Below are 57,671 nucleotides of genomic sequence, written 5' to 3'. Positions count from 1 at the left end.
CCGGTCGGGATGGGGTGCGCGTCCAGCTTCTGGAAGAACGTCCTGAGGTTGTCGGCGATCTGCGTCGGCGTGCTGCCCTCGGCGCCGAGCGGACAGTCGGTGCGCTTCGCGCAGTCCTCGGAGAAGGACTGGAACGCCGTCTCGAACCCGGCCGTCTGCTGGAGGTTCAGCTCACGCGCGGACAGGGACGGGTCCATCGCACCGTCCAGGACCATCCGGCCGACCCGCTCCGGGAACAGGCCCGCGTAGGTCGCGCCGAGGAACGTGCCGTACGACGCCCCCACATAGTTCAGCTTCCGGTCGCCGAGCACCGCGCGCAGGATGTCCATGTCCCGCGCCGAATCCGCGGTGGAGACATGGTGCAGCAGCTGCGCCGAATGCGTCCCGCAGGCCTCCGCGAACGTCTTGTACTCGCCGACCAGCTGGTCCGTCTCCTTCTGGTCGTCGGGGGTCATGTCGGTCTCGGTGAACCTGTCCATCTGCGGCCCGTTCAGGCACTCGACGGGCTCGCTGCGGGCGACTCCGCGCGGGTCCACGGCGACCATGTCGTAGCGCGCCCGCACCTCGGCCGGGTAGCCGATGCCCGCGTACTGCTGGAGGTAGTCCACCGCCGAGCCGCCCGGCCCGCCCGGGTTGACCAGCAGCGAACCGAGCGGTTTCGCCTTGCCGGTCGCCTTCTTCCGGGCGACCGCCAGCCGGACGTCACCCGCGCCGGGCCTGGCGTAGTCCAGCGGGACCTTCATCGTCGCGCACTGGAAACCGGGGACCCCGCAGTCGCGCCAGGTGAGCTTCTGGTCGTAGTACGGCGCCAGCACGGACGGCGTCGAGCGGGGCAGCGCGGCCAGCTGGGCGGTGCCGGCCGACGTGGACGCCGACGTCGACGCGCTCCCCGAGGAGGAGCATGCGGAGACGAGCAGGGCGGCGGCCGAGAGCAGGGCGGCCGCCATGGTCCGGGTGTGGGCCCGGGGTCGATTTCGGGTCTGGCGGGGGATTCGCCTGATGTGCATCAATCGAGCGTAACGCCGAGAAATGATCTCCGTGCCGTGCGTGGTGACTGTGGCTCGTACGGGTGACCCCGGTCAACGCCGTGCATTCGCGGCAGACGGTCTCCTCTACGGCGTCGTAGGGAGATCACCCCGCCCCGCCACGCGGGCGCCCCGAGTGTCGTCGTCAGCCCGCTCTGAGCTCCATCGTCATCGCCTCCACCGCCAGCAGCGGCGCCACATTGCGGTCCAGGGCCTCCCGGCAGGCGGCGATCGCCTCGATCCGGCGCAGCGTGGCCTCGGGCGAGCCGGCCCGGGCCAGCCGCTCCAGGGCGTCCTCGGCGTCCGCGTTGGCGATCGCGACCCTGGACCCCAGCTGGAGGGCGAGGACGTCGCGGTAGAAGCCGGTGAGGTCGGTGAGGGCGACGTCGAGGCTGTCGCGCTGGGTCCTGGTGCGGCGGCGCTTCTGCATGTCCTCCAGGTCCTTCATCACACCCGCCGTGCCGCGCGGCAGCCGACCGCCCTGGGCCGCGCCGAGTGCCGCCTTCAGCTCCTCGGTCTCCTTGCCGTCCATCTCCTCGGCGAGCTGTTTGGCGTCCTCCGCCGCCGCGTCCACCAGCTCCTGGGCCGCCTTCAGGCACGCACCGACCTCGTCCAGCCGCAACGGCAGCTTCAGCACGGCCGCGCGGCGCTCGCGGGCGGCCGGGTCGGTGGCCAGCCTGCGGGCCCGGTTGACGTGCCCCTGGGTGGCACGGGCGGCGGCCGCGGCCACCTGGGGCTCGATGCCCTCGCGCCGGACGAGCATGTCGGCGACCGCCGCCACCGAGGGCGTGCTCAGGTTCAGGTGGCGGCAGCGGGAGCGGATCGTGGGCAGCACGTCCTCCAGGGAGGGTGCGCAGAGCAGCCAGACCGTGCGGGGCGCGGGCTCCTCCACGGCCTTGAGGACGGCGTTGGCCGACTTCTCGTTCAGCCGCTCCGCGTCCTCGACCAGGATGATCTGCCAGCGGCCGGTCGCCGGGGCCGTGTACGACTTGCGGACCGTGTCGCGCATGTCCCTGACCAGGATCTCGGCGCCGACGGCGGCGACTGTGTTGACGTCCGCGTGGGTGCCGACCAGCGCGGTGTGGCAGCCGTCGCAGAAGCCGCAGCCGGGGACGCCGCCCAGGGCACGGTCCGGGCTCACGCACTGGAGGGCGGCGGCGAAGGCCCGCGCCGTCTGGTTGCGGCCGGCGCCGGGCGGGCCGGTGAACAGCCAGGCGTGCGTCATCTTCGACGACTCCGGCAGCGGCCGGCCGGTCGCGGCGGCGGTGACGAGGGCGTCGGCATCCCGGGCGGCGGCGGTGAGCACCTCGCTCACCCGCTCCTGCCCGACGAGGTCGTCCCACACGGTCATGGGTCACGCCGCCCTTTCGTCATACACACCGGTCCGGAGCCCACCGGTTCCGTGGCCCGAAGTCCACCGGTTCCGTGGTCCGGACTCCATTGTGCGGGTGCCCACTGACAACGCGGTCCGCGGACAACCGGGACGGCCGGTTGTCTCGTCTCCCGCCCGCCCACGGCAACGGGGGCGGCACCGGCCGGACCCCGACCCGCACCGCCCCCGCACAAGAACCTCAGCCGCGTCGGCCGCGGCCCCGGCGACCCCGCTCGTCGTCGTGATCAGGCTCCTCGTACGACCCCAGCAGCTCGTCCGCCAGCGACGGCAGGTCGTCCAGCGGGGTCTCCTCGGCCCAGTCGGGCCGGGGGCGCTGACGCCGGGCCTGACCGCCGGTGTCGGCGTCGACCTGCGGGAGCTCGCGGGTGCGGCCCTCGGAGCCGTCGGGGTTCCCGCCCGCCCGCTCGTCCCGGAAGAACCCGGGCGGCATCCGGTCCGCCGGGGCATCGGCAGGAGCGGCGGCATCGTCGCGCACGGGAGGCAGTACGGCGGTCTCGTCGGCCGCCCCCTGCGTCACCGGCGGCAGCACGGCGGTCTCGTCGGCCGCGCCGGACTGCACCGCCGGCAGCACGGCCGTCTCGTCCGCCGCGCCCGGCGTCACCGGGCGCAGCACCGCCGTCTCGTCGGCCGCGCCCGCGGGCTGCACCGGCGGCTGCGGCAGCTCCGCCGTCACCTCGGAGTCGGACTCCCGGGCCGCGGGCGCCCGCTCGTCCCGCACCGGGCGCAGCACCTTCGTCTCGTCGTCCCGGGCCTCGGACTCGCCCCGCCCGGCCTCCGGCTCGCCCCGCCCGGCCTCCGGCCTCACCACCGGCGTCGGCACGGTCATCGCCTCCGGTGTGACACCGGGAGCCGTCGGCTGCCGTGCGGCGGACTGCTGGGCGGCCACGTCGGCCGCTGCCGCCGCCTCCGCCGCGGCGCGCCGCGCCTGCTCGGCCTTGAGGAGGGCCTCCTCGGCCTTGCGCTGCTTCTCCAGGCGCCGTTCCTCGGCCTCGGCACGCAGCCGCGCCTCCTCCTCGGCCTGCTTGCGGCGCTGTTCCTCCTCGGCCTTGCGGCGGGCCTCGGCCTCCGCGCGGGCCTTCTCCTCGGCGAGCAGCCGGGCCTGCTCCTCCTCGGCCCGCCTACGCGCCTCCTCGGCCCGCAGCCGGGCCTCCTCCGCCTGCCGTTCGGCCTCGCGGCGCTGCGCCTCCTCCAGCTCGCGGCGCTTGCGCTCCTCCTCCTCGGCGCGCAGCTTGGCGAGCTGCTCCTGGCGCTCACGCTCCAGGCGCTCCTCCTCGGCCTTGCGCGCGGCCTCTTCCTCGGCCTTGCGGCGGGCCTCTTCCTCGGCCTTCTTGCGCGCCTCCTCGGCGGCCTTGACCTCGGCCTCGGAGAGCGGCAGCACGGTGTCGAGCCGGGCCCGGATGACGGTGGTGACGGCCTCGGGCTCCTGACCGGCGTCGACCACCAGGTAGCGGCCGGGGTCGGAGGCGGCCAGCGTCAGGAAACCGGCCCGCACGCGCGCGTGGAACTCGGCGGGCTCCGACTCCAGCCGGTCGGGCGCCTCGGTGAACCGCTCGCGGGCGGTCCCGGGCTCCACGTCCAGCAGGACGGTCAGATGCGGGACGAGTCCGGCGGTCGCCCAGCGGTTGATGCGGGCGACCTCGGTCGGGGACAGGTCGCGGCCCGCGCCCTGGTAGGCGACGGAGGAGTCGATGTACCGGTCGGAGATGACGATCGCGCCGCGCTCCAGGGCGGGCCGGACGACGGTGTCGACGTGCTCCGCGCGGTCGGCGGCGTACAGCAGCGCCTCCGCGCGGTGCGACAGACCGGCGGACGAGACGTCGAGGAGGATCGAGCGCAGCCGCTTGCCCACCGGGGTGGCGCCGGGCTCGCGGGTGAGGACGACCTCGTGGCCCTTGGCGCGGATCCACTCGGCGAGAGCCTCGGCCTGGGTGGACTTGCCGGCGCCGTCGCCGCCCTCCAGGGCGATGAAGAAACCGTTCGCCGTGGGTGCCTGCGTCGGGTCGTCGCCGCCGAGCAGCGCGTCCCGCAGGTCGTGGCGGAGCGGTACGCCCGCGCGGTCGTCGACCTTGGCGAGCACCAGCGCGGCCACCGGCAGCAGCAGCGCGCCGACCAGCATCAGCGTGAACGCCGCTCCGCCGTGCGCGAAGACGAACTTGCCGTTCTCCAGCCGGTGCGGTCCGATCAGCGCGGCCACCAGAGGGGCGATCAGCGCGCCGAGCGCTATGGCGACCCGGACCACCGCGTGCAGGTGCTCGGTGGTCCGCGCCCGGCGGGAGTCCTCGGTCTCCTGGTCGAGCAGGGTGTGCCCGGTGTTGGCGGCCACGCCCGCGCCGATGCCGGCCAGCGTGACGATCAGCAGCACCGTGGTGACGTCCGGGACCAGCCCTGCGGCCAGCAGCGCGATGCCGGTGAAGGCGATCGCCAGCGACAGCAGCCGGCGGCGCGAGAGCGTCGGCAGCAGCGCAGGCGCCGTACGGATGCCGACGGCGACCCCGCCGGTCAGCCCGAGCACCAGCAGGCCGTACAGCACCGGGCCGCCGTGCAGGTCCCTGGCGTGCAGTACGGCGACGGCGACGGCCGCGGAGATCGCTCCGGCGACCGCGGCGCAGGCCAGCACCAGGAGCGGGATGGCGCCGGTGCGGCCCGTGTCGGTGCCGGTGGCGGTCTTGGGTCGGCGCAGGCCCTCCAGCGGGGACCGCGCGCGCGGGGTGCGGGTGCCGGGCACCTCCAGGTAGACCAGCACCGAGAGGGAGGCGGCGAACAGGCCCGCCGCCACGTACGACGCGAGGGCCGCCTGGTGCTGGGCGAACCAGGCGATGCCCGTGCCCAGCAGGTTGTTGACCAGCGACGCGACGACCAGGGCGGCGGCCGCGAGCGGGATCGCCAGGAACGTCGTCCGCAGCGACAGCCGGCGCAGGGCGTCCAGGTGGTCGGGGAGCGGTCGTACCGTCGCGCCCTCCGGGGGCGGGGCGGGCAGCAGCGCGGGGGCCGCGCTCTCCCGGCAGACGGTCCAGAAGCGCTCGGCGACTCCGGTGACGAAGGCGGTCACCAGGAGGAGCGTCAGTGCGTTCGCCGGCGTCCAGTCGATCCACAGGGGCGCGATGATCAGCAGGACGGTACGCAGGCCGTCGGCGCCGACCATGGTCCAGCGGCGGTCGAGCGGGCCGTCCTGCCCGGTCAGCGCGGTGAGCGGGCCCAGCAGGACCGCGCCGAAGAGCAGGGTGGCGAGAATGCGCACCCCGAAGACGACCGCCACCGCGAGCGCCGCATCGCGGTAACCGCCGCCGAACGAGCTCTGGGCGACTGCCGCCTGAAGCGTGAGCACGACAAGCACCAGCAATGCCAGGCTGTCGCCGATACCGCTCACGAGCTGGGCGCTCCACAACCGCCTGAGCTCGGGTCGGCGCAGCAGCGAGCGGACGGCGCGCTCGCGGGAATCCGCTACCAGCGCGTCGTCCGGATCTGTCTGGGGGGCCGTTGGCTGCTCGGCTCGCGTCATGCTTTCAGCCTATCGGCAGCCACGGACAGCCTGTCGCGGCCGTCCACAGGTACACACGCCCCGACACCAAGTTGATGCCGGGGCGTGCACATTGCGAAGCCGATGTGAGGGACCGAGCGTGTTTCTCGGCCCTCTCAGCCCTCTCAGTCCTCCGCGGACGCCGTCCGGGAAGCCGTCGCCTTCTTGGCCGCCGTCTTCGCCGTGGTCGTCGTCTTCTTCGCGACGGTCTTCTTGGCCGCCGCCTTCTTGGCCGGCGCGGCCTTCTTGGCGGCCGCAGTCTTCTTCGCGGGCGCCTTCTTCGCCGTCTTCTTGGCGGGCGCCTTGGCCCGCTTCTCGGCGAGCAGCTCGTAGCCGCGCTCCGGGGTGATCGTCTCGACGCTGTCGTCGGAGCGCAGGGTCGCGTTGGTCTCCCCGTCGGTGACGTACGGCCCGAAGCGGCCGTCCTTCACCACGACCGGCTTCTCGCTGACCGGGTCGGTGCCCAGCTCCTTCAGCGGCGGCTTGGCGGCGGCCCGGCCGCGCTGCTTGGGCTGGGAGTAGATCTGGAGCGCCTCTTCGAGGGTGATCGTGAAGAGCTGGTCCTCGGAGGTGAGCGAGCGCGAGTCCGTGCCCTTCTTCAGGTACGGCCCGTAGCGCCCGTTCTGCGCGGTGATCTCCTGGCCCTCGGCGTCGGTGCCGACGACGCGCGGCAGCGACATCAGCCGGAGCGCGTCCGCCAGGGTGACCGTGTCCAGGGCCATCGACTTGAAGAGCGACGCCGTGCGCGGCTTGACCGCGTTCTTGCCGGTCTTCGGGGTGCCCTCGGGGAGCACCTCGGTGACGTACGGGCCGTAGCGGCCGGCACGGGCGATGATCTGGTGGCCCGTCTCCGGGTCGGCGCCCAGCTCGAAGTCACCGCTCGGCTTGGCGAGCAGCTCCTCCGCGAACTCGACGGACAGCTCGTCGGGGGCGAGGTCGTCCGGCACGTCCGCCCGCTGGTGGCCCTCGGAGTCCTTCTCGCCGCGCTCGATGTACGGGCCGTAGCGGCCGACCCGCAGCACGATGTCGTTGCCCACCGGGAACGACGACACCTCGCGCGCGTCGATCGCGCCCAGGTCGGTCACCAGTTCCTTGAGGCCGCCGAGGTGGTCCCCGTCGCCGTTGCCGGCGTCGGCCGCGCCGCCCGTGGTGGTGCCTTCGCCGCCCTCGCCGAAGTAGAAGCGCTTCAGCCACGGCACCGCCTGGGCCTGACCTGCGGCGATGCGGTCGAGGTCGTCCTCCATCCTGGCGGTGAAGTCGTAGTCGACCAGCCGGCCGAAGTGCTTCTCCAGAAGGTTGACCACGGCGAAGGACAGGAAGGACGGCACGAGGGCCGTGCCCTTCTTGAAGACGTAGCCGCGGTCGAGGATCGTGCCGATGATCGACGCGTACGTCGACGGGCGGCCGATCTCGCGCTCCTCCAGCTCCTTGACGAGCGAGGCCTCGGTGTAGCGGGCCGGGGGCTTGGTGGCGTGCCCGTCGACCGTGATCTCCTCGGCGCTGAGCGCGTCGCCCTCGGCGACCTGGGGCAGCCGGCGCTCGCGGTCGTCCAGCTCGGCGTTCGGGTCGTCGGCACCCTCGACGTAGGCCTTCAGGAAGCCGTGGAAGGTGATCGTCTTGCCTGAGGCGCTGAACTCGACGTCCCGGCCGTCGGCGGCGGTGCCACCGATCTTGACCGTCACGCTGTTGCCGGTCGCGTCCTTCATCTGCGAGGCGACGGTCCGCTTCCAGATCAGCTCGTAGAGCTTGAACTGGTCACCGGTGAGGCCGGTCTCGGCGGGCGTGCGGAAACGATCACCCGAGGGGCGGATCGCCTCGTGCGCCTCCTGCGCGTTCTTGACCTTCGCGGCGTACGTCCGCGGGGCCGAGGGCAGGTAGTCGGCGCCGTACAGCTGCGTGACCTGGGCGCGGGCGGCCGCGATCGCGGTGTCGCTCAGCGTCGTGGAGTCCGTACGCATGTACGTGATGTAGCCGTTCTCGTACAGCTTCTGGGCCACCTGCATGGTGGCCTTCGCGCCGAAGCCGAGCTTGCGCGAGGCCTCCTGCTGGAGGGTCGTCGTACGGAACGGGGCGTACGGCGAGCGGCGGTACGGCTTGGACTCGACCGAGCGGACCGAGAACCGGGTGCTCTCCAGGGCCACGGCGAGCGCGCGGGCGTTCGCCTCGTCGAGGTGGAGGGTGTTCGCGGTCTTGAGCTGCCCGAGCGAGTCGAAGTCACGGCCCTGGGCCACGCGCCTGCCGTCGACGGCCTGCAGGCGGGCGACCAGGGACGACGGGTCGCTCGGGTCACCTGCCCGGCCGGTCCCGAAGGTGCCCGTCAGGTCCCAGTACTCGGCGGAACGGAACGCGATGCGCTCGCGTTCCCGCTCCACCACGAGCCGGGTCGCCACGGACTGGACACGGCCGGCCGACAGGCGCGGCATGACCTTCTTCCACAGGACCGGCGAGACCTCGTAGCCGTAGAGGCGGTCGAGGATGCGGCGGGTCTCCTGGGCGTCGACGAGCTTCTGGTTGAGCTGGCGCGGGTTGGCGACGGCGGCCTGGATCGCGGACTTGGTGATCTCGTGGAAGACCATCCGCTTGACCGGGACCTTGGGCTTGAGCACCTCCTGGAGGTGCCAGGCGATCGCCTCGCCCTCGCGGTCCTCATCGGTGGCGAGGTAGAGCTCGTCGGAGTCCTTCAGCAGGTCCTTGAGCTTCTTGACCTGGGCCCGCTTGTCGGCGTTGACCACATAGATCGGTTCGAAGTCGTGCTCGACGTCCACGCCGAGGCGCCGGACCTCGCCGGTGTACTTCTCGGGCACCTCCGCGGCGCCGTTGGGAAGGTCACGGATGTGCCCGACGCTCGCTTCGACGACGTATCCGGGGCCCAGATAGCCCTTGATCGTCTTCGCCTTGGCAGGCGACTCGACGATGACGAGTCGGCGGCCGCCCTGTGCGGTCTCGCTGGTCGGGGACAACTTCGCTCTTCTCTCCGGTCGACGCTGTGGCCTCCCCAGGCCTTGCTCCCGGGGTCGTGGCACGGGCTGGGATGCCCGCTCACTTGGTGACGCTGCGGAGTGTGACGGTACATCCCGCCCCCGTGTCAAACGGGAAAAGCTCACAACGGCCACTCGAACGGTAACCCGACTACCGCCATTCCTGCCGCCCGGAGTCCCCGGTCGCTCTCCCGGTCCTGTCCGGAGCGTGACGCTCCGATCACCGGAGGGATGCCTTCAGAGGCGGGTCAGGCAGTACGCCGCGAGGCCCAGCGCGACCACCGCGGCCAGGCTCGCGAGGGTCGCGGATGCGACCTGGCTCACACCCTGGGCGACGGGTTCGCCACGCCGGAGCCGGGTTCCGGTCCACACCAGCAGCGCGCCTCCGAACAGGGCGAACACCACCCCCGCGAAGATCGCCGGTCCGCTCTCCATGGCCCGCGCACCCCTTCCCTGCCACCTGCGACTGCCCAGCGCCCGGAGACTGGCACGTACGGGCGGCGGGCGGGAGGCCGAGGGGCGAAATCGAGGTGAACGGGCAACCGTAAGCCGCTCGAACATCCGATCGACTGACTAGAGGTGGACCGGCGACGGACCACGGACGGACCACGGGGCGAAGGTTCCGGCCAGATTTTTCCGGCCCTTTTCTTCTCCCGGCGCGTCCTGCGGGCTCTTCTCCCGCGTGCCCTCCGGGCCTTCCCGAGGGTGCCCCCACAAGTACCCGTGGGTGCCTACGGGTACCTACAAGTACCTACAGGCGCCCACGGGTACTCCTCCGGCACATCCACGTCCTGGCACGGGTCCGCCGGGCATGTCTTCCGGTCCGTCAGACCGCCGGCTCCAGGAACCCCTGCTCCACCAGCAGCCGGATCTGCGCGGGCGTACGGTCGCGCAGCAAGACCGGGTCCTCGCCCATCAGTTGCGCGATGGCGTCGAGAATCCGACCCGCACTCAGCGTGCCGTCGCACACCCCTGCGAACCCGGCGCCGACCGTGTCCACCTTGGTCGCGCGGCGCATCCCGCGGTGCTGGCGCAGCACCACGTGCTCCGGGTCCTCGGCGCCGGGCAGTCCGACCTGCTCCTGGACCACCTCGACGGCGAGCCTGAAGTGGCCTTCGAGGAGATCCGCGTCGTCGTGGCCACGGAGGTAGTCGAGGCGGTCGAAGTGCGCGCGGATCGTCTCGCCGAGCGGCTGTTCGATCGGATGCGGCCACTCCTCCACGGTGACCGAGGGCACGGCGGCGCCCGTCTTCCGCAGCGTGATCCAGCCGAATCCCACCCCCTTCACCTTGCGCGCCTCGAACTCGTCCAGCCACGCGTCGTACTGGGCCTGGTACTCCGCCGGGTCCCCGCGGTGGTCGCCGGAGTCCCTGAGCCACAGCTCGGCGTACTGGTTGACGTCCTGCACCTCGCGCTGCACGATCCACGCGTCGCAGCCGCGCGGCACCCACGACCTGACCCTGTCCTGCCAGTCCTCCCCGGCGACGTGCTGCCAGTTGGCGAGGAACTGCGCGAACCCGCCCTCGTTCAGCCGCTCCCCGGCCTGTTGAACGAGCGAGCGGCACAGATCGTCCCCGCTCATCCCGCCGTCCCGGTACGTCAGCCGGGCGCCGGGAGAAATCACGAACGGCGGGTTGGACACGATCAGGTCGAACGTCTCCCCCTCCTTGACCGGCTCGAACAGCGAGCCCTCGCGCAGATCGGCCGCCGGTGCGCCGGAGAGCGCCAGCGTGAGCGCCGTGATGTGCAGCGCGCGGGGGTTGAGGTCGGTCGCCGTCACGCGCGTGGCGTGCTGGGCGGCGTGCAGCGCCTGGATCCCGGAGCCGGTGCCGAGGTCGAGGGCGGCGGCGACGGGCGTACGGACGGTGATGCCGGCGAGTGTCGTGGACGCGCCGCCGACCCCGAGGACGACACCCTCGTGCCGCCGCCCGATGCCGCCGGCCCCGCCGACGGCACACCCGAGGTCGGACACGATGAACCAGTCCTCGCCGTCGGAGCCACCGTACGGCCGTACGTCCACGGTGGCCGCGACCTCGTCGCCGCCCACGCGGGTCAGCCAGCCGCTGTCCAGGAGGTCGTCGGCGGGCAGCACACCGGCCACGCGCGTGTACGGCACGGGCTGCTGGAGCAGGAACAGCCGGACGAGCGTCTCCAGGGGCGTGTCCCCGCGGGTCGCCCGCAGCGCGGGCACCGTCTCGCTGCGGGCCAGCGCCGCGTACGCGGGTGCGCCGAGCAGGTCGAGCAGCCCGTCGGCGGTGAAGGAGGCGCCCAGCAGGGCGGTGCGCAGCCGGGCGGCGACGTCGGGGCGGTCGGAGGCGGGCAGAGTGGCGAGGCCGGAGTCAGTCACGCCCTCCATTGTGGCCCGCGGGCCCACCCGGTCGCGGGCTCAGCACACGGGCCCGGACCGCCGGACTCTGCTCGGCCCGACGGACTCGGCCCGACGGCCCCGGACCACGGCCCCGGACCACCGGGGCTCGGCGCCGGGCCTCAGCGCACAGAGCGGGCTCCGCCCCTGCCCCCGACCCCGACCTCGGCTCCCGGCACCGGGGGCTCAGCGGCCCCTGCCTCAGCCCGCGGTCGCCGCCGACGCAGACGCAGACGCCGTCGATCCCGACGCGGGTGTCGACGCGGGTGTCGACGCCGGATCCGTCGTCGTCGCGGAGACCTTCTTGCAGCTGGCCTGTTCGGCGATCGCGTCCTTGACCTCGCCCTGTTCCAGGGCCTGCAGCGCCGCGGTGCCGCTCTTGCTCTGCGTCTCCAGCTGCGTCGTCTGGGAGGCGATGTCCTGCAGGCCCGAGGCGAACTTCGCCTGGTTCTTGGTGTCGAGCGCGTCGACCTTCTTCTTCAGGTCGGCGTAGGACGCGGAGAGGCTGTTGAGGGTCGTGACGACGTTCTGCTGGCGCTTGGCGCCCTCGTCGACCCCGGGGGGCGCGCCGGCGCCGCTGATGGCGGAGGCGAGCGCCTTGTAGGCGTCGGACATGTCCTGGAAGGCCTTGGAGTCGGTCTTCTGGATGGTCGCGGGCGAGCTCGTGGTGTCGGAGACCGCCGTGGAGATCGCCTCGTTCGCCGCCTTGATCTTCGCGTCCTGCGCCGGCACCGCGTCGCACACGGTCTTGGCCCAGGCGATCAGCTTCGGGTCGGTGCCCTTGTTGTTGCTGCTGCACCCGGACAGCGCCACCACCAGTACCGCACCGCCGGACAGTGCGGCCGCGAGCTTCTTGTTCACCGGATCGGTCCCTTCCATGGCTCTCGGCCCCCGGAATCTACACGGCGTACGGACAGCACCCTCATGGAAGCACCCACTAAGTACGCTTTTGGGCATTTTTGCACCAAGGGAGAGAAGGCTCACGACGAGACGACGCGCACATCCCGCCCCCGGGCACACTCCGGCGCACTCCGGCACACGACAGGCGGCGAGCGTCCTGGCACGCGAAGCGGGCGGACGGCGTGTCAGCACACGCCATCCGCCCGCTCGTTGACCGGGACCTCTCGTGAGGCCCCGGCGGCCGCCGTAAGACCGCCTACGAAACCACCGCAGGATCGGCCGACTTGGCCACGTGTTCGGCACTGCCCTCGTCGTCGCCGACGGCGATACCGCGCCGCTTGGAGACGTACACCGCGCCGACGATCACGATCAGCGCCAGGACCGCGATCGTGATCCGGACGCCGACGCTCTTGTCATGGCCGTAGGAGAACTTGATCACCGCGGGCGCGATGAGCAGGGAGACCAGGTTCATGACCTTGAGCAGCGGGTTGATCGCGGGTCCCGCGGTGTCCTTGAAGGGGTCGCCGACGGTGTCGCCGATGACCGTGGCCGCATGGGCCTCACTGCCCTTGCCGCCGTGGTGACCGTCCTCGACGAGTTTCTTGGCGTTGTCCCAGGCACCACCGGAGTTGGCCAGGAAGACGGCCATCAGGGTGCCCGCGCCGATCGCGCCCGCGAGGTAGGAACCGAGGGCGCCGACACCGAGCGTGAACCCGATGAAGATGGGAGCCATCACGGCGAGCAGTCCCGGCGTGGCCAGCTCGCGCAGGGCGTCCTTGGTGCAGATGTCGACGACCTTGCCGTACTCGGGCGTCTCCGTGTAGTCCATGATCCCGGGGTGCTCGCGGAACTGCCGCCGCACCTCGAAGACCACCGAACCCGCCGACCTCGACACGGCGCTGATGGCGAGTCCGGAGAAGAGGAAGACGACCGCCGCGCCGGCGATGAGGCCGACCAGGTTGTTGGGCTGCGAGATGTCCATGGACAGGGTCAACGGGGCGCCCGCACCGGTGAGTTTCACACCCACGTCCTGCACGTTCGTGGTGATCGCGTCCCGGTACGACCCGAAGAGCGCCGACGCCGCGAGGACGGCGGTGGCGATGGCGATGCCCTTGGTGATGGCCTTGGTGGTGTTGCCGACGGCGTCCAGGTTGGTGAGCACCTGCGCGCCCGCGCCCTCGACGTCGCCGGACATCTCGGCGATGCCCTGGGCGTTGTCGGAGACCGGCCCGAAGGTGTCCATGGCGACGATGACGCCGACCGTGGTGAGCAGGCCGGTGCCGGCCAGCGCCACCGCGAACAGCGCGAGCATGATCGACGTACCGCCGAGCAGGAACGCGCCGTAGACGCCGAGGCCGATCAGCAGGGCGGTGTAGACGGCCGATTCCAGGCCGATCGAGATACCGGCGAGGACCACGGTGGCCGGGCCGGTCAGCGAGGACTTGCCGATGTCCATGACCGGACGCCGGTTGGTCTCGGTGAAGTAGCCGGTCAACTGCTGGATGACGGCCGCGAGCAGGATGCCGATGGCGACCGCGACTAGCGCGAGGATCCGCGGGTCGCCGTCCTTGGCCCGGATGGCCGCGTCGGAGATGCCGTGGAGGTCCGCGTACTTCCCGGGCAGGTAGACGAAGACCGCGATCGCGACCAGCACGAGCGAGATCACCGCGGAGATGAAGAAGCCGCGGTTGATGGCGCTCATGCCGCTGCGGTCGCTGCGGCGCGGGGCGACCGCGAAGATGCCGATCATCGCGGTGAGCACGCCGATGGCCGGCACCAGGAGCGGGAAGGCCAGTCCGGAGTCGCCGAACGCCGCCTTGCCGAGGATCAGCGCGGCGACCAGGGTCACGGCGTACGACTCGAAGAGGTCGGCCGCCATGCCCGCGCAGTCGCCGACGTTGTCGCCCACGTTGTCGGCGATGGTCGCGGCATTGCGCGGGTCGTCCTCCGGAATGCCCTGCTCGACCTTGCCGACCAGGTCGGCGCCGACGTCGGCGGCCTTGGTGAAGATGCCGCCGCCGACACGCATGAACATGGCGATCAGGGCGGCCCCGAGACCGAAGCCTTCGAGCACCTTCGGCGCGTCGGCCGCGTACACCAGCACCACACAGGAGGCGCCGAGCAGGCCGAGCCCCACCGTGAACATGCCGACGACGCCGCCCGTACGGAAAGCGATCTTCATGGCTTTGTGCGAGACGGCGGTGAGATCCTTTTCCGGTTCGCCTGCCGCCGGAGTGGCTTCGCGGGCCGCCGCGGCGACGCGCACATTGCTGCGTACGGCGAGCCACATGCCGATATAACCGGTGGTCGCCGAGAACGCCGCGCCGATCAGAAAGAAGATCGACCGTCCGGCGCGCTGATTCCAGTCGTCCGCGGGCAGCAGCAGGAGCAGGAAGAACACCACGACGGCGAATACGCCGAGAGTGCGCAACTGCCGGCCCAGATAGGCGTTCGCGCCTTCCTGGACCGCCGCCGCGATCTTCTTCATGCTGTCGGTGCCCTCGCCGGCCGCGAGCACCTGGCGCACCAGGATCCAGGCGACCACCAGCGCGGCCAGCGCCACGGCGGCGATGACCGCCACCAGGACCCGGTTGTCGTCGGTCAGGACTGCGGCCGCGAGGGTTGTGGGGTGGCCCAACTGATGAGGGGTAGAAAGCCCCGCCATTCGTCCTCCTTGACGCTTGGACTGAGCTCAAGATGTGGACGGATTGTAGGTACCCGCGAGTGATCTAAACAGGGGACGGTAAGCGGAATCGGCCTTCTCGTGCCTCTTCAGCAAATGATCGAGGTCAGGCAGACGAACCCGAAAGCGGTAACGCCCTAAAAGCATTGACGGCGGCGTTTACTTGATCGAATTATCGCCTGATTGATCGTGAATGAATTCACTAAATCCATCGCACCAGATCACTGTACGACCGGTACGGCCAGTACGGCCGGCACGACCGGCACGACCGGCCGCAGGCAGCGTGGACATGCCGAAGGGCCCCACTCGGTGGGGCCCTTCGGTACACGAACGGGGTGGCTCTCAGGTGAGCGCGACTCCGGCCGGGGTCGTCGGCCAGGTCATGCGGATCAGCCCGCCGTACTCCCCTGCGGTGACCTCCACGTCGTCGACGAGGCCGCTGATGACCGCGAGGCCCATCTCGTCCTCCTCGGTCTCCACGTCCGCGTCCGCCGCGCCACCGGACGCCCGGTCACCGGGAGTAGAACGGGGTGCCTCGTCGCCGACCTCGATGGAGAACTGTTTCTCCTCCTCGATCAGCGCCACCCGCACCGGCTCGGTGATGCCGGCGGCCTGGTGCAGACCCACCGCGCGGGAACAGGCCTCGCCGACGGCCAGCCGGACCTCGTCCAGGACGGCCTCGTCCACTCCGGCCCTGCGAGCCACCGCCGCCGCCACCAGTCGGGCGGTGCGGACGTGCTCGGGCAGCGCGCTGAAGCGGAGTTCAACGGTGGCCATACGTCCCCCTCGGAACTACGGGCGTGCGGTAGGGGGCCGGGTCGCCGAAGAACCCGGACCCCCGATGAATTGCGTGCGCCGCGGGCACTGCGGCCCGTGCGCGGCTTCCGGCACGGGCATGCGGGCCCGAACGGGCGGGGGTGGCACGGGCGTCCGTACAGCGCGTACGAGCCCCTGCCGAGGGCCGGCCGGACGGCACGGACCGATCGGCGGTCCGGGGTACGTCGGCCGACCCGGGGTCAGTCGGTGGCCGCCACCGCTTCCTCGACCGAGGTGTGGATCGGGAACACCTTGGTGAGGCCGGTGATACGGAAGATCTTCAGAATGCGCTCCTGGTTGCAGACCAGGCGCAGCGAGCCCTCATGGGCACGCACCCGCTTCAGGCCGCCGACCAGCACGCCGAGCCCGGTGGAGTCGAGGAAGTCCACGCCCTCCATGTCGACGACGAGGTGGAAATTGCCGTCGTTCACCAGCTCGACCAGCTGCTCGCGCAGCTTGGGCGCGGTATATACGTCGATTTCGCCACCGACCTCGACGACCGTACGATCGCCGACGGTACGGGTCGACAGGGACAGGTCCACGGATCCTCCAGCACCTTGCTATCGAGCGGTCGCCCCTCGGGACACCTCGGCTTGCAGTCCCAGGGACGGTTCGCCAGCCGCGATGGCATTCAATCACTTACCGGCAGGCGTGCACGACGCCTTGGCCCCATTGTCCGTCACTCCAGTGACACACTCGGTCCCGATGGCCATAAATCACCGATCCGATCGGCCCTCGGTTCCGGCCGCCCCCGGGTTCTCCCCGGGCACGGTCCTGGACCGGCTCGCCTCCGGGCCGAGCCGGGCTTCGCGCATCACTCATACGGAGCACTTGCCCCCGCGTGCGGGTCGGCATGCCGTCTGGCCTGACCGGATTCGTTCGGAAGTCGTGGCGGCCGTGCAGGAGTGCGGCATCGAGCATCCCTGGGAGCACCAGGCGCTGGCCGCCGAGCACGCCCTGGACGGCCAGTCGGTCGTCGTCGCCACCGGCACCGCCTCCGGCAAGTCGCTGGCCTATCTCGTACCGGTCCTGTCCACCCTTCTGGACGGCTCCGAGGCCGCCAACGGCCGCGGCGCCACCGCCCTCTACCTGGCGCCCACCAAGGCGCTGGCGGCGGACCAGTGCCGTTCGGTGAAGGAACTTTCACAACCTCTGGGCAACGCCGTACGCCCGGCCGTGTACGACGGCGACACTCCGTACGAGGAACGCGAGTGGATCCGCCAGTACGCCAACTACGTGCTCACCAACCCGGACATGCTGCACCGCGGGATCCTGCCCGGGCACGCCCGCTGGTCCTCCTTCCTGAAGGCGCTGAAGTACGTCGTCGTCGACGAGTGCCACACCTACCGGGGCGTCTTCGGCTCGCACGTCGCCCAGGTGCTGCGCCGGCTGCGACGCCTGTGCGCCCGCTACGGCGCCTCCCCGGTCTTCCTGCTGGCCTCCGCCACCGCCGCCGAGCCGGCCGTGGCCGCCGGCCGTCTCACCGGCCTGCCGGTCGTGGAGATCGCCGACGACGCCTCCCCGCGCGGCGAGCTGGTCTTCGCCCTCTGGGAGCCGCCGCTGACCGAGCTGCACGGCGAGAAGGGCGCCCCCGTCCGCCGTACCGCCACCGCGGAGACCGCCGACCTGCTGACCGACCTCGCCGTGCAGGGCGTGCGCTCGGTCGCCTTCGTGCGCTCCAGACGCGGGGCGGAGCTGATCTCCGTCATCACCCAGGAACGGCTGGCCGAGGTGGACCGTTCCCTCGCCCGGCGTGTCGCGGCCTATCGCGGCGGCTACCTCCCCGAGGAGCGCCGCGCCCTGGAACGCGCGCTGCACTCCGGGGAGCTCCTCGGACTTGCCGCCACAACGGCCCTGGAGCTGGGTGTGGACGTCTCCGGGCTGGACGCCGTACTGATCGCCGGGTACCCCGGTACGAGGGCCTCTGTGTGGCAGCAGGCGGGTCGGGCGGGCCGCGCCGGGCAGGGCGCGCTCGCCGTCCTGATCGCCCGCGACGACCCGCTGGACACCTTCCTGGTCCATCACCCCGAGGCCCTGTTCGACCAACCGGTGGAATCCACCGTCCTCGACCCCGACAACCCGTACGTCCTCGCCCCGCACCTGTGCGCCGCCGCGGCCGAGATCCCGCTCACCGACGACGACCTCGACCTCTTCGGCCCCGCCTGCAAGGAACTGCTCCCGCAGCTGGAGGCCGCGAAGCTGCTGCGCCGCCGTACCAAGGCCTGGCACTGGACCCGCCGGGAGCGGGCCGCCGACCTCACCGACATCCGCGGCGAGGGCGGCCGCCCGGTGCAGGTCGTCGAAGAGGGCACCGGACGCCTGCTGGGCACGGTGGACGCGAGCGCCGCCCACTCCACCGTCCACGAGGGCGCGGTCCACCTCCACCAGGGCCGCACCTACCTCGTACGCTCCCTCGACCTGGAGGACTCGGTGGCCCTGGTCGAGCAGGCCGAGCCGCCGTACTCCACGGTCGCCCGCGACACCACGGCCATCTCCGTCCTGGAGACCGACATCGAGGTCCCCTGGGGCGACGGCCGCCTCTGCTACGGCTCCGTCGAGGTCACCAACCAAGTGGTCTCCTTCCTGCGCCGCCGGCTCATCACCGGCGAGGTCCTGGGCGAGACGAAACTCGACCTCCCTCCTCGTACGCTGCGCACCCGCGCGGTGTGGTGGACCGTCACCGAGGACCAGCTCGACGAGGCCCGGATCAACCCGGAGATCCTCGGCGGCGCCCTGCACGCCGCCGAACACGCCTCCATCGGCCTGCTCCCGCTCTTCGCGACCTGCGACCGCTGGGACATCGGCGGCGTGTCGATCCCGCTGCACCCCGACACGCTCCTGCCGACGGTCTTCGTCTACGACGGCCACCCCGGCGGCGCGGGCTTCGCGGAGCGCGCCTTCCACACGGCCCGCACATGGCTGACGGCGACACGGGAGGCGATCGCCGCGTGCGAGTGCGACGCCGGGTGCCCGTCGTGCATCCAGTCCCCCAAGTGCGGCAACGGGAACGAGCCGTTGCACAAGCGGGGGGCGGTGCGGTTGCTCACGGTGCTGCTGAAGGGGGCGCCGACGGGGTAGTCGTTCGGCTGCGGGCCGGTGGGGGTTGGTCGCGCCCACGCGGCGGAGCCGCAAATGTGACAGCCCCGCGCCCCTTCAGGGGCGCGTTGCAGCGGGGCCGGCTCTGGCCCGGACCTCTGCCGCGAACGGCCCACCGCCTGACGCCACCGACACATCCGAGACGTCACCCACGATCACGCACCGCGTCAGCCGCGTGCCCTGTGCCCGTGCCACGCGGTCCGCCTGGGCACAGGCTGCCGTAGTCCCCTCGGCCCAGTGGTCCGCAGCCGCGAGCGCGGCCATATCGGCACCGCCAGCCGCACGATGCCGGATCACGACGGCTTGCCCCAGCCCGAGCACGACCCCGAACACCACGCACAGTACGGCGATCGCCCCGACGCTCCAGACAGTGGCAGAACCTTGATCACGCGCCCCGCTGCAACGCGCCCCAAAGGGGCGCGGGGCTGTGACATTTGCGGCTCCGCCGCGTGGGCGCGACCAGCCCCCACCGGCCCGCAGCCACCCAACCACCGCACGCCCCCTCACGGCCCCTCCGCGAGGGCCACCGCCGACTCCCGCACCTCGAACGGCAACGCGCCCAGCACCGGCGGCCTCGCCACCACCGTCACCCGCACCTCGTCGCCCTCCCGGCCGACCGTCACCGCCGCCCCGGCCGGCGCCGCCTCCTTCGTCACCGCGACGACCGCGTCCTCGGGCTCCTGCCGCGCAGCCGCCCGCGCCCCGGTGCGGGCGGCGTCCACGCACCGGATCTGGGCGGCCACCACGAGCAGCCCCCACACCAGCGCCATCGTGAACGCCACCAGCACCGGCAGCACCATGGCCGCCTCCGCCGTCACGAACCCCCGGTCCGCCCCGCGTCGCCGCTCACATCCGTGCACTGAGGGCTCGTTTCACGATGGCCTGGAGCTCCGCATTGACCTGCCCGCTCGTCACGACCGCGTAGAGAACCGCCGCGAACCCGACGGCGGCGATGATCCCCATCGCGTACTCGGACGTGACCATTCCCGCGTCCCGGCGCACCAGCTTCCACATCTTCCAGTACATCCCACGCATCTCGACTCCCTTGAACTCGCTTCGAATTGACTTCAGTTCCTGTTCACGGCCCCGCTGTCACGCCCTTCATCCACCACCCCCTCGCAGCACCCCACCCGCGAGTCCGATCACCACGGGGAGTACGCCCATCGCGATGAACGCGGGCAGAAAGCACAGCCCCACGGGCGCCGAGATCATCACGGCCGCCCGCCGCGCCCGCGCGGTCGCGTTTCTCGCCCACTCGGCGCGGGCGTCCGAGGCGAGCCGGGCGACGGGCGCGGCCGCCGGGAGCCCGGACTCGTCCGCACGCTCCAGCAGCCGGGCCAGGGCCGCGGCACCCGGCAGTCCGGCCAACCGCCGCCAGGCAGCCGCGGGTTCACCGCCCAGCCGCACCTCCGCGGCGCCCCGCGCCAGCCCTTCCCCGACAGGACCGCCGAGCGCCTCTCCCACCGCCTGGGCGGCGACCACCGGAGCGGCCCCGGCGACGATGCAGGCCGCCAGGAGATCGGCGGCGAGCGGGAGTTGGCGCGCGGCCTCGGCCGCCTCCGCCTCGGCCGCCCGGCCTCCGTCGCCCGCCCTGCCCCGCCACCGCCACAGCCCCACCGCGACGCCCAGCCCCAGCAGCGCCCCGGCGACCCCGCCGACCAGCACCCAGCCACCGCACACCACACCGACGACCGGCAGCCACCTGCGGGCGGCACCGCTGACGTCGGCGTGCCTCTCAGCCCGCTCCAGGCCGAGCAGTTCGGCCGCCTTCCGCCGGGCCCAGCGCCGGCGCCTGGCCCACTCCAGCCGCCATGCCGACCAGCCCAGGGCCGCAAGCACCGCGACCGCCACCCCCAGCCTGTGGACGACCTCCGCGCTCATGCCGCCTCAGCTCCCCGCACGATCCGGGCCGCCCACCACATCCCGGCGCCTTCGAACACCGCCCCGATGACCAGGCACCCCAGACCGGCCCCCGTGTGCAGCAGCACCCGCAGCGGGTCGGCGCCCATGGCGGAGCCGAGCAGAAGACCGAGGGCGGGCAAAGCGGCGAGCATCACCGCGGTGGCCCGGGCGCCCGACAACTGGGCACGCAGGTCGGCACGTTGGTCCCGCTCGGCGCGCAGGGCGGCGTCCAGGCGGTCGAGGCCGGCCGCAAGACCGGCGCCCTGGTCGACGGCCACCCGCCAGCAGGCCGCGAGCCCCAGCAGGCCGTCGGCGCCCGGCTGCCGTGCCGCCACCGCCAGCGCGCCCGGCACGTCGCCGCCGAAGCGTGCCGCCGCGACCACGGCCGGCTGGGCCTCGCCGAGGGCACCGGAGTCCCGGGCGGCCCGCAACAGCGCCTCGCCCGGCTGCCGTCCCGCGCGCACCTCGCCTGCGAGCGCGCCGCACAGCACGATCACCGCGTCGGCGCGCGCCTGTCCGGTCCGCCGCGCCTCTCGGGCCAGCCGCACCCGGCGCAGCACCGGCACCCCGGCCGCCCCCGCGAGGACCGGCAGGACCGAGGCGGCGAGGAGCGCGAGCGCGACGCCGGCGGCCAGGGCCCACCACTCACCCCGCCAACGGCCGCGCAGCCGCCGCAGTTCCCCGAGCGCCTGCTCCCAGGAGGGCGGCCCGATGGCCACCACCCCACCGCCGGCGAGCAGCAGCCGCGTCCGCCGTACCTCGCGCTGCCGCTCGGCCAGGAGCCAGGCCATGACCCCGCCGCACACCACGGCAACACCGGCCGTCATCTCACCCATCACACTTGCCCCTCTCAACTCATTGATCACTGAAGTCACTTCAGACCGGAATCGGTCGGCCGCCCGGAAGCTCAGAGCTCACCCATGTCACTCACGTCACTCATGTCACTCCGCACTCCGGAGCAGCCCCCGAAACCGCTCCCACCCCGGCTCCCGGGCGAACGCCTCCGCCTCCCAACGCAGCGCCGGTACCGTCCGCACCAGACCGGAGGGGTCCCGCTCCAGGACATGCACCTCGGCGATCCGACGCCGGCCCGCGTGGTCCCGTACGAGGTGCAGCACCACCGACAGTGCGGCCGCCAGCTGGCTGTGCAGGGCGGCCCGGTCGAGCCCGGCGGCCGTGCCGAGGGCTTCCAGGCGGGCCGGTACGTCCGCGGCCGCGTTGGCGTGCACGGTGCCGCAGCCGCCCTCGTGGCCGGTGTTGAGCGCGGCCAGCAGGTGGACCACCTCGGGCCCGCGGACCTCGCCGACGACAAGCCGGTCGGGCCGCATCCGCAGGGCCTGCCGGACCAGGTCCTCCAGGGTGACCAGGCCGGCGCCCTCCTGGTTGGCGGGTCTGGTCTCCAGCCGTACGACATGCGGGTGTTCGGGCCTGAGCTCCGCCGAGTCCTCGGCGAGCACGATCCGCTCCCCCGGTCCGACCAGGCCGAGCAGCGCGCTCAGCAGGGTCGTCTTGCCGGTGCCGGTGCCGCCGCTGACCAAGAAAGAGAGCCGGGCGGCGATGAGCGCCCGCAGGATCCGGTCGCCGCCCGGGGGCACGGTCCCGGCCGCGACCAGTTCGTCGAGCGTGAACGCCCGGGGCCGGACCACCCGCAGGGAAAGGCAGGTGCAGCCGATGGCCACCGGAGGCAGGACGGCGTGCAGGCGGGTGCCGTCGGGCAGCCGGGCGTCCGCCCAGGGCCGCGCGTCGTCCAGGCGCCGGCCGGCCACCGCGGCCAGCCGCTGCGCTAGGCGTCGTACCGCCGCCGCGTCCGGGAAGGCGACCCTGGTGAGTTCCAGGCCGCCGCCGCGGTCCACCCAGACCCGGTCCGGGGCGGTCACCAGGACATCGGTGACCGTGGGGTCGGCAAGGAGGGGTTCCAAGGGGCCGCTGCCGACCAGTTCGGAGCGCAGTCGCTCGGCCGCGCCGAGGACTTCGGCGTCACCGAGGACCCGGCCCTGTGCGCGCAGCGCCTGTGCCACCCGCGCGGGTGTCGGTTCGGCGCCGCTCTCGGCGAGCCAGCGCCGTACCCCGTCGAGCAGGGCCGGGCCGTCCGCGCCCGCGGTGCCGGGCCTCATACGGCGCCCCCCGCCTCGACCAGCGTGCGCTCCCAGAAGCCCTTGCAGAAGCGGGCCAGCGGTCCGCGTGCGACGGACCCCGGCGGTTTCCGGCCCGGACGGGACAGGCCGGGTTCGGCGGGGACTTCGCCGGCCAGCGGCAGGCCGAGCAGCCGGGCCACCTCGCGGTCGTCCAGTCCCGGCGCGTACGGCCCCCGTACCGCCACCCTGAGGTCGCGTACGACCATGCCGACGGTGGCCGCGACCCGTCCGGCCGCCGCGATGGCGCGGAGTTCGGCGGGGACCACAAGGACGGCGAGATCGAGCTGGGTGAGGACCTCGGCGACCTCGTCGTCCAGGCGGCGCGGCAGGTCGACGACGACCGTGCCGCCGCGCCGCCGGGCGGCCGCGAGCACCGCGCGGACGGCGGGCGGCGGGATCGCCACGCAGTCGCCGCGGTCCCAGCTGAGGATCCGCAGCGAGTGCAGTTCGGGCAGCGACTCCTCCAGGGCTCCGCTGCCCAGCCGGCCGCGCGAGGCGGCGAAGGCGGGCCAGCGCAGGCCCTCGGCCGTCTCGCCGCCGAGGAGTACGTCGATTCCGCCGCCCAGCGGATCCGCGTCCACGAGCAGGGTGCGCAGTCCCTCCCGCGCAGAGGTGACGGCGAGCGCGCAGGCCAGCGTGGAGGCGCCGGCCCCGCCCCGGCCGCCGATGACGCCGACGGTGAGGGCCGGGCGGCCCACGCCCTCGACGACGTCGGCGATCCGGTCCACGAGCCACTGCTCGCCGTCCGGCAGCATCAGGACGTGGTCCGCGCCGATCTCCACGGCCCGTTTCCATACATCGGGGTCGTCCTGGTCGAGGCCGACCAGCACCACCCCGCGCCGGCGTGCGGCGCCGCGCACCCGCCGCGCGGCGTCGTCGCCGACCAGGACGAGCGGGGCGGACTCCCAGCCGCCGCCGCGTTCCGGCGGGCGGTGGTGGACCTCCGGTTTGGCGCCGGCCGCCGCGCACAGGCGCAACAGGTCGTCGAGGAGTTCGGCGTCCTCGGTGACGATCATCGGGCGTCCGGGCCGTCCCGAGGCGGCGGACGGCGGGTCCTGGGTGACAGTTCCGGCCACGTGAGCTTCCCCCTTGGCTGCGTTCTCCCGCATGGCCCCTGCGGCCACGCGATTCCCAAACGTGCGAAGAACCGGCAAGCGGCCTCCATATGCACGGCCGACAGAAACCGGCCATTGGCGCCCGACAAACGGAACCGGCCATGAACTCGCCGCCGCCGGAGCGCGCTGGAATCACGGTGCAGCGAACCCGGAAATCGTGTGGATCTTGGTCCAAAACTGTGGACAACCCGATGGTTGTGAATATCGCTGCCACCCCTACCGGTGAGGCCCGTTCCGGGCCCTGCGCGACTTCCACAGCGCAGCGCTACGACTACCCACCGTGACGGATCATGGGCATACGAGAAGGGCGGCCGAGGCCGCCCGATCAAGGCCTCACGGCCTGCGAGAGAGAGGAAAAAACCCGTCCGGACATGCGACGACCCCCACCGGGGGGGAGAGTGGGGGTCGTCTCCACGGCCGACTCGGGGGGGGAGGAGCCGGACCGGGTTAGCACGGTCGCGAACGATCCGTGACTTCCATGGTGTACCCGAGAGCCCTCTCAGGCAAACCCACGCGCCACACCTTACGCCGAATGGTGGGCGCCTATGCTCGGGGTCGTGGAAAACCACTCCTTGCCTCGCACAGCGGCCTTCTTTGACCTGGACAAGACGGTCATTGCGAAGTCGAGCACGCTCACCTTCAGCAAGTCGTTCTACCAAGGCGGTCTGATCAACCGCAGGGCGGTGCTGCGCAACGCGTACTCCCAGTTCGTGTTCCTGCTCGGCGGTATGGACCACGACCAGATGGAGCGCACACGCGCGTACCTGTCCGGCCTCGTCCGTGGCTGGAATGTCCAGCAGGTCAGGGAGATCGTCGCCGAGACCCTGCACGACCTGATCGACCCGATCATCTACGACGAGGCCGCCTCCCTCATCGAGGAGCACCACCAGGCCGGCCGGGACGTCGTCATCGTCTCCACCTCGGGCGCCGAGGTGGTCGAGCCGATCGGCGAACTCCTCGGCGCGGACCGGGTGGTGGCCACCCGCATGGTCGTCGGCGACGACGGCTGCTACACCGGCGAGGTGGAGTACTACGCGTACGGCCCCACCAAGGCCGAGGCCGTCCGGGACCTGGCCGCCTCCGAGGGGTACGACCTGGACCGCTGCTACGCCTACAGCGACTCGGCGACCGATGTGCCGATGCTCCAGGCCGTCGGGCATCCGCACGCCGTGAACCCGGACCGCGCACTGCGCCGCGAGGCACTCGCCCGCGGCTGGCCGATCCTGGACTTCCACCGGCCGGTACGGCTCAAGCAGCGGATCTCCACGCCCCCGCGCCCGGCCCTGGTCGCCGCGGCGGCCATAGGGGCGGCGGCGGCCACCGCGGGCCTGGTCTGGTACGCGAGCCGGCGCCGGAGCACGGTCGCCTGAACCGACGCCCCTTTAGTGCGTCTTTGAACCTAAAAGTAAAGAACTGTAGGCAGGGCTTCCGCTTGCTCCGGGCTTGCAGTACAAAGGGGTTAGCGGCCCGCGAGACCAAAGGACATCCGAGAGGATCACCTTTAAAACGCATTTGGCCCCACGGACCCAGCATGGACACTGGGCACCCACGCGACGTCGACCCGTCGATTACGGGCCAGCCGCACCAGGTGACGGGCAAAGTACCCGACCTGATGGGCGACATATCGAGGACGCTTGGTAACTCGGTGAGCATGCCAGCGGCGGTACGAGAACTCGTACCGCCGCAACCCTTTTCCGAAGCCCCGGGCGGCCTTCCGCCCAGGCCCTACGCCGCCCCGCGCTGCAGCGCCTCGCACACCGCCGTCGACTCGCGCACGCCGAGTTCCACCGCGCGCCCGCAGTGCGCGATCCAGGCCGCCATCCCTTCCGGAGTGCCGGAGACATAGCCGTCCAGGGCCGCCAGATAGGAGGCGCGGCCCAGTTCGGCGTGGCCGACCTCGGCGGGGCAGATCGCCTTGGGGTCGAGGCCGCTGCCGATCAGCACGATCCGCTCGGCCGCGCGCGCGACCAGCCCGTTGCACGAGGTGAAGGGCCGCAGCGCGAGCAGTTCGCCGTGCACCACGGCGGCCGTCACCAGCGCGGGCGCCTCGCCCCCCGCGACGATCAGCTCGGAGAGCCCCTCCAGGCGCCCCGACACCTCGTCGGCGTCCGGCAGCTCCAGTTCCACCAGCGGCTCGTCGACGCCCTCGCCGGCCCGGCGCGGCCGGCCGACCTCGTCGCCGCCCGTCGCGGCCGCCACCAGGTGCAGCCGGGCCAGCACCCGCAGCGGCGACTGCCGCCAGATGGACAGCAGTTGGCCCGCCTCCGCGGTCAGCCGCAGGGCCGCGCCGACCACGCGCGCGTCATCGTCCACACCGAAGTCGGAACGCCGCCGCACCTCCTCCAGCGCCCAGTCGGCACCGGACAGCGCGGCGCTGCCCCGGGCGGCGCGCAGCGCCGCCTCCGAGGTGACGGCATTGCTGCGGCGCCGCATGACCCGGTGCCCGTAGACCCGGTCCACGGCCTTGCGCACGGACTCCACGGACTCGGCCACCCCGGGCAGCGAGCCCAGAGCCGCGAGCGGGTCAGCGGTCGCACCTGTCGTACTCATGAGTACGACACTACGCACCCCGCCCGGGGACTCCACGAAGGAGTGGTCTTCTTCACTTCACGTGACACGTACAGCTATCACCCGACTACCCTTCGTGAACATGAAAATTGCTTTCGTCGGAAAGGGCGGCAGCGGCAAGACCACGCTCTCCTCCCTGCTCATCCGCCATCTCGCGGCCGCCGGCGCGCCGGTCGTCGCCGTCGACGCCGACATCAACCAGCACCTGGGCCCCGCACTCGGTCTCGACGAGACGGAGGCGGAGGCGCTGCCCGCGATGGGCGAGCGACTCTCCCTGATCAAGGACTACCTGCGCGGCAACAACCCGCGCATCGCCTCCGCCGCGACGATGATCAAGACGACCCCGCCCGGCGAGGGTTCGCGGCTGGTCCGGGTGCGGGAGCCCAACCCGGTGTACGACGCGTGTGCGCGGCCGGTGGAACTCGACGGTGGCGCCGTCCGTTTGATGGTCACCGGGCCCTTCACGGACGCCGACCTGGGGGTCTCCTGCTACCACTCCAAGACGGGAGCGGTGGAGCTGTTCCTGAACCACCTCGTCGACGGCCCCGACGAGTACGTCGTGGTCGACATGACGGCGGGTTCGGACTCCTTCGCCTCCGGCATGTTCACCCGCTTCGACATCACGTTCCTCGTCGCCGAGCCGACCCGGAAGGGGGTCTCCGTCTACCGCCAGTACAAGGAGTACGCCCGGGACTTCGGCGTCGTGCTGAAGGTCGTCGGCAACAAGGTGCAGGGGCAGGAGGACATCGACTTCCTGCGCTCGGAGGTCGGGGACGACCTGCTGGTCACGGTCGGGCACTCGGACTGGGTGCGCGCCATGGAGAAGGGCCGCCCGCCCCGGTTCGAGCTCCTGGAGAACCCCAACTCCCGCGCCCTGCGCACCCTCAAGGTAGCCACCGACGCGACGTACGAGCTGCGCGACTGGGAGCGCTACACCCGGCAGATGGTCCACTTCCACCTGAAGAACGCCCTGTCGTGGGGCAACGAGCGCACCGGGGCCGACCTGGCGGCGCAGATCGACCCCGGCTTCGTACTCGGCGAGGGAGTGGCCGCCCCCGTCTGACGGGCGGCCGCCCCTGGTTCTGCGCCTACTGCCTGACCGCCGGCGCCCCGGGCACCCCCTTCGGTGCCGGGGCGGGACGCCCGGACAGGAAGGACTCCCAGCCCTGCCGCGGAGCCTCGCCCACGTTCAGGGAGCGCAGTCTCGCCAGGACCTGGGGGTCCTGGGCGTCCAGCCAGTCGGCCAGCTGACGGAAGGAGACACAGCGCACCTCGGGCTTGTTGCAGACGTTCCCGACGACCTCGTCGAGGGCGCGCATGTAGGTGCCGCCGTTCCAGGACTCGAAGTGGTTGCCGATGACGAGCGGTGCGCGGTTGCCGTTGTAGGCCCGGTTGAAGCCCTGGAGCAGCCCGTCGCGCATCTGGTCGCCCCAGTAGTCGTACTTGTCGGGGTCACCCTGCGTCGACGTGCCGGACTGGTTGACCATGAAGTTGTAGTCCATGGTCAACTGCTCGTAGGAGTGGCCGGGGAAGGGGACGAGCTGCATCGACAGGTCCCACAGCCCTTCCCTCTTCTTGGGCCAGACCTGGTCGTTGACGCCACTGGTGTCGTAGCGGAAGCCCAGTTCGCTCGCCGCCTTCACGAAGTTCTTCTGCCCCTCCAGGCAGGGGGTTCGGGCGCCGATGAGCTCCTTGTCGTAGTCGAAGGGCAGCGGTGCGGCGTCCTTCACGCCGGTGTTGGTCTTCCAGGTCTTCACGAACTGCTTGGCCTGGGCGATCTCGCTCTTCCACTCGGAGACCGACCATTCGCCGACCCCGCCGTCGGGGCCGCAGAAGTGCCCGTTGAAGTGGGTGCCGATCTCGTTGCCCTCCAGCCAGGCCAGCCGTAGTTGCTCGACGGTGTCGGCGATGCCCTGCTCATCGTTGAAGCCGATCTCGGAGCTGCCGGGCGAGTGCTGCGGCGGCCGGTAGAGGTCACGCTTCTCCTCGGGCAGCATGTAGACGCCGCTGAGGAAGAACGTCATGTTCGCGTTGTTCTCCTTGGCGACCTTGCGGAAGTGCGAGAACAGCTTCTGGCTGTCCTCGCCCGCACCGTCCCAGGAGAACACCACGAACTGCGGCGGCTTCTCACCGGCCTTGAGCCGCTCGGGCCGGGGCAGATGCGGCTGCGCCCCGGTGTACGCGGTGGACCCGTCGCCGATCAGACGGACCACGCTCTGGGGCGCCGGCGCTCCTTTCTGCGGCCCGGACGCCCCTTGTTCGGAGTTGGTACCGGTCGCGCAACCGGCGACCGACGCGGCACAGGCCGCGGCGGCCACGGCGCCGACGGCAATCCTCTGGGTGGCGGCCAATTCCGCTCACCTTCTTCCTTCTCTCGGCGAACGCCGATGACGGCGTTTTATGGCGATGTGCCGGGTATCTGCCGACAGCTCGGCCAAGGTCGCATAGGACCGAGAGAGGGATTAATACGACAAGCCGATGAACTGCCCAGTTCACCCATGGAGGTGAACGGGTGCCCCATTTGCACAGAAAATCCATGCCCGGCCTTTACTCTGCATTACGATTCGTTTACCGAGTGTTGATTCATCCCGCCACTGCACGCCGTGACCCACGGCCGCGAACGAGCCCCCGCCCCCAGGTGAGGGGACCCCCAGATCCGCGACCGCGCTGCCCCGGAGGAGACGGGAAACATGTCATCAGCCTGCGTACCCACCCACCCCGAGAGCCTCGGCCTCGCCCGGGCCACAACTCCCAAGGCCGTCAACGGCGCTGACCGGCCGCAGGACCCGTCCATGCCCCCGCGCCGCCGCTTCCCCGTCGCGGGCGCCGACCTGTCGGCGTCCGTCGCGGTGTTCCTGATCGCCCTGCCGCTGTCCCTCGGCATCGCCCTCGCCACCGGCGCCCCGCTCCAGGCCGGCCTGGTCGCGGCGGCCGTCGGCGGACTGGTCGCCGGCCGGCTCGGCGGCTGTCCGCTCCAGGTCAGCGGCCCCGCCGCGGGGCTCACCGTGGTCACCGCCGACCTGATCCACCGGTACGGCTGGCGGGCCACCTGCGGCATCACCGTCCTCGCCGGACTGGCCCAACTGGGTCTGGGCTGCCTGCGTGTGGCCGGCACCGCGCTCGCCGTCAGCCCGGCCGTGGTGCACGGCATGCTCGCCGGCATCGGCATCACCATCGCCGTCGCCCAGCTGCACATCGTCCTCGGCGGCAACCCGCAGAGCTCGGTCCTCACCAACGTCCGGGCGCTGCCCGCCCAGTTGGCCAACCTGCACCCGGCCGCCGTGACGATGAGCGCACTGACCCTGGCCCTGCTGTTCGGCTGGCCCCGGATCCCGGGCAGAGCGGGCCGTCTGCTGCGCACGGTCCCGGCCGCTCTGGTCGCCGTCGCCGGTGCCACCGCGACCGCCTCGCTCACCGGGCTCACCCTGCCCCGGGTCGACCTGCCGTCCTGGAGCAGCCATGCCCTGGCGGGGCTGCCCGAGGGGCCGGTGCTCGGCATCGTCGCCGCCGTGCTCACCACCACGCTGGTGTGCAGCGTGCAGTCGCTGCTGGGCGCGGTCGCCGTGGACAAGCTGGTGGCCGGCCGCACCGGGCCCCAGTCCCGCCTCGGCCGCGCCGACCTCGACCGGGAACTGCTCGGCCAGGGCGCGGCCAACATCGTGTCGGGGGCGCTCGGCGGGCTGCCGGTCGCGGGGGTCGCGGTGCGCAGTTCGGCGAATGTGCAATCCGGTGCCGTGAGCCGGAACTCCACGATGCTGCACGGCGTTTTCGTAGTAGTCGCCGCGCTGCTGATGGTCCCGGTCCTGGATCTCATCCCGCTCGCCTCGCTCGCCGCCCTGGTAATGGCCGTCGGCGTCCAGATGGTGTCCCTGCACCACATCCGCACCGTGACCCGCCACCGCGAAGTGCCGGTGTACGCGGTCACCACACTCGGGGTGGTTCTCCTCGGCGTCCTGGAGGGCGTGGTCCTCGGGGTCGCCGTGGCCGTCGCCGTCGCCCTGCACCGCCTCGCCCGCACCCGCATCACCCATGAAGAGAAAGGAGGAGTCCATCACGTACACGTAAGAGGACAGCTGACGTTCCTCGCGGTGCCCCGGCTCAGCAGAGTCCTGCATCTCGTACCCCAGGGCGCGCAAGCCGTGGTGGAGTTGGACGGTTCGTTCATGGACCACGCGGCGTACGAGTCACTGCGGGACTGGCGCAGGGCCCACACCGCCCAGGGCGGCTCCGCCGAACTGACCGGCTGCCGCGCGGGCGTCCGCTCACCGGAGTACGGCCAGACACCGGAACGCGGTCGCGGACCGGAACACGGCCAGAGACCGGAAGACAGTCGCGAACCAGCACACGGCCACGGACCGGAGCGCGCTCACGGACCGGAGCACGCTCACGGACCGGCGAACAGCCACGGACCGGCGCACAGCCGCCGTCCCGGGCCGCGTGTGGGTCACGGCCCCGGACGCCGGCTCGGGAGATCGGACGGGGCGGGACATGAACTCGCCCGCGGGATCAGCGCGTTCCAGCGCGACACCGCGCCTCTGGTCCGGGACGAGCTGGCCCGGCTGGCGCGCGAGGGGCAGCGGCCGTCGCAGCTCTTCCTCACCTGCGCCGACTCCCGGCTCGTCACCTCGATGATCACCTCCAGTGGTCCGGGTGACCTGTTCGTGGTCCGCAACGTCGGCAACCTGGTCCCTCTTCCGGGTGAGGAGAACGGGGACGACTCGGTGGCGGCCGCGATCGAGTACGCGGTGGATGTGCTGAAGGTGCGGTCCATCACGGTGTGCGGGCACTCCGGGTGCGGGGCGATGCAGGCGCTGCTCGGCTCCGGGACCGGGGGTGCGGCGACCCCGCTCGGGCGGTGGCTGCGGCACGGGCTGCCGAGCCTGGCCCGGCTGGCCGACGAGGGCCGTACGGGGGTCCGGCTGGCCGGGCGGGCACCGGCGGACACGGTGGAGCGGCTGTGCCTGACCAATGTGGTCCAGCAGTTGGAGCATCTGCGGGCGCACGACTCGGTGGCGCGGGCGCTGGCGGCGGGTGAGCTGGAGCTGCACGGGATGTACTTCCACGTGGGCGAGGCGCAGGCGTATCTGCTCAGCCGGGGCGGCGCGGACGGAGCGGGAGGGGTGTTCCAGGGGGTACCCGGTGCGGAGGAGCTGCCCAGCCCGGCGTGAGCGCAAGGGCGGCCGATGACTGCCGGCGCCGCACGGGCCGGCATCGGCGGGCATCGGCGGGCCCGGTGTGCCACGGCTCACCGGGCCCTGGCAGGCTCGGCACGCCCGACGGCGGCATGCCCGATGGTGACACACCCCGCCATACCTGATAGGTCTAAACCAATCTTTCGGCGGCCCTTGTCACCGGGGCCCCAGGTCTGATGAGCTGTGGCCTGGGACACAACGGACACCCTTCGAAAGGGAGATGTCGTGAGCAACGAAAGCCTGGCCAACCTCTTGAGGGAGGAGCGACGCTTCGCGCCGCCTGCTGACCTGGCCGAGAGCGCCAATGTCACGGCCGAGGCGTACGAGCAGGCCAAGGCTGACAGGCTCGGCTTCTGGGCCGAGCAGGCCCGCCGGCTGACCTGGGCCAAGGAGCCGACCGAGACCCTGGACTGGTCGAACCCGCCGTTCGCCAAGTGGTTCAAGGACGGCGCGCTCAACGTCGCGTACAACTGCGTGGACCGGCATGTGGAGGCCGGGCACGGCGACCGGGTCGCCATCCACTTCGAGGGCGAGCCCGGCGACAGCCGTGCGATCACCTACGCCGAGCTGAAGGACGAGGTCTCCAAGGCGGCCAACGCGCTGCTGGAGCTCGGAGTTCAGAAGGGCGACCGGGTCGCGGTCTACATGCCGATGATCCCGGAGACGGCGGTCGCGATGCTCGCCTGCGCCCGGATCGGCGCCGCGCACTCCGTGGTCTTCGGCGGCTTCTCGGCGGACGCGCTCGCCACCCGTATCCAGGACGCGGACGCCAAGGTCGTCATCACCTCCGACGGCGGCTACCGGCGCGGCAAGCCGTCCGCGCTCAAGCCGGCCGTGGACGAGGCGATCGGCAAGGTGGACAACGTCGAGCACGTGCTGGTCGTACGCCGCACCGGGCAGGAAGTGGCCTGGGACGACTCGCGGGACGTGTGGTGGCACGAGATCGTCGGGCGGCAGTCGGCCGAGCACACGCCGGAGGCCTTCGACGCCGAGCACCCGCTGTTCATCCTCTACACGTCCGGTACGACGGGGAAGCCGAAGGGCATCCTGCACACCTCGGGCGGTTACCTCACCCAGGCGTCGTACACGCACTGGGCGGTGTTCGACCTCAAGCCGGAGACGGACGTGTACTGGTGCACGGCCGACGTCGGCTGGGTGACCGGCCACTCGTACATCGTGTACGGTCCGCTGGCCAACGGCGCGACGCAGGTGATGTACGAGGGCACCCCGGACACCCCGCACCAGGGCCGGTTCTGGGAGATCGTGCAGAAGTACGGGGTGACAATCCTGTACACGGCGCCGACGGCGATCCGCACGTTCATGAAGTGGGGCGACGACATCCCCGCGAAGTTCGACCTGAGCAGCCTGCGGGTGCTGGGTTCGGTGGGCGAGCCCATCAACCCCGAGGCCTGGATCTGGTACCGCAAGCACATCGGTGCCGACCGGACGCCGATCGTGGACACCTGGTGGCAGACCGAGACCGGCGCGATGATGATCTCGCCGCTGCCGGGCGTCACCGCGACCAAGCCCGGTTCCGCGCAGACCCCGCTGCCCGGCATCTCGGCGACGGTCGTCGACGACGAGGCGCACGAGGTGCCCAACGGCGGTGGCGGCTACCTGGTGCTGACCGAGCCGTGGCCGTCGATGCTGCGCACGATCTGGGGCGACGACCAGCGGTTCCTGGACACGTACTGGTCGCGGTTCGAGGGCAAGTACTTCGCCGGTGACGGCGCGAAGAAGGACGACGACGGCGACATCTGGCTGCTCGGCCGGGTGGACGACGTCATGCTCGTCTCCGGGCACAACATCTCGACCACCGAGGTGGAGTCGGCGCTGGTGTCCCACCCGTCGGTCGCCGAGGCGGCCGTGGTCGGCGCGGCGGACGAGACGACCGGACAGGCGATCGTCGCCTTCGTGATCCTGCGCGGTACGGCGAACGCCGAGGACGAGGGCCTGGTCAACGAGCTGCGCAACCACGTCGGCACCACGCTCGGCCCGATCGCCAAGCCGAAGCGGGTCCTGCCGGTGGCGGAGCTGCCGAAGACCCGCTCCGGCAAGATCATGCGCCGGCTGCTGCGCGATGTCGCCGAGAACCGGCAGCTCGGTGACGTGACGACGCTGACCGACTCGACGGTCATGGACCTCATCCAGGCGAAGCTCCCGGCGGCGCCCAGCGAGGACTGACCCCGACCGGCACAGCCACGAAGGACCCGAAGGGCGTCCGGCGCGAAACGCGCCGGACGCCCTTTTTGCACCTACTGTGAAAACTCACCTGGCAACTCCCGCCACACCTTAGGTAAACTAAGCAAAGTAGCGTGCTCTCAAGGTGTGCCGGGAAGTCTGGTCGGCAAGTAGCCCCGTCCTGCCCACCGACCGGAGGTCCCCGTGTCCGCGCCCCGCACCGCCCCTGTCAGGAAGGTCCTCGGCCGGCTCTCGCTGCCCGAGCGGACCATCGTGGCGGACGCGCTGCGGACCGAGACCGTCGGCGGTGTGCTGCTGCTCGTCGCCGCGATAGCCGCGCTGGTCTGGGCGAACATACCCGCGCTCCACCACGGCTACGAGAGCGTCTCCGACTTCCACTTCGGCCCCGGTGCTCTCGGCCTGAACCTCTCCGTCGCCCACTGGGCCGCCGACGGCCTGCTCGCGGTCTTCTTCTTCGTCGCCGGCATCGAGCTCAAGCGCGAACTGGTCGCAGGCGACCTGCGGGACCCGAAGGCGGCCGTCCTCCCGGTGGTCGCCGCGCTGTGCGGGATGGCCGTGCCGGCGCTCGTCTACACCCTCACCAACCTCACCGGCGGCGGCTCCACGCAGGGCTGGGCGGTGCCCACGGCCACCGACATCGCCTTCGCGCTGGCCGTGCTCGCCGTGATCGGCACCTCGCTGCCGGGCGCCCTGCGCGCCTTCCTGCTCACCCTCGCGGTCGTCGACGACCTGTTCGCCATCCTGATCATCGCGGTCTTCTTCACGGAGCGGATCGACTTCGCCGCGCTGGGCGGGGCGGCCCTCGGTCTGGCCGTCTTCTGGCTGCTGCTGCGCAGGGGCGTGCGCGGCTGGTACGTGTACGTGCCGCTCGCTGTCGTGATCTGGGCGCTGATGTACAACAGCGGCGTGCACGCGACCATCGCCGGTGTCGCCATGGGCCTGATGCTGCGCTGCACCACCCGTGAGGGTGAGGAGCACTCCCCCGGCGAGCACGTCGAGCATCTTGTGCGGCCGTTGTCGGCGGGGCTGGCCGTGCCCCTGTTCGCGCTCTTCAGCGCCGGCGTGACGGTGTCCGGCGGGGCGCTCGGCGACGTCTTCACCAGGCCGGAGACGCTCGGAGTCGTCCTCGGGCTGGTCGTCGGCAAGGCGGCCGGGATATTCGGCGGGACCTGGCTGACAGCCCGCTTCACCCGGGCCTCCCTCAGCGAGGACCTCGAATGGGCCGACGTCTTCGCGGTGGCCGCGCTCGCCGGTATCGGCTTCACCGTGTCGCTGCTCATCGGCGAACTCGCCTTCGCCGGCGACGCCGTGCTGACGGACGAGGTCAAGGCCGCGGTACTCACCGGCTCACTCATCGCGGCCCTGTGCGCCACCGTGCTGCTGAAGATACGCAACACCCGCTACCGCAGGCTGGTCGAGGCCGAGGAGCGGGACGACGACCTCGACGGCATCCCGGACGTCTACGAGGAGGACAATCCCGCGTACCACCTGCGGATGGCGGAGATCTACGAGCGGAAGGCCGCCGAACACCGCAGGATCGCCGCGGAGAAGGCCGCCCCCTAGGGGTCCGGCAGGCGGGACGCGCCCGCCGAAGTACCGGGCGGGGCAGGCGAGCAGGGCGACCGTCCGGCATGATCTGACGAGACGGTACAAAAAGACCGGTACAAAAAGACCGGTGCGAAAGACGATGACGAAGACGCAGAGGGAGACCGCGATGAGCGCACCCGACGGCAGCCCGGTCGGTGCCGAACGCAGCATCGGCCAGCTGTTCGCCTCGGCCACGGCCGAGATGTCGGCGCTGGTGCACGACGAGATCGCGCTGGCCAAGGCCCAGCTGAAGCAGGACGTCAAGCGGGGCGCGACGAGCGGCGGCGCGTTCTCGGCTGCCGGAGTGCTGCTGCTGTTCTCCCTGCCGATGCTCAACTTCGCCCTGGCGTACGGCATTCGGACCTGGAGCCACTGGAATCTCGCGATCTGCTTCCTGCTCTCGTTCGCGGCGAACGTCCTGGTGGCCGCCGTCCTCGCGCTGATCGGCGTGGTGTTCGCGAAGAAGGCCAGTAAGGGCAAGGGCCCGCAGAAGGTGGCCGCGTCGATGAAGGAGACGGCGGGCGTGCTCCAGAACGCCAAGCCGCATCCGCGCCCGGAACTCCCCCGGGACGAGGTGCCGGCCATCGAGGCTGTGGCACGCTCGACGTCATGACGGATCCCGCTCCCTCGGCCGTACGGCCGGAGGGCCCCTGGACGCACCGGGACGTCGCCGCGAACGGCGCCCGCTTCCACATCGCCGAGCTCGGCGACGGACCGCTGGTCATGCTGGTGCACGGCTTCCCGCAGTTCTGGTGGACCTGGCGGCACCAGCTGGTCGCGCTCGCCGACGCGGGCTTCCGGGCCGTCGCCATGGACCTGCGCGGCGTCGGCGGCAGCGACCGCACCCCGCGCGGCTACGACCCGGCGAACCTCGCGCTCGACATCACCGGCGTGATCCGTTCGCTCGGCGAGCCGGACGCCGCGCTGGTCGGCCACGACCTGGGCGGCTACCTGGCCTGGACGGCGGCCGCCATGCGCCCCAAGCTGGTACGACGGCTCGCGGTGGTGTCCATGCCGCACCCGCGGCGCTGGCGCTCGGCGATGCTCCGGGACCGCAGGCAGACCGCCGCCGCCTCCTACATCTGGGGCTTCCAGCGGCCCTGGATCCCGGAGCGGCAGCTCACCGCCGACGACGGCGCGCTGGTCGGCCGGCTGATCCGGGACTGGTCCGGGCCGCGGCTGCCGGACGACGAAGCGGTGGAGACGTACCAGCAGGCCATGTGCATCCCGTCCACCGCACACTGCTCGATCGAGCCGTACCGCTGGCTGGTGCGCTCGCTGGCGCGCCCGGACGGCATCCAGTTCAACCGCAGGATGAAACGTCCGGTGCGCGTCCCGACGCTCCATCTGCACGGCTCCCTTGACCCGGTGACCCGCACCCGCAGCGCGGCCGGCTCCGGCGAGTACGTCGAAGCGCCTTACCGCTGGCGGCTGTTCGACGGGCTCGGGCACTTCCCTCACGAGGAGGACCCGGTCGCGTTCTCCGCCGAACTCGTCAACTGGCTGAAAGACCCCGAACCCGATCGGTGACCGCGCCGATGCGCCCGGTATCCGGACCTGCACACCTGTTCTACGAACGGCCACATGCCCGGCGCATAGGCCGATTCGGGGGCGCGCGGGAGGTTATCGACCTTGGGGCAGGGGCAGACGTCGGGGTATGGGCTGGACGCACGACTACAGTGACGCACCCCGCAACCGCCGTACGACAGGCGGCCCGAACCCTCATCGCGGAGGTGCCCCGCAGCTGCCGGGGGCAGACCTCAGGGTGGGGATTCCGCGCATCCTGCGCCGCCGGGCCCGCTGGGTCTCGGTACGTCTGCGCCACACCCGCGGCTGACGGCCCGCACGGCCCCGCAGGGCCCCGAAGATCTCTGAGAAGACCTCTGAAGGGGCTCTAGAGGGCGCAGCTGTCGGTGCCCACCTGCTGGCTCGCGGTACGGCCCCGGGCGATGTCCGCCTGGATCTCGTCGGCCGTGAGGGCGTACCCGGTGTCGGCGTCGTCCAGTGACTTCGCGAAGACGACCCCGTACACCCTGCCCTTGGGCGTGAGCAGCGGGCCGCCGGAGTTGCCCTGACGGACGGTCGCGTACAGCGAGTAGACGTCACGGCGGACGGTGCCGCGGTGGTAGATGTCCGGGCCGTTGGCCGTGATCCGGCCGCGCACCCGGGCGGGCCGGACGTCGTACGACCCGTTCTCCGGGAACCCGGCGACGATCGCGCTGTCGGTCGTATCGGCGTCCGCGGCGGAGAACTTCAGGGCCTTGGCCCGCAGGTCCGGCACGTCCAGTACGGCGATGTCGCGCTGCCAGTCGTAGAGGACGACCTTGGCGTCGTACTTGCGGCCCTCGCCGCCGATCTGGACGGTGGGCTCGTCGACGCCGCCGACCACATGGGCGTTGGTCATCACGCGGCGGTCGGCGAAGACGAAGCCGGTGCCCTCCAGGATCTTCCCGCAGCTCTGCGCGGTGCCCGTCACCTTGACGATGGACTGCTGGGCGGTCGTGGCCACCGCGCTGTTCGCGAGGGCCGGGTCGGGCGGCGAGACATCGGTGATCGGCTCGTTGGCGAACGGGCTGAAGACCTGCGGGAAGCCGTTCTGCGCGAGGACCGCGGAGAAGTCCGCGAACCAGGTGTCGGCCTGGTTGGGCAGCGCTCTGGACACCCCGAGCAGCACCTTGGAGTTGCGCACCTCCTTACCGAGCGTCGGCAGGGTGGTGCCCGCGAGGGCGGAGCCGATCAGCCAGGCGACCAGCAGCATCGCCAGCACGTTGACGAGCGCGCCGCCGGTGGCGTCCAGAGCGCGGGCCGGGGACCAGGTGATGTACCGGCGCAGCTTGTTGCCCAGGTGGGTGGTCAGGGCCTGGCCGACGGAGGCGCAGACGATGACGACGACCACGGCGACGACCGCGGCGGTGGTGCCCACTTCGGCGTTGTCGGTCACCGCGTCCCAGATCACCGGCAGGACGTAGACGGCGACGAGTCCGCCGCCCAGGAAGCCGATCACCGACAGGATGCCGACGACGAACCCCTGGCGGTAGCCGACGATCGCGAACCACACGGCGGCGACCAGCAACAGGATGTCCAGCACATTCACGAACGACACCCTGTCATGACCGCCAGTCGAGCGGGACCAGCTTCTCTCGGTCCCAGGAGCGCTCCCATCCCGCGTAGTGCAGCAGACGGTCGATCACCCCGGCCGTGAACCCCCACACCAAGGTCGATTCGACCAGGAATGCCGGACCTCGGTGGCCGCTGGGGTGCACGGTGGTGGCCCGGTTGGCCGGGTTCGTGAGATCCGCCACGGGAACGGTGAAGACCCGCGCCGTCTCGTTGGGATCCACCACCCCCACCGGACTCGGCTCGCGCCACCAGCCCAGCACCGGGGTGACCACGAACTTGCTCACCGGGATGTACAGCCTGGGCAGCACCCCGAACAGCTGGACGCCGGCCGGGTCCAGCCCGGTCTCCTCCTCGGCCTCGCGGAGGGCGGCCCGCAGCGGCCCGTCGGCCTTCGGGTCGCCGTCCTCGGGGTCGAGGGCGCCGCCAGGGAAGGAGGGCTGCCCGGCGTGCGAGCGCAGCGAGCCGGCCCGCTCCATCAGCAGCAGCTCGGGTCCCTGCTCGCCCTCCCCGAACAGGATCAGCACGGCCGACTGCCGTCCCGCGCCGTTCTCCGGCGGCAGGAAGCGGCTCAGCTGGAGCGGCTGGATCGTCTCGGCGGCCTGCACCACCGGGTCCAGCCACTCCGGCAGGCCCTCCTTGCCGAGCGCCACGCCCGCGCGTGCACCGCCGGTCTGCTCCTTGCTGCTGTGTGTCACGGCATCCCCCGTCCCGCCCTGCTCCCCCGTCCTGCCCGTTCCAACGCCCGAAGTCTCCTTGATCGTTCCGTTCCCCGTCCCTGAGAAGGCCCCTGGGTCATGTCCCTGATACGCCGCCCAGCGGCGGTGCCGGCCGGCCGCCCGCGTCCAGATACGCCTGCGGCGGATTGAGCCGCTGACCGGGGAAGCCGCCCTTCTCGTACTTGAGCAGCTTCCTCGCCTTCTCCGGGTCGGTCTCGCCCTCGCCGTAGGCCGGGCAGAGCGGGGCGATGGGGCAGACCCCGCAGGCGGGCTTGCGGGCGTGGCACATCCGGCGGCCGTGCCAGATCACGTGGTGCGAGAGGTCGGTCCAGTCGGTCTTGGGGAACAGCGCGCCGACGGCCGCCTCGATCTTGTCGGGGTCGGTCTCGGCGGTCCACCGCCAGCGGCGGACCAGGCGCTGGAAGTGCGTGTCCACGGTGATGCCGGGGCGCCCGAAGGCGTTGCCGAGGACGACGAACGCGGTCTTGCGGCCGACGCCGGGCAGCTTGACGAGGTCTTCGAGCCGGCCGGGGACCTCGCCGCCGAACTCCTCCACCAGCCCCTTGGAGAGCCCTATCACCGACTTGGTCTTGGCCCGGAAGAACCCGCACGGCCGCAGGATCTCCTCGACCTCCTCCGGGTTGGCCGCGGCCAGGTCCTCGGGGGTGGGGTACTTCGCGAACAGCGTCGGGGTGGTCTGGTTGACGCGCAGGTCGGTGGTCTGTGCGGACAGCACCGTGGCGACCAGGAGCTGGAAGGGGTTCTCGAAGTCCAGCTCGGGGTGGGCGTACGGGTACACCTCGGCGAGCTCGCGGTTGATCCGGCGGGCCCGGCGGACGAGCGAGGTCTGCGACTCGGGCTTCCCGGCCGGCTGCGGCTTCTCGGCGGCGGCCTTCCCGACCGCGGCCTTCTTGGACGCGACTCTCTTGGACTCGACCTTCTCGACGGCGCTCTTCTTGGTCGCGACGCGCTTGGCCGCGGTCTTCGCCGGCGCCGCCTTCGCTGCCGGTGCCGTCTTCGTCGCTTTCTTCGTCGCCGTCGCCTTCTTCGTCGCCACCTTGCCGACCGCCGCCTTCTTCACGGCTTTCGCCGCTTTTGTCGCCTTTTTCGGCTCACCGGAGGCAGCATCGGACCCTTGTTCGCCCACAGCGGAATCACCTCGTACAACCACCCGCCCAGCCCCCTTGGCCTGTGCTCTCACCGGCGATTTGGACACCCGGCCAGCCTAAAGCCCGGCACCGACATCCGCCCCGGACCCGGAAGATCAGCCCCCGATTGGACCCCTGCCGCTTACCTCGGCACACCTGTGCGGCATCCTTGTGACAGATCACACTGTTTGGACCGTCCGGCAAAATGGGGAGCACGGTCCCCTGGTACCAAGGGGGAGCAAGATCCCCTGAGCAGGTCGACAAGGAGAGAACTCGTGGACGACGTTCTGCGGCGCAACCCGCTTTTCGCGGCGCTCGATGACGAGCAGTCCGCGGAGCTGCGTGCCTCCATGAGTGAGGTGACCCTCGCGCGTGGCGACTCCCTGTTCCACGAGGGCGACCCGGGCGACCGGCTCTACGTCGTCACCGAGGGCAAGGTCAAGCTCCACCGCACCTCCCCCGACGGCCGCGAGAACATGCTCGCCGTGGTCGGCCCCGGCGAGCTGATCGGCGAGCTGTCGCTGTTCGACCCCGGCCCGCGCACGGCGACCGCGACCGCGCTGACCGAGGTCAAGCTGCTGGGCCTCGGCCACGGCGACCTCCAGCCCTGGCTGAACGCACGCCCCGAGGTGGCCACCGCCCTGCTGCGCGCCGTCGCCCGCCGGCTGCGCAAGACCAACGACGCCATGTCCGACCTGGTCTTCTCCGACGTACCGGGCCGGGTCGCGCGCGCCCTGCTGGACCTCTCCCGCCGCTTCGGCGTGCAGTCCGAGGAGGGCATCCACGTCGTCCACGACCTCACGCAGGAGGAGCTGGCCCAGCTGGTCGGCGCATCCCGCGAGACCGTGAACAAGGCCCTGGCGGACTTCGCCCAGCGTGGCTGGCTGCGGCTGGAGGCGCGCGCCGTGATCCTGCTGGACGTCGAGCGTTTGGCGAAGCGGTCCCGGTAGGCGCCGGTTTCTGGGGGCTGCCGCCCCCAGACCCCCGCATCATCGGCCTTCGGCCTCGTCCTCAAACGCCGGACAGGCTGGTATGTGGTTCCCCATGTCTGAAACAGTCGCGTCCCGGGGCCTCGACCCTCTGGGCTTCATAGAGCGCGAGGGCTCGCACGCGCGCGTGCCGCACGTCTTCCGTCCCGTGGTCGCCGCCGCCCGCGACCGGCTCCTGGACACCTTCGGGGCGCGGCTGGACAGCGCCTACCTCTACGGTTCGATCCCGCGCGGCACCGCGCGCGTGGGGCGCAGCGACCTGGATCTGGTGGCCGTCCTCACAGAGGAGCCGACCGGCGCCGACCGGGACGCGGCCCGTGCCCTCGGTGAGGCCGTCGACAAGGAGTTCCCGGAGATCGACGGGGTCGGGACCCTGCTCTACTCCCGCGCGCGGGTGCTCAGCGAGCTGGAGCGGTACGACATCGGCTGGTTCGTGGCCTGCCAGTGCACCCCGCTCCTCGGCGAGGACCTCGCCGAGTTCCTGCCCCGCTACCGCCCCGACTCCCTGCTCGCCCGCGAGACCAACGGCGACCTGGCCCGGTGGCTGCCGCGCTGGCGGGACCGGATCGCGGCCGCGGACGACACCGAGGAGGCCCTGCGCCCCCTGGTGCGCTTCATGTCACGGCATCTCGTGCGCACCGGCTTCACCCTCGTCATGCCCCGATGGAACGGCTGGACCAGCGATCTGCGCGAGATGGCCGAGGCGTTCGCCGGCTACTACCCGGAGCGGGCCGAACAGCTGCGCCGCGCGGCCGGATCGGGGCACGAGCCGGTCGGCGACCGCGCGCTGCTGAGGTCGTACGTCGACGACCTCGGGCCCTGGCTCGCGGGCGAGTACGCGCGCGTGCACGGCGTGAAGGCGCCCAGACCCGAGGGCTGGGACTAGAGCTCGGACCAGAGCTCGGACTAGATCTCCGACTGGATCAGCCCGTGCTCGGTCAGGTAGTCCAGCTGGGCCCGGACGGACAGTTCCGCGGCCGGCCACAGGGAGCGGTCCACGTCGGCGTAGACGTGGGCGACGACCTCGGCGGGGGCGCGGTGGCCGTTCTCGACGGCCGTCTCGACCTGGGCCAGCCGGTGGGCGCGGTGGGCCAGGTAGAACTCGACGGCGCCCTGGGCGTCCTCCAGGACGGGTCCATGGCCCGGCAGGACGGTGTGGACGCCGTCGTCGACCGTCAGCGAGCGCAGCCGTCGCAGCGAGTCCAGGTAGTCGCCCAGCCGGCCGTCCGGGTGCGCCACGACCGTCGTACCGCGCCCCAGGATGGTGTCGCCGGTCAGGATCGCGCGGTCGGCCGGGAGGTGGAAGCTCAGGGAGTCGGCGGTGTGGCCCGGGGTCGGTACGACCCGCAGCTCCAGGCCGCCGGTCGTGATCACGTCGCCGGCTGCCAGGCCCTCGTCACCGAGGCGCAGCGCCGGATCGAGGGCACGCACGCGCGTGCCGGTCAGTTCCGCGAAGCGTACGGCGCCCTCGGCGTGGTCCGGGTGCCCGTGGGTCAGGAGGGTGAGCGCGATCCGTTTGCCGGCCTTCTCGGCCATGTCGACGACGTTCTCGAGGTGGCCGTCGTCCAGCGGGCCCGGGTCGATCACCACGGCCAGGTCGGAGTCGGGCTCGCTGACGATCCAGGTGTTGGTGCCGTCCAGGGTCATCGCGGAGGCGTTGGGCGCCAGCACGTTGACGGCCCGCGCGGTGGCGGGACCCGAGAGGACTCCGCCGCGCGGCTGGCCTGGCAGGGCTGCTGCTTCCGTCATCGTCAGGCTCCCCCGCTCGTCAGGTCGGTCGGTATGTGCTTGGTGAACTCGTCGTGGCCCGGCCAGGTCAGGACGATCTCACCGGCCACCAGGCGGGCGCGGGCCAGCACCGGCGTCATGTCCCGCGCGGGCGCCGCCGCGAGCGTCTCGGCGGCCGTGGCGTACGGCAGGAGCTGGCGCAGGGTGGCGATGGTGGGCGGCATCATCAGCAGCTCGCCCCTGTCGTAGCCGGCGGCCGCCTCCGCCGGGCCGATCCACACCGTGCGGTCGGCCTCCGTGGAGGCGTTACGGGTGCGCTGGCCCTCCGGGAGGGCGGCGACGAAGAACCAGGTGTCGTAGCGGCGGCTCTCGAACTCCGGGGTGATCCAGCGCGTCCAGGCGCCCAGCAGGTCCGAGCGCAGGACCAGGCCGCGCCGGTCCAGGAACTGGGCGAAGGACAGGTCACGGGCGACCAGGGCCGCGCGGTCGGCCTCCCAGTCGTCCCCGGTGGTGTCCCCGACCACGGCGTCCGCGGCAGGACCGGCGAGCAGCACACCGGCTTCCTCGTACGTCTCCCGCACCGCCGCGCAGACGATCGCCTGGGCGCCCGCCTCGTCGACACCGAGCCGGTCGGCCCACCACGCGCGCGTGGGGCCCGCCCAGCGCACCTGGTGGTCGTCGTCGCGCGGGTCGACACCGCCGCCCGGATACGCGTACGCGCCTCCGGCGAAGGCCATGGAGGCGCGTCTGCGCAGCATGTGGACGACGGGACCGTCCGGGGTGTCCTTCAGGAGCAGCACGGTGGCCGCGCGCCTCGGGGCCACCGGCACGAGGGTGCCCTCCGCGTGTGCGCGGATGCGGTCCGGCCACTCGGGGGGATACCACTGTCCATCGGCCATTACCGGAGGCTATCCCGTGGGGAGCGAATGTTCGAGGGGGGCTGTGGTGGGCCACCGCTCCGGCTTCGGTCGGCTACGGGAGCAGCTCGACCTGGACCTCGACCTCGACCGGCGCGTCCAGCGGCAGCACCGCGACGCCCACCGCGCTGCGCGCGTGCACGCCCTTGTCACCGAGGACCTCGCCGAGCAGCTCGCTGGCACCGTTGATCACGCCCGGCTGGCCGGTGAAGTCGGTCGCGGAGGCGACGAAGCCGACGACCTTCACCACACGCGCGACGCGGTCCAGGTCACCTGCGACGGACTTCACGGCGGCCAGGGCGTTCAGCGCGCAGGTGCGGGCCAGCTCCTTGGCCTCCTCCGCGGTGACCTCGGCGCCGACCTTGCCGGTGACCGGAAGCTTGCCGTCCACCATCGGCAGCTGGCCGGAGGTGTAGACATACACGCCCGACCGGACGGCCGGCTGGTAGGCGGCGAGCGGCGGGACGACCGCCGGCAGCGCGAGACCGAGTTCGGCCAGCTTGGCCTCGACGGCGCTCATTACGGCTTCTCCCGCTTCAGGTAGGCCACGAGCTGCTCGGGGTTGTTGGGCCCGGGCACGACCTGGACGAGCTCCCAGCCGTCCTCGCCCCAGGTGTCCAGAATCTGCTTCGTGGCATGGACGAGCAGCGGCACGGTTGCGTATTCCCACTTGGTCATGTGGCCGACTGTATCCGCTGTGACGCACGGGACACGTGGCCCACCGCACGCACGGTTATCCACAGCCTCCCGCGTGAGTGTCCGGCCGACTGGTTAGTCTCGAAGACGTGAGCAGGCTCCAGGTCGTCAGCGGCAAGGGCGGGACCGGAAAGACGACGGTCGCCGCCGCACTCGCGCTGGCCCTCGCGACCCAGGGGAAGCGGACGCTTCTCGTGGAGGTCGAGGGTCGGCAGGGCATCGCCCAGCTCTTCGAGACGGAGGCGTTGCCGTACGAGGAGCGGAAGATCGCCGTAGCACCGGGCGGCGGTGAGGTCTACGCCCTCGCCATCGATCCCGAACTGGCCCTTCTGGACTACCTCCAGATGTTCTACAAGCTCGGCGGGGCCGGCCGGGCGCTGAAGAAGCTCGGCGCCATCGACTTCGCCACCACCGTCGCGCCGGGACTCAGGGACGTCCTGCTGACCGGCAAGGCGTGCGAGGCGGTGCGCAGGAAGGACAAGGCGGGCCGGTTCGTGTACGACTACGTCGTCATGGACGCCCCGCCGACCGGCCGCGTCACCCGCTTCCTGAACGTCAACGACGAGGTGGCCGGACTCGCCAAGATCGGCCCGATACACAACCAGGCGCAGGCCGTGATGCGGGTGCTGAAGTCCAAGGAGACGGCCGTGCACCTGGTCACGCTCCTGGAGGAGATGCCGGTCCAGGAGACCGCCGACGGCATCGCCGAACTGCGGTCCGCGCGGCTGCCGGTGGGCCGGGTCATCGTGAACATGGTCCGGCCGGAGGTTTTGGACGCGACCGACCTGGAACTCGTACGGACCGTGCCGCGCACCGCCGTGGCGCAGGCGCTGTCGGCGGCCGGGCTCGGCGGGGCGCGGCGCGGCGGGAAGGCCGAGCAGCTGGTGGACCCGCTGCTCGCGCAGGCCGCCGAGTACGCCGAGCGGCACGCGCTGGAGCACGAGCAGCGCGCGGTCCTCGCCGAGCTGGACCTGCCTCGGCACGAACTGCCGCTGCTCGCCGAGGGGATGGACCTGGCGGGCCTGTACGAACTCGCCACCGAGCTGCGGGAACAGGGGATGTCATGACTCCGGATCCGGACCCGGCCCAGGAACCGGCGCAGGACGGCGCGCGCCGGCTGGCCCACGCGCCCGCGCTCGACGTCGATTCGCTGCTCGACGACCCGAACACCCGGATCGTGGTGTGCTGCGGCTCGGGCGGCGTCGGGAAGACCACCACCGCGGCGGCCCTGGGCCTGCGGGCGGCGGAACGCGGCCGCAAGGTGGTGGTGCTGACCATCGACCCGGCCAAGCGGCTGGCGCAGTCCATGGGCATCGACTCGCTGGACAACGTGCCGCGGAAGGTGAAGGGCACCGAGGACCAGGGAGCGGCATCGCGCGGCGACTCGGCCGCGGGTGACGGTGAGCGCCGGGCGGGCGGCGAACTGCACGCCATGATGCTCGACATGAAGCGCACCTTCGACGAGGTCGTGGAGGCGCACGCGGACGCCGAGCGGGCGGCCGCCATCCTGGCCAACCCGTTCTACCAGTCGCTCTCGGCGGGCTTCGCGGGCACGCAGGAGTACATGGCGATGGAGAAGCTGGGCCAGCTGCGGGCCCGGGACGAGTGGGACCTGATCGTGGTGGACACCCCGCCCTCCCGCTCCGCCCTGGACTTTCTCGATGCGCCGAAACGCCTTGGTTCCTTCCTGGACGGCCGCCTGATCCGCCTCCTCACGGCCCCGGCGAAGCTCGGCGGCCGGGCCGGCATGGCCTTCCTGAACGTCGGCATGTCGATGATGACCGGCACACTCGGCAAGCTGCTCGGCGGGCAGTTGCTGAAGGACGTACAGACGTTCGTGGCCGCGATGGACACGACGTTCGGCGGGTTCCGCACGCGCGCGGACGCGACGTACAAGCTGCTTCAGGCGCCCGGTACGGCGTTCCTGGTGGTGGCGGCTCCGGAGCGGGACGCACTGCGGGAGGCCGCGTACTTCGTGGAGCGGCTGGCCGCGGAGGACATGCCGCTGGTCGGTCTGGTCCTCAACCGCGTCCACGGCAGCGGCGCCGACCGGTTGTCGGCCGAGCGTGCGCTCGCCGCCGCGGAAAATCTTGAAGCCGCGTTCGTCGAGGCTGCGGAAAATCTTGAAGAGCCCCGCATTGTCGATCAGGGTGGCGGGAAAGCTGGACTTCGTAACTCTCCCGACACGTACGGCAGTTCTGAATCACCCGCGCCCGTGCCGTCCGCGTCCCGGCCCGACGAATCCCCCTCGTCCGGGCCTGAGGACATGACTGACGAATCCCCCTCGCCAGAGGCACCGGACCGCACCGTCGACCAGCTCACCGCAGGCCTGCTGAAGCTGCACGCCGAACGTATGCAGCTGCTCTCTCGCGAGCAGCGCACACGTGACCGCTTCACCGCGCGCCACCCCGAAGTGGCCGTGGTCGAAGTGGCCGCACTGCCCGGCGATGTGCACGACCTCGCGGGACTGCGGGACATCGGCGACCGGCTCGCGGCCGGCCGGCCGGAGCTGCCGTAGCGATACCCGTGGTCAGCTCACCGCTGGGTGGTTCCTCGCCGCTCAGCTCACCGCTGCGTAGTTCTCGTACACCTCGTCGCTGTCGAGGGGGACGATCCCGGTCCCCCGCTCGTACTCCGAGCGAGCTGTCTCCAGGAGCCTGCGCCAGGAGGTCACGGTGGGCCGCCTGCGCAGCAGTGCGCGGCGCTCCCGCTCCGTCATGCCTCCCCACACGCCGAACTCGACGCGATTGTCCAGCGCATCGGCCAGGCATTCGGTGCGTACCGGACATCCGGTGCACACCGCCTTGGCCCTGTTCTGCGCTGCTCCTTGAACGAACAGTTCATCCGGATCGGTAGTGCGACAGGCAGCCTGCGCACTCCAGTCGGTTACCCAGCCCATACCGGCGCCGTCCTCTCCCGAATCGAGGCTCCCCCACGGCGGCAGCGGCATATTCACCGCCGCCAGTTGAGGACGTTACGGAAGGTGGGCACAGCGCAACACCCCCTTCGGGCCCAATCTTGAATGGCCCGAACGGACTATGGGTAAGCGGCAGATCACCCGCGGGAGTGAGCTGACGACATGCGTGATCATCACGGCAAACCGGGACAGCTGCGGCGCGTCACAACGGACGCCAGGTGACACACGAGGCGGATTCGGACACGCGACCAACACATCACCCGAAAAAAAGTGGGCGGGTTCCGGAACGATTCGGGGTCGCCGGACGTATTGATACGTGGCCGCACTGCTGTGACAGTTGAGAGCAGCTTAGGCCAAGGCCTGTACGTGTGTCCGGCGAATGGCAAGGTAGACCGTTCATGTCGTCGTGCCGTGCGCCGAGTCACGCCCGCTCCATGCGCCTGGTCCCGTATGTCACGATCCGGCACTCGAACATCCCGAGAGCCACCCGCTCCCCCGGAACGGTCATCACTACGGATTAGGCTGCCCCCATGCCAAAGAAGCGCTCGGGCGGTGGTCTGTCGACCACGCAGCAGGCCGCCAAGTTCCTCGGTGTCAGTGTGCTCGCGGGAGCCGTGATGGCGGGCATCGCGCTGCCCGCGGCCGGGGCCCTGGGCCTCGCGGCCAAAGGTTCGGTACAGGGCTTCGACGAGATCCCGGCCAACCTGAAGAGCCCGCAGCTCAGCCAGCGCACCACGATCCTCGACAGCAAGGGCAACCAGATCGCCCAGGTCTACTCCCGTGACCGCACGGTTGTGGAACTCAAGGACATCTCGCCCTACATGCAGAAGGCGATCGTCGCGATCGAGGACTCGCGCTACTACCAGCACGGCGCCATCGACCTGAAGGGCGTGCTGCGCGCGCTGAACAAGAACGCGGTGAGCGGCGGGGTCGCCCAGGGCGCGTCCACGCTCACCCAGCAGCTGGTGAAGAACTACTTCATCGAGGAGGCCGGCGACGACCCGACCAAGGTCGCCCAGGCCACCCAGCAGACCCTCGGCCGCAAGGTCAAGGAGCTGAAGTACGCGATCCAGCTGGAGGAGAAGCTCGGCAAGAAGAAGATCCTCGAGAACTACCTGAACATCACCTTCTTCGGCGAGCAGGCCTACGGCATCGAGGCCGCCTCCCAGCGCTACTTCTCCAAGCACGCCAAGGACCTGAACCTCCAGCAGTCGGCCCTGCTGGCCGGCATCGTCCAGTCCCCCAGCCGCTACGACCCGGTCAACGACGAGGCCGAGGCGACCAAGCGGCGCAACGTCGTGCTGGAGCGCATGGCCCAACTGGGCGACATCTCCCAGGCGGAGGCCGACAAGGCCAAGGAGACCTCGCTCGGTCTGCACGTCACCCAGCCGAAGAACGGCTGCATCACCGCCGTCAAGGGTGCCGGGTTCTTCTGCAAGTACGTCGAGAACGTCTTCCTGACCGACCCGGTCTTCGGCAAGACCAGCGCGGAGCGCGCCAAGCTCTGGAACCAGGGCGGCCTGACCATCCGTACGACGCTGGACCCGCAGGCCCAGGAGTCGGTGCAGTCCTCGATCAAGGACCACGTCTACAAGTCCGACTCGGTCGCGGCCGCAGCCACCCTGGTCGAGCCCGGCACGGGCAAGATCCTGGGGATGGGCCAGTCGAAGCCGTACGGCTACAACAAGAACGAGACCGAGTACAACTTCTCGGTCGACCGGGACTACGGCGGCTCCAACTACGGCTTCCCGACGGGTTCGACGTTCAAGCCGTTCGTGGCCGCGGCCGCCATCGAGGGCGGCAAGTCGGCGACGCAGGAGTACTCGTCGCCGTACAAGATGAACTACCCGAGCCCCGTTCAGCAGTGCAACGGCAAGCAGTGGGTCAACACGGACGGCGAGCAGGTCCAGAACGAGAACGAGTCCGAGGTCGGGCCGTACCAGATGAAGAAGGCGATGGCGAAGTCCATCAACACCTACTTCGTCCAGCTGATCTCCGACATCGGCCTGTGCCCGGTGGTCAAGATGACCGACGCGCTCAACGTCCACCAGGGTGACGGCTCGAAGCTCCCGCAGACCCCGTCCATCGCCCTCGGCGCGATCGGCCTCTCCCCGCTGACCATGGCGAGCGCGTACGCCGCCTTCGCCGACCGCGGCATGTACTGCACGCCGGTCGCCATCGAGTCGATCACCCAGAAGGTCGGCAACGAGCAGAAGTCGCTGGCCGTCCCGAAGTCGACCTGCTCGCGCGCGATGAGCGAGAAGACCGCGGACACGGTCAACACCCTGCTGCGTGGTGTGGTCGACTCCGGTACCGGTCAGCAGGCCGGCCTGGACGACCGGGAGAGCGCCGGCAAGACGGGTACGACGGACTCCCGCAAGAACGCCTGGTTCGTCGGCTACACGCCCAACCTCGCGGGCGCGGTCTGGGTCGGCAGCGCCAAGCAGAACATCGAGATGACCAACATCACCATCGGCGGCGTCTACCACTCCGAGGTCTACGGCGCCGACACCCCGGGTCCGATCTGGAAGGACGCCATGACCGGCGCCCTGGAGGGCAAGCCGTCCGAGTCCTTCAACCTCGTCGACATCCCGGACGAGAACGACCACGACAAGGGCAACGGGAACGGAAACGGAAACAGCAACGGGGGCGACAACACCGGCGGCCTGATCGGCGGTCTCATCGGCGGCACGACGGCCGGCTCGACGGACGGCGGCACCACCCCGACCCCGACCTTCTCCCTCCCCGACGGCTTCATCCAGGGGAACGAAAACGGCGGGAACAACGGGAACGGCGGGAACCGAGGCTGATCTCCCGGACCTTCCGGGTCTCCCGGACCTTCCGGTACGACGGTGGGGCCGCACCTCAGGAGAAGAGGTGCGGCCCCACCGTCGTACCGCCTGCTCTGCCCTCAGGGCTGTCAGCCCTGGAGCCGCTTCTTCACCGCGGCGGCGACGCGGCCGCCCTCGGCCAGGCCGGCCACCTTCGGGTTCACGATCTTCATCACGGCGCCCATGGCCCGCGGCCCCTCGGCGCCCGCCGCCTTCGCCTCCTCGACGGCCGCGGCGACGATCCCCTCCAGCTCTTCGTCGCTGAGCTGCTTCGGCAGGTAACCGGCGAGTACCTCGCCCTCCGCCTTCTCCCGCTCGGCGCTCTCGGCACGGCCGCCCTGGGTGAAGGCCTCGGCCGCCTCCCGGCGCTTCTTCGCCTCCTTGGCGATCACCTTGAGCACCTCGTCGTCGGAGAGCTGGCGCTTCTCCTTGCCCGCGACCTCTTCGTTGGTGATCGCAGCGAGCGTCATCCGGAGCGTGGCCGAGCGGAGCTCGTCGCGTCCCTTGATCGCGGCGTTGAGGTCGTCCTGCAGCTTCGACTTGAGCGTGGTGGTCATGGCACCGATTGTCGCAGGTGCCGCAGGCTCAACGCCCGCCGATTTACCAGCTCCACGTACCGCCCGGTCTCTGAGCGCTCGCTCGGTCTGACACGATGGCCATATGCGCGCTCGATACGGAGTACCCCTGGGAGTCGCGGCGTTCGGCGCCGCGGGTGTGTTGTACGCGGCCGGCATTGAGGTCCGTTCCTTCCGCCTGCGCCGGGTGACGGTCCCGGTCCTCCCGCCGGGGATGCGCCCGCTGCGGGTGCTCCAGGTCTCCGACATCCACATGGTCGGCGGTCAGCGCAAGAAGCAGCGGTGGCTGCAGTCGCTGGCGGGCCTGCGCCCGGACTTCGTGATCAACACGGGCGACAACCTGTCCGACCCGGAGGGCGTCCCGGAGGTGCTGGACGCGCTGGGTCCGCTGATGGAGTTCCCGGGCGCGTACGTCTTCGGCTCCAACGACTACTACGGCCCCAGGCCCCGCAACCCCGCCCGCTACCTGCTGGAGAAGGTGAGCGGCAAGCACGGCCTGAACGGCAACCCGCCGGTCGTCGGCGCGATCCACAACCCCTGGGAGGACCTGCGGGACGGCTTCGACGGGGCCGGCTGGCTGAACCTCACGAACACGAGGGGCACCCTGAAGATCGAGGGCGTCTCGGTGGAGCTGACGGGACTGGACGACCCGCACATCAAGCGCGACCGCTATCCGCAGGTGGCGGGCGGCCCGTCCGGTACGGCGGACTTCTCGATGGGTGTCGTACACGCCCCGTACCTGCGCGTCCTGGACTCCTTCACGGCGGACAACTACCCCCTGGTCCTGGCCGGCCACACCCACGGCGGTCAGCTCTGCATCCCGTTCTACGGCGCCCTGGTCACCAACTGCGACCTGGACGCGGACCGCGTGAAGGGCCTGTCCACGCACACGGCGGAGGGCCGTACGTCCTACCTCCACGTCTCGGCGGGCTGCGGCACGAACCGCTACACCCCGGTCCGCTTCGCCTGCCCACCGGAGGCGACGCTGCTGACGCTGGTGGGGCGGGAGTAGGGGAACCTGGCCGGGGCCGCCCCGCCCCGGAAGGCCCGGCGCGACACAACCGGGGAACAACCGGTGGCAAACGGAAATAACCAGGAACAACCGGGGGATAACCCACCCGGCGTAAACCAGCGCGCCAGAAATGCCCTTTTCTACCTACTTTGAGGGCATGACGACGACTCCTCCGATACCCAGGGACATACCCGACCTCCCCGCGGTCCCGGGCACGCCCGTACTGCTGCCGGGATACGTTCCAGCGACGGCGGTGGTCGCCCCCATCCGCCGCCCCGTGACCGCGGTGTTCCGCCTCGTGACGGCCGCACTGGCAGCGGCGGGCGTGGCCCTGGAGCTGCTGCTGGGCAGCCCGGACCGGATCATGAGCTACTTCGGAGTCCAGGCGGCGGTACTCCTGACCCTGGTCAGCCTCGCCTCGGCCCGCCGAGCCTGGCAGGCGGCCCGCCCCCTGCCCTCGTCCCTGACCGGCGCGGCACTTCTGTACGCCGTGATCTCGGCCCTGGTCTACCACCTGCTGCTGGGCCACACCACACCCCCGTTCTCGATGACGGGCTCGACACACCTCCCGGTGGCCTGGCACGGCCAGTGGCTGGCCCTGCAGCTCCTCTACACGGCGGCCCCCGCGGCAGCTCTCCTGGACTGGCTCGTCCTCACCCCCCCGGCCCGCCTCCACCTCCGCCAGACGCCGATGTGGATGCTGTACCCCCTGGCCTACCTGACCTTCACCCTTATCCGGGCGGAGCTGCTCCTCCCCGGCACGCCGGGCCGCTACCTCTATCCCTTCCTGGACGCCGAGCAGCACAGCTACCGCGCCACCCTCGCCAACGCCCTCCTCCTGGGCCTCTCCTGCTACGCCCTGGCGGTCCTCCTGGTAGCCCTGGACCACACCCGCCCGAACCCGGTCGGACGCCGCCCCTAAACCGGATTTCGTCTCCAGCCACCGGTGGGCTAAAGTAAACGACGTCGCCGCGACAAGCAGCAAAGCAGCGACACCGGGGTGTAGCGCAGCTTGGCAGCGCGCTTCGTTCGGGACGAAGAGGTCGTGGGTTCAAATCCCGCCACCCCGACAGCCGAAACACCAGGTCAGGCCCGGTACTGAGAGATCAGTACAGGGCCTGATTTGCGTTGCGGCCCTGTTTTGGGAGCCATTTGGGAGCCGACTTCGGGGAGCGGCTCCCCGGCGGCTCCCAGCGAGAGGCGTTCCGCCTCGGAGCGCGCCGTGCGCTCCGGATGAGTCACCCCCACGGCTTGTGCCGAGGAGACACCAAACGGTACGACGATCGTCATGCACCGATGGTCTCCGTTAAATGACCGGCAGCTCGCACTCCTCACCCGCATCGGAGGCGGAGCCGACCCCGTCACGTCGGACAGCCCCGAGTTCGCTCTCACCGCCCGCGCGCTCAAGGAGCGGCGCCTGATCACCATGCCCAAGCAGGATGGGAAGTGGCAGGCGGAGATCACTGACGCGGGGCGCTTCTACCTGGAACACGGCCATCACCCGGACCGGCCGGAACCAGCTCAGCGCAGGCAGCGGTCAACGGACTCCGGCCAACGGACACGACCGGCCCCTCCCCCGCAGAAGCAAGTCACAGCCCCGTCCCCGACGAAGCCGGCGCCGCAGCGCTCCGCCAAGTCCCCACAGCCGTCGCCGGCGGAAGTCGGAGCCGCCTTGATCGCGGAGGTACGGCAGGCTGGTCGATTCCTTCGGATCCCGAACCCCAGCGACGAGGAGCGAGCCCGCTACCGCAGGGCCTTCGACGCGGCCCGGCAGTGTGCCCCCGAGGGATACAGCCTGAAGTACAGCGGGCGGGCGAAGGGGGACTTCTTCCTCGGCCTGCTCCGGGTGACCGGCGAGGACGAGACCGAGTGGAACCGGATCCGGCTGGCGCGCAGCCGTGTGATCACCGATGTCGAGGACGTGATCACCGCAGTCAGCGCGGACCACAGCGCCTTCGAGATCTCGGAGACGGTCCTCCCCCGGGTACTCTCGCTGCTCCGGCTCCTCGCCGAGGAAGCCCTCGCACGCCACGGCGAGATCGCGGTGTCGAAGAAGCGCAGACAGCCGAGGCCGCTGCTCACCGTCCACGGCAGGACGTACGAGGTCAGCTTCCGCGAACGGCAGAAGCCGGTCCGGTACGTCCCCAAGCAGCCGGGCCGCCGTACGTACGACTGGCAGCGTGTCACTCCGGCCCAGAAGTTCGAGCCGTCCGGCGAACTGGAGCTGCTGGTCAGCCAGCAATCGGGCTACAGCTACGGCTGGAAGAAGGAATGGGCTGACACGGCCAAGAAACCATTGGAGGAGCAGGTCAATTCAGTCTTCCGGGCGTTGAAGGCGCGCGCGGAGGAGCAGGAGCGGGCTCGACTGGAACGTGAAGCCGAGCAGCAGCGCCTGCGGGAGGAGCGGGAGCGGCAGGAGGCCGAGCGCCGGCGTCTGGAAGCGGAGCGAGAGGAGCGCGAGCGGCGGGAGTGGGAGTCCGCCGTCAGCGTGGCTTCGATCAAGGCGGTTCACGCAGTACGGGCCGAGCGCTTCGGCACGGCCCTTGAGACGTGGCAGGCCGCAGGGGAGATCCGAATGTTCTGTGCCGCTCTGGATGATGCCGCCGCGGCGTCGGAAGACGCCCTCGAAGCCGAGAGGCTGCGAGAGTGGTCGGCTTGGGGGAAGGCGGAGGCTGACCGGCTTGACCCCACCCTTAGCGGCAAGGGCTTGGCTTCTCTCAACTTCCATGCGGAGCCGACGGGAGATCAACTGCGGCCGTTCCTCGACGGCTGGCACCCACACCGGCCGGAGAAGGAGAAGAAGCCCGCCGCTCAGCCGGCGCCGCCCAAGGTGGAGCCAGATCCGTGGCGCGGTCTCATCGACGCACGTCAGGATCAAGGCTGGAGATACGGACGCCCAGGTCGCGCTCAATGGTGGAGGCGATGACGCCGTGGCCGCGGTCGCGTAGGGCCTTGACCGCCTTCTCGACCAGCTCTCCGAGCCGGACGACCTCGGCGCGCAGGGCAACCAACTCGTCGTAGCGGTCGGCCTTGTCCTGGCCGCACCACGCCCGGACGGTTCGAAGGACTGCCGCCTCCGCGTCCAGCTTGCGCTCGTCACGCCGGCTGTAGGAGTACCAGGAGGGCTGGGCACGCTCCTGCTCGATGTCCTGCTGCTTGCGGTCCACCTCCGGAAGGATCTCGTCGGCGAGGCGTCCGGCCACGTGGCGGGCGATGCGCTCGGTGACCGGCCACCCGGCCAGGCACATTCCACGACGGTTCTCGAACACCATGGTGTCGCCGCGTAGTTCGGCGGCGTCCATGCCGATGAGCGGTGCAGTCTCGTCGAGGCGGCTCAGCTCCAGAACGCCTGCGTCCGCCACCGTTCGGCGCAGTCGCAACCTGTTCTTTGAGCGAACGAATCCGAGGATCATGCGGGCGGCCTCGAATTCCGTGCTGCCCCGGACATGGCGCGAGGACTCCACCAGCGCCAACTCCGCCGCGTCGTCTGCACGGAACGTATCGACATCCGCCCACGGTGCTACGAGAGAGCCGGAACTGACCCACTCCTGCAGGCCGGCGGCATCGCCTTCGAGAAACCGTACGTGGACCCAGCCAGACCTGCCAGGGCCGCCCACGCGAACGACCTCCACTTGGCGAACCGCACCGCCCAGCTCCTTCGGCCTCGCGCGGTAGGCCCAGTGCTCGCCAATCTCCATGTGCCTATTGAGCCAGGTCCGTTGGACCCATCACTGGGCGTTTGCCATAACTACCGGCGCGAACTCCTCATCACCAGGTTGACGCCGCTCTGCGAAGCATCGCGCGAAACAGCTTCACCCCGGCAACGACCGCAAGGAGGCACAGCAACACATCCGGCCATCCGCACTGTCCCTCGCAGCGTTCCTCACCGGACGACGCTCCCTCCACGTACGAGACTCAGTGGCTGGTCGACGAGTTCACCGGTCGGGGACTTGGTCGCGTTTCACCTGGAACCCGTGGCCATCCTCCAGAGAGGCCCTCACACATAGTCACAGGATGGTCACGAGGTGGAATATGCGGGTGATCAAGTGGCTGATCACCAAGAAAATGTCACTCTACGTTTGCCGGGAATATCCGGCGCCCTGTGTGCTGGGGAGCCGCAGGGGCGAGGGGGTGGGGAATGACTACTTACCGTTTCAATCCGCCGCCGGGTTGGCCTGTGCCACCCGCGGGATGGATGCCGCCGCCGGACTGGCGGCCTGACCCCTTGTGGCCGCCGATGCCGGCGGGATGGCAGCTATGGGTTCCTGAGGCCGAGTCCACCACTGACGCCCTCGCTGGCGGCCCTGCCGCGGGAGCCTCTGCGGTGCCGGCCACGGCCGCTGCCGGGAGTACGACCGCGGTGCCGGCGCCTCGGAAGGGAGGGTTGTTCGGGCGTCGGCGTTCGGATGCCGTGTCCGAGGCCGAAGAACTGCGGGCGTGGATCGCAAGGACACAGGGGCTGGATGCCACGCGGGTCGCCGGTCTTGTGCGGCAGGTCGAGGCGGATGCCGCAGCGCTGCGTGAGCGGACGTCCGCCGAAGCCGCCGAGGAGGCCGAGGGGATCCTCAAGGACGCGCGTGAGACGGCGAAGGAGATTCTCGGCGACGCGCGCCGGACGGCGAAGGAGACCGAGCGGGTCCGCAAGGAGGCCGACCGGCACCGCAAGGACGTCTTCGACGCCGAGCGGCGACTTGCCGAACTGCAGGGCCGGATCGTCAACGCCGACGAGACCGCCATGCTGCAGGAGGCGGGGATCTATGCCTACCGGCACGCACTGCACGACGCGATCGCCTACCGCAGCCGGCTCGACACACTGCAGAACGAGATCAAGGCGCTGGCCCGTGCAAGCCGCGCCGTCCAGGCGGCGACGGACTGGACGGTCAACGGCTCCAAGCGCGAGGGCCAGAAGATGGTCCGCGACTTCTCCAAGCTCATGTTGCGCGCCTACAACGCCGAAGCCGACTACGCCGTGCGGTCCATGCGGCCGCACCGGCTGAGCTCCCTCGTCGACCGGCTCTACAAGAGCCGCGAAACGATCGCCCGGCTCGGTGCCACCATGCACATCCGGATCACCGACGAGTACCACAACGCGCGTGTACGGGAGTTGGAACTCACCGCCGACTTCCTGCAGAAGAAGGAAGAGGAGAAGGAGGCCCAGCGCGAGGTACGCGCCCGGGAGCGTGAGGAGGCGGCGGTCCAGCGGGAACTCGACCGGCAGCGAGAGAAGCTGAACAAGGAACTCGGCCACTATCAGTCAGCACTTGACCGCCTGCGCGAGCGCGGTGACGAGGCAGGTGTAGCGGAGATGGAGGCCAAACTGGCCGAGATCGAGAACGCTCTGCAGGACGTCGAATCCCGTGCGGCGAACGTCCGCGCCGGCTATGTGTACGTCATCTCGAACATCGGCGCCTTCGGCGATCGCATGGTGAAGATCGGCATGACGCGTCGACTCGAACCTCTGGAGCGGGTGTACGAGTTGAGTGGCGCGGCCGTGCCCTTCCGTTTCGACGTGCACGCGCTGATCTTCAGCAAGGACGCGGTCGGCCTG

The 57,671-nt window shown here is 71.0% G+C and carries 45 protein-coding genes, 1 tRNA gene and 2 pseudogenes (2 of these 48 cut by a window edge); 19 read left to right on the top strand and 29 right to left on the bottom strand.

Annotated elements, in window-relative coordinates; translation table 11 throughout:
* From KVT45_RS34415 to bldG, 10 genes are all read right to left on the bottom strand, one after another.
* On the bottom strand, positions 1–1,007 hold the 5' portion of the coding sequence (locus KVT45_RS34415; RefSeq protein WP_217553069.1) for an alpha/beta hydrolase. The gene continues 604 nt to the left of window position 1, outside the view; 1,007 of the gene's 1,611 nt are visible here — the first part of the coding sequence; the start codon lies at positions 1,005–1,007; its stop codon lies beyond the left edge, outside the window.
* Between the two features lie 163 nt (positions 1,008–1,170).
* Positions 1,171–2,376, bottom strand: coding sequence for a DNA polymerase III subunit delta' (locus KVT45_RS34410; protein WP_217553068.1), 1,206 nt, complete (start codon positions 2,374–2,376; stop codon positions 1,171–1,173).
* A gap of 220 nt (positions 2,377–2,596) precedes the next feature.
* A complete protein-coding gene (gene tmk / locus KVT45_RS34405) occupies positions 2,597–5,917 on the bottom strand; it encodes a dTMP kinase (RefSeq protein WP_217553067.1) in 3,321 nt (1,106 codons plus the stop codon).
* Between the two features lie 143 nt (positions 5,918–6,060).
* Positions 6,061–8,895, bottom strand: coding sequence for a type I DNA topoisomerase (topA, locus tag KVT45_RS34400; protein WP_217553066.1), 2,835 nt, complete (start codon positions 8,893–8,895; stop codon positions 6,061–6,063).
* A gap of 255 nt (positions 8,896–9,150) precedes the next feature.
* Positions 9,151–9,348, bottom strand: coding sequence for a hypothetical protein (locus tag KVT45_RS34395; protein ID WP_089099967.1), 198 nt, complete (start codon positions 9,346–9,348; stop codon positions 9,151–9,153).
* Between the two features lie 391 nt (positions 9,349–9,739).
* Positions 9,740–11,269 (bottom strand): class I SAM-dependent methyltransferase, encoded by a 1,530-nt coding sequence (locus tag KVT45_RS34390; protein ID WP_217553065.1) that lies wholly within the window; start codon positions 11,267–11,269, stop codon positions 9,740–9,742.
* Positions 11,270–11,479: 210 nt separating this feature from the next.
* Positions 11,480–12,157 carry a small secreted protein gene (locus tag KVT45_RS34385; protein WP_217553064.1) on the bottom strand — a complete coding sequence of 226 codons (678 nt, stop codon included), beginning with the start codon at positions 12,155–12,157 and terminating at the stop codon, positions 11,480–11,482.
* A gap of 277 nt (positions 12,158–12,434) precedes the next feature.
* Positions 12,435–14,843: a sodium-translocating pyrophosphatase gene (locus KVT45_RS34380; RefSeq protein ID WP_217553063.1), complete on the bottom strand. Its 2,409-nt coding sequence runs from the start codon at positions 14,841–14,843 to the stop codon at positions 12,435–12,437.
* Positions 14,844–15,203: 360 nt separating this feature from the next.
* Positions 15,204–15,638: an ATP-binding protein gene (locus KVT45_RS34375; RefSeq protein ID WP_217553062.1), complete on the bottom strand. Its 435-nt coding sequence runs from the start codon at positions 15,636–15,638 to the stop codon at positions 15,204–15,206.
* A 239-nt stretch (positions 15,639–15,877) separates the two neighbouring features.
* On the bottom strand, positions 15,878–16,219 hold the full coding sequence (gene bldG / locus KVT45_RS34370; RefSeq protein ID WP_010986038.1) for an anti-sigma factor antagonist BldG: 342 nt from the start codon (positions 16,217–16,219) through the stop codon (positions 15,878–15,880).
* 82 nt (positions 16,220–16,301) lie between these two features.
* Here bldG and KVT45_RS34365 point away from each other — a divergent pair, with 82 nt between their 5' ends.
* On the top strand, positions 16,302–18,755 hold the full coding sequence (locus tag KVT45_RS34365; RefSeq protein WP_217553061.1) for a DEAD/DEAH box helicase: 2,454 nt from the start codon (positions 16,302–16,304) through the stop codon (positions 18,753–18,755).
* Positions 18,756–18,830: 75 nt separating this feature from the next.
* Here KVT45_RS34365 and KVT45_RS34360 read toward each other — a convergent pair.
* From KVT45_RS34360 to ssd, 7 genes and pseudogenes are all read right to left on the bottom strand, one after another.
* Positions 18,831–19,160: pseudogene (locus KVT45_RS34360) on the bottom strand (Rv3654c family TadE-like protein); the annotation flags it as partial.
* Positions 19,161–19,276: 116 nt separating this feature from the next.
* The gene (locus KVT45_RS34355) at positions 19,277–19,591 is read right to left on the bottom strand and encodes a TadE family type IV pilus minor pilin (RefSeq protein ID WP_217553060.1); all 315 of its coding nucleotides are present in this window, start codon (positions 19,589–19,591) and stop codon (positions 19,277–19,279) included.
* 28 nt (positions 19,592–19,619) lie between these two features.
* Positions 19,620–19,808, bottom strand: coding sequence for a DUF4244 domain-containing protein (locus KVT45_RS34350; RefSeq protein ID WP_217553059.1), 189 nt, complete (start codon positions 19,806–19,808; stop codon positions 19,620–19,622).
* Positions 19,809–19,874: 66 nt separating this feature from the next.
* Positions 19,875–20,654: a type II secretion system F family protein gene (locus KVT45_RS34345; protein ID WP_217553058.1), complete on the bottom strand. Its 780-nt coding sequence runs from the start codon at positions 20,652–20,654 to the stop codon at positions 19,875–19,877.
* A complete protein-coding gene (locus KVT45_RS34340) occupies positions 20,651–21,502 on the bottom strand; it encodes a type II secretion system F family protein (RefSeq protein ID WP_217553133.1) in 852 nt (283 codons plus the stop codon). Before KVT45_RS34340 ends, KVT45_RS34345 begins: the two co-directional genes overlap by 4 nt.
* 114 nt (positions 21,503–21,616) lie before the next feature.
* Positions 21,617–22,789: a TadA family conjugal transfer-associated ATPase gene (locus tag KVT45_RS34335; RefSeq protein ID WP_217553057.1), complete on the bottom strand. Its 1,173-nt coding sequence runs from the start codon at positions 22,787–22,789 to the stop codon at positions 21,617–21,619.
* Entirely contained in the window at positions 22,786–23,886 is a 1,101-nt protein-coding gene (ssd, locus tag KVT45_RS34330; RefSeq protein ID WP_089099977.1) for a septum site-determining protein Ssd, read from the bottom strand. The genes KVT45_RS34335 and ssd overlap by 4 nt, the downstream gene beginning before the upstream one ends.
* 584 nt (positions 23,887–24,470) lie before the next feature.
* On the opposite strand from ssd, the gene KVT45_RS34325 reads away from it, so the two are divergent.
* Positions 24,471–25,295 carry an HAD family phosphatase gene (locus tag KVT45_RS34325; protein ID WP_217553056.1) on the top strand — a complete coding sequence of 275 codons (825 nt, stop codon included), beginning with the start codon at positions 24,471–24,473 and terminating at the stop codon, positions 25,293–25,295.
* A 355-nt stretch (positions 25,296–25,650) separates the two neighbouring features.
* On the opposite strand, the gene KVT45_RS34320 is transcribed toward KVT45_RS34325, so the two are convergent.
* The gene (locus KVT45_RS34320) at positions 25,651–26,475 is read right to left on the bottom strand and encodes an oxidoreductase (RefSeq protein WP_217553055.1); all 825 of its coding nucleotides are present in this window, start codon (positions 26,473–26,475) and stop codon (positions 25,651–25,653) included.
* A 100-nt stretch (positions 26,476–26,575) separates the two neighbouring features.
* On the opposite strand from KVT45_RS34320, the gene KVT45_RS34315 reads away from it, so the two are divergent.
* Positions 26,576–27,556: an ATP-binding protein gene (locus tag KVT45_RS34315; protein ID WP_217553054.1), complete on the top strand. Its 981-nt coding sequence runs from the start codon at positions 26,576–26,578 to the stop codon at positions 27,554–27,556.
* 25 nt (positions 27,557–27,581) lie between these two features.
* On the opposite strand, the gene KVT45_RS34310 is transcribed toward KVT45_RS34315, so the two are convergent.
* Positions 27,582–28,844, bottom strand: coding sequence for a hypothetical protein (locus tag KVT45_RS34310; protein ID WP_217553053.1), 1,263 nt, complete (start codon positions 28,842–28,844; stop codon positions 27,582–27,584).
* Positions 28,845–29,285: 441 nt separating this feature from the next.
* Here KVT45_RS34310 and KVT45_RS34305 point away from each other — a divergent pair, with 441 nt between their 5' ends.
* The 6 genes and pseudogenes from KVT45_RS34305 (at position 29,286) to KVT45_RS56690 (ending at position 37,311) form a co-directional block, all read left to right on the top strand.
* The gene (locus tag KVT45_RS34305; protein WP_217553132.1) at positions 29,286–31,661 is read left to right on the top strand and encodes a SulP family inorganic anion transporter; all 2,376 of its coding nucleotides are present in this window, start codon (positions 29,286–29,288) and stop codon (positions 31,659–31,661) included.
* A gap of 249 nt (positions 31,662–31,910) precedes the next feature.
* On the top strand, positions 31,911–33,869 hold the full coding sequence (gene acs, locus KVT45_RS34300) for an acetate--CoA ligase (protein WP_217553052.1): 1,959 nt from the start codon (positions 31,911–31,913) through the stop codon (positions 33,867–33,869).
* Between the two features lie 201 nt (positions 33,870–34,070).
* Positions 34,071–35,522: pseudogene (gene nhaA / locus KVT45_RS34295) on the top strand (Na+/H+ antiporter NhaA).
* A gap of 79 nt (positions 35,523–35,601) precedes the next feature.
* Positions 35,602–36,087 (top strand): phage holin family protein, encoded by a 486-nt coding sequence (locus KVT45_RS34290; RefSeq protein ID WP_089099985.1) that lies wholly within the window; start codon positions 35,602–35,604, stop codon positions 36,085–36,087.
* A complete protein-coding gene (locus KVT45_RS34285) occupies positions 36,084–37,004 on the top strand; it encodes an alpha/beta fold hydrolase (protein ID WP_089099986.1) in 921 nt (306 codons plus the stop codon). The genes KVT45_RS34290 and KVT45_RS34285 overlap by 4 nt, the downstream gene beginning before the upstream one ends.
* A 127-nt stretch (positions 37,005–37,131) precedes the next feature.
* Entirely contained in the window at positions 37,132–37,311 is a 180-nt protein-coding gene (locus tag KVT45_RS56690; protein WP_254647762.1) for a hypothetical protein, read from the top strand.
* Positions 37,312–37,368: 57 nt separating this feature from the next.
* On the opposite strand, the gene KVT45_RS34280 is transcribed toward KVT45_RS56690, so the two are convergent.
* From KVT45_RS34280 to nth, 3 genes are all read right to left on the bottom strand, one after another.
* The gene (locus KVT45_RS34280) at positions 37,369–38,568 is read right to left on the bottom strand and encodes a MarP family serine protease (RefSeq protein ID WP_217553050.1); all 1,200 of its coding nucleotides are present in this window, start codon (positions 38,566–38,568) and stop codon (positions 37,369–37,371) included.
* A gap of 13 nt (positions 38,569–38,581) precedes the next feature.
* Positions 38,582–39,289, bottom strand: a complete 708-nt coding sequence (locus KVT45_RS34275; protein WP_217553049.1) for a CoA pyrophosphatase — start codon at positions 39,287–39,289, stop codon at positions 38,582–38,584.
* A gap of 97 nt (positions 39,290–39,386) precedes the next feature.
* Positions 39,387–40,391, bottom strand: a complete 1,005-nt coding sequence (nth, locus tag KVT45_RS34270; RefSeq protein WP_217553048.1) for an endonuclease III — start codon at positions 40,389–40,391, stop codon at positions 39,387–39,389.
* A gap of 342 nt (positions 40,392–40,733) precedes the next feature.
* Between nth and KVT45_RS34265 the strand changes: the two genes are divergently transcribed.
* Entirely contained in the window at positions 40,734–41,408 is a 675-nt protein-coding gene (locus KVT45_RS34265; protein WP_018547939.1) for a Crp/Fnr family transcriptional regulator, read from the top strand.
* 94 nt (positions 41,409–41,502) lie between these two features.
* Entirely contained in the window at positions 41,503–42,333 is an 831-nt protein-coding gene (locus KVT45_RS34260) for a nucleotidyltransferase domain-containing protein (protein WP_217553047.1), read from the top strand.
* A gap of 20 nt (positions 42,334–42,353) precedes the next feature.
* Here KVT45_RS34260 and KVT45_RS34255 read toward each other — a convergent pair whose 3' ends face one another.
* From KVT45_RS34255 to KVT45_RS34240, 4 genes are all read right to left on the bottom strand, one after another.
* Positions 42,354–43,196, bottom strand: a complete 843-nt coding sequence (locus KVT45_RS34255) for an MBL fold metallo-hydrolase (protein WP_217553046.1) — start codon at positions 43,194–43,196, stop codon at positions 42,354–42,356.
* A 2-nt stretch (positions 43,197–43,198) separates the two neighbouring features.
* A complete protein-coding gene (locus KVT45_RS34250; RefSeq protein ID WP_217553045.1) occupies positions 43,199–44,074 on the bottom strand; it encodes an NUDIX hydrolase in 876 nt (291 codons plus the stop codon).
* 73 nt (positions 44,075–44,147) lie between these two features.
* A complete protein-coding gene (locus tag KVT45_RS34245) occupies positions 44,148–44,612 on the bottom strand; it encodes a RidA family protein (protein WP_217553044.1) in 465 nt (154 codons plus the stop codon).
* A complete protein-coding gene (locus tag KVT45_RS34240; RefSeq protein WP_019992579.1) occupies positions 44,612–44,770 on the bottom strand; it encodes a DUF4177 domain-containing protein in 159 nt (52 codons plus the stop codon). The genes KVT45_RS34245 and KVT45_RS34240 overlap by 1 nt, the downstream gene beginning before the upstream one ends.
* Positions 44,771–44,877: 107 nt before the next feature.
* Between KVT45_RS34240 and KVT45_RS34235 the strand changes: the two genes are divergently transcribed.
* Both KVT45_RS34235 and KVT45_RS34230 read left to right on the top strand, forming a co-directional pair.
* On the top strand, positions 44,878–45,855 hold the full coding sequence (locus KVT45_RS34235) for an ArsA-related P-loop ATPase (protein ID WP_217553043.1): 978 nt from the start codon (positions 44,878–44,880) through the stop codon (positions 45,853–45,855).
* Complete coding sequence (locus KVT45_RS34230; RefSeq protein WP_217553042.1) at positions 45,852–47,306, top strand: ArsA family ATPase; 1,455 nt, start codon at positions 45,852–45,854, stop codon at positions 47,304–47,306. Before KVT45_RS34235 ends, KVT45_RS34230 begins: the two co-directional genes overlap by 4 nt.
* A 42-nt stretch (positions 47,307–47,348) precedes the next feature.
* On the opposite strand, the gene wblA is transcribed toward KVT45_RS34230, so the two are convergent.
* Positions 47,349–47,687: a transcriptional regulator WblA gene (gene wblA / locus KVT45_RS34225; protein ID WP_132856581.1), complete on the bottom strand. Its 339-nt coding sequence runs from the start codon at positions 47,685–47,687 to the stop codon at positions 47,349–47,351.
* A 548-nt stretch (positions 47,688–48,235) separates the two neighbouring features.
* On the opposite strand from wblA, the gene KVT45_RS34220 reads away from it, so the two are divergent.
* Positions 48,236–50,515, top strand: a complete 2,280-nt coding sequence (locus KVT45_RS34220; protein WP_217553041.1) for a transglycosylase domain-containing protein — start codon at positions 48,236–48,238, stop codon at positions 50,513–50,515.
* Between the two features lie 110 nt (positions 50,516–50,625).
* Here the strand turns inward: KVT45_RS34220 and KVT45_RS34215 are convergent, their stop codons facing one another.
* A complete protein-coding gene (locus tag KVT45_RS34215) occupies positions 50,626–51,093 on the bottom strand; it encodes a GatB/YqeY domain-containing protein (protein ID WP_217553040.1) in 468 nt (155 codons plus the stop codon).
* A gap of 103 nt (positions 51,094–51,196) precedes the next feature.
* Between KVT45_RS34215 and KVT45_RS34210 the strand changes: the two genes are divergently transcribed.
* The 4 genes from KVT45_RS34210 (at position 51,197) to KVT45_RS34195 (ending at position 55,049) form a co-directional block, all read left to right on the top strand.
* The gene (locus KVT45_RS34210; protein ID WP_217553039.1) at positions 51,197–52,123 is read left to right on the top strand and encodes a metallophosphoesterase; all 927 of its coding nucleotides are present in this window, start codon (positions 51,197–51,199) and stop codon (positions 52,121–52,123) included.
* Between the two features lie 157 nt (positions 52,124–52,280).
* A complete protein-coding gene (locus KVT45_RS34205) occupies positions 52,281–53,045 on the top strand; it encodes a Pr6Pr family membrane protein (RefSeq protein WP_217553038.1) in 765 nt (254 codons plus the stop codon).
* A 74-nt stretch (positions 53,046–53,119) separates the two neighbouring features.
* Positions 53,120–53,193 (top strand) — tRNA-Pro (locus KVT45_RS34200).
* A gap of 218 nt (positions 53,194–53,411) precedes the next feature.
* Positions 53,412–55,049: a PE-PGRS family protein gene (locus KVT45_RS34195; protein ID WP_217553037.1), complete on the top strand. Its 1,638-nt coding sequence runs from the start codon at positions 53,412–53,414 to the stop codon at positions 55,047–55,049.
* Here KVT45_RS34195 and KVT45_RS34190 read toward each other — a convergent pair.
* Positions 54,979–55,821: a PE-PGRS family protein gene (locus KVT45_RS34190; RefSeq protein ID WP_217553036.1), complete on the bottom strand. Its 843-nt coding sequence runs from the start codon at positions 55,819–55,821 to the stop codon at positions 54,979–54,981. The genes KVT45_RS34195 and KVT45_RS34190 overlap by 71 nt on opposite strands.
* Before the next feature lie 713 nt (positions 55,822–56,534).
* Between KVT45_RS34190 and KVT45_RS34185 the strand changes: the two genes are divergently transcribed.
* Positions 56,535–57,671 carry the 5' portion of a DUF4041 domain-containing protein gene (locus tag KVT45_RS34185; RefSeq protein WP_308310942.1) on the top strand. 237 nt of this gene lie beyond the right edge of the window, so 1,137 of the gene's 1,374 nt are visible here — the first part of the coding sequence; its start codon is at positions 56,535–56,537; the stop codon falls past the right edge of the window.

This window comes from Streptomyces sp. GbtcB6 (assembly GCF_019091475.1).
Taxonomy (GTDB): domain Bacteria; phylum Actinomycetota; class Actinomycetes; order Streptomycetales; family Streptomycetaceae; genus Streptomyces; species Streptomyces hyaluromycini.
Note: the sequence above shows the minus strand (reverse complement) of the source record. Positions and strands in the feature narration are given on the sequence as shown.

Bases quoted from the DNA above. Each gene is read 5' to 3' on its own strand.
- KVT45_RS34410 (WP_217553068.1), bottom strand. From the start codon at position 2,376: ATGACCGTGTGGGACGACCTCGTCGGGCAGGAGCGGGTGAGCGAGGTG.
- tmk (WP_217553067.1), bottom strand. From the start codon at position 5,917: ATGACGCGAGCCGAGCAGCCAACGGCCCCCCAGACAGATCCGGACGAC.
- KVT45_RS34395 (WP_089099967.1), bottom strand. From the start codon at position 9,348: ATGGAGAGCGGACCGGCGATCTTCGCGGGGGTGGTGTTCGCCCTGTTC.
- KVT45_RS34390 (WP_217553065.1), bottom strand. From the start codon at position 11,269: ATGGAGGGCGTGACTGACTCCGGCCTCGCCACTCTGCCCGCCTCCGAC.
- KVT45_RS34385 (WP_217553064.1), bottom strand. From the start codon at position 12,157: ATGGAAGGGACCGATCCGGTGAACAAGAAGCTCGCGGCCGCACTGTCC.
- KVT45_RS34380 (WP_217553063.1), bottom strand. From the start codon at position 14,843: ATGGCGGGGCTTTCTACCCCTCATCAGTTGGGCCACCCCACAACCCTC.
- KVT45_RS34375 (WP_217553062.1), bottom strand. From the start codon at position 15,638: ATGGCCACCGTTGAACTCCGCTTCAGCGCGCTGCCCGAGCACGTCCGC.
- KVT45_RS34365 (WP_217553061.1), top strand. From the start codon at position 16,302: ATGGCATTCAATCACTTACCGGCAGGCGTGCACGACGCCTTGGCCCCA.
- KVT45_RS34350 (WP_217553059.1), bottom strand. From the start codon at position 19,808: ATGCGTGGGATGTACTGGAAGATGTGGAAGCTGGTGCGCCGGGACGCG.
- KVT45_RS34345 (WP_217553058.1), bottom strand. From the start codon at position 20,654: ATGAGCGCGGAGGTCGTCCACAGGCTGGGGGTGGCGGTCGCGGTGCTT.
- KVT45_RS34340 (WP_217553133.1), bottom strand. From the start codon at position 21,502: ATGACGGCCGGTGTTGCCGTGGTGTGCGGCGGGGTCATGGCCTGGCTC.
- KVT45_RS34335 (WP_217553057.1), bottom strand. From the start codon at position 22,789: ATGAGGCCCGGCACCGCGGGCGCGGACGGCCCGGCCCTGCTCGACGGG.
- KVT45_RS34325 (WP_217553056.1), top strand. From the start codon at position 24,471: ATGCTCGGGGTCGTGGAAAACCACTCCTTGCCTCGCACAGCGGCCTTC.
- KVT45_RS34320 (WP_217553055.1), bottom strand. From the start codon at position 26,475: ATGAGTACGACAGGTGCGACCGCTGACCCGCTCGCGGCTCTGGGCTCG.
- KVT45_RS34315 (WP_217553054.1), top strand. From the start codon at position 26,576: ATGAAAATTGCTTTCGTCGGAAAGGGCGGCAGCGGCAAGACCACGCTC.
- KVT45_RS34305 (WP_217553132.1), top strand. From the start codon at position 29,286: ATGCCCCCGCGCCGCCGCTTCCCCGTCGCGGGCGCCGACCTGTCGGCG.
- KVT45_RS34290 (WP_089099985.1), top strand. From the start codon at position 35,602: ATGAGCGCACCCGACGGCAGCCCGGTCGGTGCCGAACGCAGCATCGGC.
- KVT45_RS34285 (WP_089099986.1), top strand. From the start codon at position 36,084: ATGACGGATCCCGCTCCCTCGGCCGTACGGCCGGAGGGCCCCTGGACG.
- KVT45_RS56690 (WP_254647762.1), top strand. From the start codon at position 37,132: ATGGGCTGGACGCACGACTACAGTGACGCACCCCGCAACCGCCGTACG.
- KVT45_RS34260 (WP_217553047.1), top strand. From the start codon at position 41,503: ATGTCTGAAACAGTCGCGTCCCGGGGCCTCGACCCTCTGGGCTTCATA.
- KVT45_RS34255 (WP_217553046.1), bottom strand. From the start codon at position 43,196: ATGACGGAAGCAGCAGCCCTGCCAGGCCAGCCGCGCGGCGGAGTCCTC.
- KVT45_RS34250 (WP_217553045.1), bottom strand. From the start codon at position 44,074: ATGGCCGATGGACAGTGGTATCCCCCCGAGTGGCCGGACCGCATCCGC.
- KVT45_RS34245 (WP_217553044.1), bottom strand. From the start codon at position 44,612: ATGAGCGCCGTCGAGGCCAAGCTGGCCGAACTCGGTCTCGCGCTGCCG.
- KVT45_RS34240 (WP_019992579.1), bottom strand. From the start codon at position 44,770: ATGACCAAGTGGGAATACGCAACCGTGCCGCTGCTCGTCCATGCCACG.
- KVT45_RS34230 (WP_217553042.1), top strand. From the start codon at position 45,852: ATGACTCCGGATCCGGACCCGGCCCAGGAACCGGCGCAGGACGGCGCG.
- wblA (WP_132856581.1), bottom strand. From the start codon at position 47,687: ATGGGCTGGGTAACCGACTGGAGTGCGCAGGCTGCCTGTCGCACTACC.
- KVT45_RS34220 (WP_217553041.1), top strand. From the start codon at position 48,236: ATGCCAAAGAAGCGCTCGGGCGGTGGTCTGTCGACCACGCAGCAGGCC.
- KVT45_RS34215 (WP_217553040.1), bottom strand. From the start codon at position 51,093: ATGACCACCACGCTCAAGTCGAAGCTGCAGGACGACCTCAACGCCGCG.
- KVT45_RS34210 (WP_217553039.1), top strand. From the start codon at position 51,197: ATGCGCGCTCGATACGGAGTACCCCTGGGAGTCGCGGCGTTCGGCGCC.
- KVT45_RS34205 (WP_217553038.1), top strand. From the start codon at position 52,281: ATGACGACGACTCCTCCGATACCCAGGGACATACCCGACCTCCCCGCG.
- KVT45_RS34195 (WP_217553037.1), top strand. From the start codon at position 53,412: ATGCACCGATGGTCTCCGTTAAATGACCGGCAGCTCGCACTCCTCACC.
- KVT45_RS34190 (WP_217553036.1), bottom strand. From the start codon at position 55,821: ATGGAGATTGGCGAGCACTGGGCCTACCGCGCGAGGCCGAAGGAGCTG.